50 protein-coding genes, 1 tRNA gene and 3 pseudogenes (2 of these 54 running past the window's edge) are annotated in these 55,879 nt (G+C 68.8%); 25 read left to right on the top strand and 29 right to left on the bottom strand.

The genetic code is table 11. The features are described from left to right. Both IPG65_RS02810 and IPG65_RS02805 read left to right on the top strand, forming a co-directional pair. Positions 1–1,856, top strand: the 3' portion of a protein-coding gene (locus IPG65_RS02810; protein WP_293187761.1) for a sodium-translocating pyrophosphatase. Its footprint begins 595 nt before the window's first position; the window shows 1,856 of its 2,451 coding nt (coding positions 596–2,451); its start codon lies off the left edge, out of view; it ends in the stop codon at positions 1,854–1,856. Between the two features lie 156 nt (positions 1,857–2,012). After that, on the top strand, positions 2,013–3,446 hold the full coding sequence (locus IPG65_RS02805; RefSeq protein ID WP_293187760.1) for an aldehyde dehydrogenase family protein: 1,434 nt from the start codon (positions 2,013–2,015) through the stop codon (positions 3,444–3,446). Positions 3,447–3,495: 49 nt separating this feature from the next. Here the strand turns inward: IPG65_RS02805 and IPG65_RS02800 are convergent, their stop codons facing one another. From IPG65_RS02800 to IPG65_RS02750, 11 genes are all read right to left on the bottom strand, one after another. Beyond that, positions 3,496–4,758 (bottom strand): GIY-YIG nuclease family protein, encoded by a 1,263-nt coding sequence (locus tag IPG65_RS02800; RefSeq protein WP_293187759.1) that lies wholly within the window; start codon positions 4,756–4,758, stop codon positions 3,496–3,498. A gap of 4 nt (positions 4,759–4,762) precedes the next feature. Next, positions 4,763–6,889 carry a DEAD/DEAH box helicase gene (locus IPG65_RS02795; RefSeq protein WP_293187758.1) on the bottom strand — a complete coding sequence of 709 codons (2,127 nt, stop codon included), beginning with the start codon at positions 6,887–6,889 and terminating at the stop codon, positions 4,763–4,765. Between the two features lie 117 nt (positions 6,890–7,006). Further along, entirely contained in the window at positions 7,007–7,732 is a 726-nt protein-coding gene (locus tag IPG65_RS02790; RefSeq protein WP_293187757.1) for a hypothetical protein, read from the bottom strand. A 3-nt stretch (positions 7,733–7,735) separates the two neighbouring features. Beyond that, complete coding sequence (locus tag IPG65_RS02785; RefSeq protein ID WP_293187756.1) at positions 7,736–9,022, bottom strand: AAA family ATPase; 1,287 nt, start codon at positions 9,020–9,022, stop codon at positions 7,736–7,738. Positions 9,023–9,216: 194 nt separating this feature from the next. Beyond that, on the bottom strand, positions 9,217–10,056 hold the full coding sequence (rhuM, locus tag IPG65_RS02780) for a RhuM family protein (RefSeq protein WP_293187755.1): 840 nt from the start codon (positions 10,054–10,056) through the stop codon (positions 9,217–9,219). Beyond that, positions 10,053–12,845, bottom strand: a complete 2,793-nt coding sequence (locus IPG65_RS02775; RefSeq protein ID WP_293187754.1) for a DNA methyltransferase — start codon at positions 12,843–12,845, stop codon at positions 10,053–10,055. Before IPG65_RS02775 ends, rhuM begins: the two co-directional genes overlap by 4 nt. Beyond that, a complete protein-coding gene (locus tag IPG65_RS02770) occupies positions 12,842–13,282 on the bottom strand; it encodes a type II toxin-antitoxin system VapC family toxin (protein WP_293187753.1) in 441 nt (146 codons plus the stop codon). Before IPG65_RS02770 ends, IPG65_RS02775 begins: the two co-directional genes overlap by 4 nt. 3 nt (positions 13,283–13,285) lie before the next feature. After that, entirely contained in the window at positions 13,286–13,519 is a 234-nt protein-coding gene (locus IPG65_RS02765; protein WP_293187752.1) for a CopG family transcriptional regulator, read from the bottom strand. Positions 13,520–13,577: 58 nt separating this feature from the next. Continuing rightward, complete coding sequence (locus IPG65_RS02760) at positions 13,578–13,799, bottom strand: hypothetical protein (protein ID WP_293187751.1); 222 nt, start codon at positions 13,797–13,799, stop codon at positions 13,578–13,580. Next, positions 13,786–14,025: an ASCH domain-containing protein gene (locus tag IPG65_RS02755; RefSeq protein ID WP_293187750.1), complete on the bottom strand. Its 240-nt coding sequence runs from the start codon at positions 14,023–14,025 to the stop codon at positions 13,786–13,788. Before IPG65_RS02755 ends, IPG65_RS02760 begins: the two co-directional genes overlap by 14 nt. A gap of 314 nt (positions 14,026–14,339) precedes the next feature. After that, entirely contained in the window at positions 14,340–15,017 is a 678-nt protein-coding gene (locus IPG65_RS02750) for a DUF937 domain-containing protein (protein WP_293187749.1), read from the bottom strand. A 110-nt stretch (positions 15,018–15,127) separates the two neighbouring features. Between IPG65_RS02750 and IPG65_RS02745 the strand changes: the two genes are divergently transcribed. Next, on the top strand, positions 15,128–15,889 hold the full coding sequence (locus tag IPG65_RS02745) for an SDR family oxidoreductase (protein ID WP_293187748.1): 762 nt from the start codon (positions 15,128–15,130) through the stop codon (positions 15,887–15,889). 443 nt (positions 15,890–16,332) lie between these two features. On the opposite strand, the gene IPG65_RS02740 is transcribed toward IPG65_RS02745, so the two are convergent. Continuing rightward, a complete protein-coding gene (locus tag IPG65_RS02740; protein ID WP_293187747.1) occupies positions 16,333–20,046 on the bottom strand; it encodes a hydantoinase B/oxoprolinase family protein in 3,714 nt (1,237 codons plus the stop codon). A 125-nt stretch (positions 20,047–20,171) separates the two neighbouring features. Here IPG65_RS02740 and IPG65_RS02735 point away from each other — a divergent pair, with 125 nt between their 5' ends. The 3 genes from IPG65_RS02735 (at position 20,172) to IPG65_RS02725 (ending at position 22,500) form a co-directional block, all read left to right on the top strand. Beyond that, complete coding sequence (locus IPG65_RS02735) at positions 20,172–21,161, top strand: recombination-associated protein RdgC (RefSeq protein ID WP_293187746.1); 990 nt, start codon at positions 20,172–20,174, stop codon at positions 21,159–21,161. Between the two features lie 23 nt (positions 21,162–21,184). Beyond that, a complete protein-coding gene (gene crcB / locus IPG65_RS02730) occupies positions 21,185–21,571 on the top strand; it encodes a fluoride efflux transporter CrcB (protein WP_293187745.1) in 387 nt (128 codons plus the stop codon). A 92-nt stretch (positions 21,572–21,663) separates the two neighbouring features. Beyond that, on the top strand, positions 21,664–22,500 hold the full coding sequence (locus tag IPG65_RS02725) for a phytanoyl-CoA dioxygenase family protein (protein WP_293187744.1): 837 nt from the start codon (positions 21,664–21,666) through the stop codon (positions 22,498–22,500). Between the two features lie 4 nt (positions 22,501–22,504). On the opposite strand, the gene IPG65_RS02720 is transcribed toward IPG65_RS02725, so the two are convergent. After that, complete coding sequence (locus IPG65_RS02720) at positions 22,505–23,581, bottom strand: AraC family transcriptional regulator (RefSeq protein WP_293187743.1); 1,077 nt, start codon at positions 23,579–23,581, stop codon at positions 22,505–22,507. 144 nt (positions 23,582–23,725) lie between these two features. On the opposite strand from IPG65_RS02720, the gene IPG65_RS02715 reads away from it, so the two are divergent. The 9 genes from IPG65_RS02715 (at position 23,726) to IPG65_RS02675 (ending at position 33,190) form a co-directional block, all read left to right on the top strand. After that, entirely contained in the window at positions 23,726–24,574 is an 849-nt protein-coding gene (locus tag IPG65_RS02715; protein ID WP_293187742.1) for a TauD/TfdA family dioxygenase, read from the top strand. A 103-nt stretch (positions 24,575–24,677) separates the two neighbouring features. Continuing rightward, entirely contained in the window at positions 24,678–25,736 is a 1,059-nt protein-coding gene (locus IPG65_RS02710; RefSeq protein WP_293187741.1) for a 3-keto-5-aminohexanoate cleavage protein, read from the top strand. A 60-nt stretch (positions 25,737–25,796) separates the two neighbouring features. Next, positions 25,797–26,771 (top strand): tripartite tricarboxylate transporter substrate binding protein, encoded by a 975-nt coding sequence (locus tag IPG65_RS02705; RefSeq protein ID WP_293187740.1) that lies wholly within the window; start codon positions 25,797–25,799, stop codon positions 26,769–26,771. A 31-nt stretch (positions 26,772–26,802) separates the two neighbouring features. After that, complete coding sequence (locus tag IPG65_RS02700) at positions 26,803–27,378, top strand: alpha/beta hydrolase (protein ID WP_293187739.1); 576 nt, start codon at positions 26,803–26,805, stop codon at positions 27,376–27,378. 15 nt (positions 27,379–27,393) lie between these two features. After that, positions 27,394–28,365 carry a quinone oxidoreductase gene (locus IPG65_RS02695; RefSeq protein ID WP_293187738.1) on the top strand — a complete coding sequence of 324 codons (972 nt, stop codon included), beginning with the start codon at positions 27,394–27,396 and terminating at the stop codon, positions 28,363–28,365. A gap of 138 nt (positions 28,366–28,503) precedes the next feature. Continuing rightward, entirely contained in the window at positions 28,504–29,856 is a 1,353-nt protein-coding gene (locus tag IPG65_RS02690) for an MFS transporter (RefSeq protein WP_293187737.1), read from the top strand. 19 nt (positions 29,857–29,875) lie between these two features. Beyond that, positions 29,876–30,868: a putative sulfate exporter family transporter gene (locus tag IPG65_RS02685; protein WP_293187736.1), complete on the top strand. Its 993-nt coding sequence runs from the start codon at positions 29,876–29,878 to the stop codon at positions 30,866–30,868. 26 nt (positions 30,869–30,894) lie between these two features. After that, complete coding sequence (locus tag IPG65_RS02680; RefSeq protein WP_293187735.1) at positions 30,895–32,022, top strand: zinc-binding dehydrogenase; 1,128 nt, start codon at positions 30,895–30,897, stop codon at positions 32,020–32,022. A 25-nt stretch (positions 32,023–32,047) separates the two neighbouring features. Beyond that, positions 32,048–33,190 carry an AraC family transcriptional regulator gene (locus tag IPG65_RS02675; RefSeq protein ID WP_293187734.1) on the top strand — a complete coding sequence of 381 codons (1,143 nt, stop codon included), beginning with the start codon at positions 32,048–32,050 and terminating at the stop codon, positions 33,188–33,190. On the opposite strand, the pseudogene IPG65_RS02670 reads toward IPG65_RS02675, so the two are convergent. From IPG65_RS02670 to IPG65_RS02640, 7 genes and pseudogenes are all read right to left on the bottom strand, one after another. Beyond that, a pseudogene (locus tag IPG65_RS02670) lies at positions 33,176–33,724 on the bottom strand (DsbA family protein); the annotation flags it as partial. The gene IPG65_RS02675 and the pseudogene IPG65_RS02670 overlap by 15 nt on opposite strands. A 3-nt stretch (positions 33,725–33,727) precedes the next feature. Continuing rightward, positions 33,728–33,835, bottom strand: a pseudogene (locus IPG65_RS02665) (3-keto-5-aminohexanoate cleavage protein); the annotation flags it as partial. Between the two features lie 36 nt (positions 33,836–33,871). Next, complete coding sequence (locus tag IPG65_RS02660) at positions 33,872–34,930, bottom strand: 3-keto-5-aminohexanoate cleavage protein (protein WP_293187733.1); 1,059 nt, start codon at positions 34,928–34,930, stop codon at positions 33,872–33,874. A gap of 100 nt (positions 34,931–35,030) precedes the next feature. Next, positions 35,031–35,876: a TauD/TfdA family dioxygenase gene (locus IPG65_RS02655; RefSeq protein WP_293187732.1), complete on the bottom strand. Its 846-nt coding sequence runs from the start codon at positions 35,874–35,876 to the stop codon at positions 35,031–35,033. 29 nt (positions 35,877–35,905) lie between these two features. Continuing rightward, entirely contained in the window at positions 35,906–36,865 is a 960-nt protein-coding gene (locus IPG65_RS02650; RefSeq protein WP_293187731.1) for a tripartite tricarboxylate transporter substrate binding protein, read from the bottom strand. Between the two features lie 23 nt (positions 36,866–36,888). After that, positions 36,889–37,860 (bottom strand): porin, encoded by a 972-nt coding sequence (locus tag IPG65_RS02645; RefSeq protein ID WP_293187730.1) that lies wholly within the window; start codon positions 37,858–37,860, stop codon positions 36,889–36,891. 130 nt (positions 37,861–37,990) lie between these two features. Further along, positions 37,991–38,743 carry a TOBE domain-containing protein gene (locus tag IPG65_RS02640; protein ID WP_293187941.1) on the bottom strand — a complete coding sequence of 251 codons (753 nt, stop codon included), beginning with the start codon at positions 38,741–38,743 and terminating at the stop codon, positions 37,991–37,993. 114 nt (positions 38,744–38,857) lie between these two features. On the opposite strand from IPG65_RS02640, the gene modA reads away from it, so the two are divergent. The 5 genes from modA (at position 38,858) to IPG65_RS02615 (ending at position 44,201) form a co-directional block, all read left to right on the top strand. Next, positions 38,858–39,616 carry a molybdate ABC transporter substrate-binding protein gene (gene modA / locus IPG65_RS02635; RefSeq protein WP_293187729.1) on the top strand — a complete coding sequence of 253 codons (759 nt, stop codon included), beginning with the start codon at positions 38,858–38,860 and terminating at the stop codon, positions 39,614–39,616. 19 nt (positions 39,617–39,635) lie between these two features. Then, the gene (gene modB / locus IPG65_RS02630) at positions 39,636–40,310 is read left to right on the top strand and encodes a molybdate ABC transporter permease subunit (RefSeq protein WP_293187728.1); all 675 of its coding nucleotides are present in this window, start codon (positions 39,636–39,638) and stop codon (positions 40,308–40,310) included. Positions 40,311–40,352: 42 nt separating this feature from the next. Continuing rightward, positions 40,353–41,477, top strand: coding sequence for a molybdenum ABC transporter ATP-binding protein (gene modC, locus IPG65_RS02625; protein WP_293187727.1), 1,125 nt, complete (start codon positions 40,353–40,355; stop codon positions 41,475–41,477). Positions 41,478–41,704: 227 nt separating this feature from the next. Then, a complete protein-coding gene (locus tag IPG65_RS02620) occupies positions 41,705–42,310 on the top strand; it encodes a TRAP transporter small permease subunit (RefSeq protein WP_293187726.1) in 606 nt (201 codons plus the stop codon). A gap of 22 nt (positions 42,311–42,332) precedes the next feature. Then, positions 42,333–44,201: a TRAP transporter large permease subunit gene (locus tag IPG65_RS02615; protein ID WP_293187725.1), complete on the top strand. Its 1,869-nt coding sequence runs from the start codon at positions 42,333–42,335 to the stop codon at positions 44,199–44,201. Positions 44,202–44,375: 174 nt separating this feature from the next. On the opposite strand, the gene dctP is transcribed toward IPG65_RS02615, so the two are convergent. The 4 genes from dctP to xseB all read right to left on the bottom strand — a co-directional run bounded on the left by dctP (position 44,376) and on the right by xseB (position 48,773). Continuing rightward, positions 44,376–45,458: a TRAP transporter substrate-binding protein gene (gene dctP / locus IPG65_RS02610; protein ID WP_293187724.1), complete on the bottom strand. Its 1,083-nt coding sequence runs from the start codon at positions 45,456–45,458 to the stop codon at positions 44,376–44,378. A gap of 87 nt (positions 45,459–45,545) precedes the next feature. Continuing rightward, complete coding sequence (gene dxs, locus IPG65_RS02605) at positions 45,546–47,465, bottom strand: 1-deoxy-D-xylulose-5-phosphate synthase (RefSeq protein ID WP_293187723.1); 1,920 nt, start codon at positions 47,463–47,465, stop codon at positions 45,546–45,548. Between the two features lie 175 nt (positions 47,466–47,640). Continuing rightward, entirely contained in the window at positions 47,641–48,537 is an 897-nt protein-coding gene (locus tag IPG65_RS02600) for a polyprenyl synthetase family protein (RefSeq protein WP_293187722.1), read from the bottom strand. Next, positions 48,534–48,773: an exodeoxyribonuclease VII small subunit gene (gene xseB, locus IPG65_RS02595; RefSeq protein WP_293187721.1), complete on the bottom strand. Its 240-nt coding sequence runs from the start codon at positions 48,771–48,773 to the stop codon at positions 48,534–48,536. Before xseB ends, IPG65_RS02600 begins: the two co-directional genes overlap by 4 nt. Before the next feature lie 247 nt (positions 48,774–49,020). Here xseB and IPG65_RS02590 point away from each other — a divergent pair, with 247 nt between their 5' ends. The 3 genes from IPG65_RS02590 to IPG65_RS02580 all read left to right on the top strand — a co-directional run bounded on the left by IPG65_RS02590 (position 49,021) and on the right by IPG65_RS02580 (position 51,987). After that, positions 49,021–50,157 (top strand): aromatic ring-hydroxylating dioxygenase subunit alpha, encoded by a 1,137-nt coding sequence (locus IPG65_RS02590; RefSeq protein WP_293187720.1) that lies wholly within the window; start codon positions 49,021–49,023, stop codon positions 50,155–50,157. Positions 50,158–50,236: 79 nt separating this feature from the next. After that, entirely contained in the window at positions 50,237–51,124 is an 888-nt protein-coding gene (locus IPG65_RS02585) for a DMT family transporter (RefSeq protein WP_293187719.1), read from the top strand. Positions 51,125–51,129: 5 nt separating this feature from the next. Then, on the top strand, positions 51,130–51,987 hold the full coding sequence (locus IPG65_RS02580) for a sulfurtransferase (RefSeq protein ID WP_293187718.1): 858 nt from the start codon (positions 51,130–51,132) through the stop codon (positions 51,985–51,987). Positions 51,988–52,079: 92 nt separating this feature from the next. Here the strand turns inward: IPG65_RS02580 and IPG65_RS02575 are convergent. Continuing rightward, a pseudogene (locus IPG65_RS02575) lies at positions 52,080–52,933 on the bottom strand (ZIP family metal transporter). 160 nt (positions 52,934–53,093) lie between these two features. Next, positions 53,094–54,005, bottom strand: coding sequence for a dienelactone hydrolase family protein (locus IPG65_RS02570; protein ID WP_293187717.1), 912 nt, complete (start codon positions 54,003–54,005; stop codon positions 53,094–53,096). A 111-nt stretch (positions 54,006–54,116) separates the two neighbouring features. Here IPG65_RS02570 and IPG65_RS02565 point away from each other — a divergent pair. Next, positions 54,117–54,192: transfer RNA gene (locus IPG65_RS02565), tRNA-Thr, on the top strand. Between the two features lie 129 nt (positions 54,193–54,321). On the opposite strand, the gene IPG65_RS02560 is transcribed toward IPG65_RS02565, so the two are convergent. The 3 genes from IPG65_RS02560 to IPG65_RS02550 are packed head-to-tail and all read right to left on the bottom strand — an operon-like array spanning position 54,322 to position 55,305. Further along, positions 54,322–54,603 carry an antitoxin gene (locus IPG65_RS02560; protein ID WP_293187716.1) on the bottom strand — a complete coding sequence of 94 codons (282 nt, stop codon included), beginning with the start codon at positions 54,601–54,603 and terminating at the stop codon, positions 54,322–54,324. Between the two features lie 43 nt (positions 54,604–54,646). Beyond that, positions 54,647–54,997 carry a hypothetical protein gene (locus IPG65_RS02555; RefSeq protein ID WP_293187715.1) on the bottom strand — a complete coding sequence of 117 codons (351 nt, stop codon included), beginning with the start codon at positions 54,995–54,997 and terminating at the stop codon, positions 54,647–54,649. Between the two features lie 47 nt (positions 54,998–55,044). Continuing rightward, positions 55,045–55,305: an ADP-ribosyl-(dinitrogen reductase) hydrolase gene (locus tag IPG65_RS02550; protein WP_293187714.1), complete on the bottom strand. Its 261-nt coding sequence runs from the start codon at positions 55,303–55,305 to the stop codon at positions 55,045–55,047. A gap of 134 nt (positions 55,306–55,439) precedes the next feature. On the opposite strand from IPG65_RS02550, the gene IPG65_RS02545 reads away from it, so the two are divergent. Next, positions 55,440–55,879, top strand: the 5' portion of a protein-coding gene (locus tag IPG65_RS02545) for a glycerate kinase (RefSeq protein ID WP_293187713.1). The gene runs 886 nt beyond the window's last position; the window shows 440 of its 1,326 coding nt (coding positions 1–440); it begins with the start codon at positions 55,440–55,442; the stop codon falls past the right edge of the window.

Below are 55,879 nucleotides of genomic sequence, written 5' to 3'. Positions count from 1 at the left end.
TGGGCAAGGTGGAGGCCGGCATCCCCGAGGACGACCCGCGCAACCCGGCCGTGATCGCCGACAACGTGGGCGACAACGTGGGCGACTGCGCCGGCATGGCGGCCGACCTGTTCGAGACCTACGCCGTCACGCTGATCGCCACCATGGTGCTGGGCGCGCTGATGGTGGCCGCCGCGCCGTGGCAGGCGGCGATGTACCCGCTGGCGCTGGGCGCGGTGTCGATCGTGGCCTCCATCATCGGCTGCTTCTTCGTCAAGGCCTCGCCGGGCATGAAGAACGTGATGCCGGCGCTGTACAAGGGCCTGGCGATCGCCGGCGTGCTCTCGCTCATCGCCTTCTGGTTCGTCACGGCATGGGTCATTCCCGACGACGCCCTGGGCGGCAGCGGCGCGCGGATGAAGCTGTTCGGCGCCTGCGTCACCGGCCTGGTGCTGACGGCCGCGCTGGTGTGGATCACCGAGTTCTACACCGGCACGCAGTATTCGCCCGTGCGGCACATCGCCCAGGCCTCGACCACCGGCCACGGCACCAACATCATCGCCGGGCTGGGCGTGTCGATGCGCTCGACGGCCTGGCCGGTGATCTTCGTGTGCGTCGCCATCCTCGTGTCGTACCAGCTCGCCGGCCTGTACGGCATCGCGGTCGCGGCCACCGCCATGCTGAGCATGGCCGGCATCGTGGTGGCGCTTGACGCCTACGGCCCCATCACCGACAACGCCGGCGGCATCGCCGAGATGGCCGAACTGCCTGACAGCGTGCGGGACATCACCGATCCGCTGGACGCCGTGGGCAACACCACCAAGGCCGTCACCAAGGGCTACGCCATCGGCTCGGCCGGTCTGGCCGCGCTGGTGCTGTTCGCCGACTACACGCACAAGCTGGAGAGCTACGGCCAGGCCATCCGCTTCGACCTGTCCGACCCGATGGTGATCGTCGGCCTGTTCATCGGCGGCCTGATCCCCTACCTGTTCGGCGCCATGGCCATGGAGGCCGTGGGCCGCGCGGCCGGCGCCGTGGTGGTCGAGGTGCGGCGCCAGTTCCGCGACATCGCCGGCATCATGGAGGGCACCGCCAAGCCTGAATACGGCAAGGCGGTGGACATGCTGACCAGCGCCGCCATCAAGGAGATGGTCATTCCGTCCCTGCTGCCCGTGGTGGTGCCGATCGCCGTCGGCCTGCTGCTGGGGCCGAAGGCGCTGGGCGGCCTCCTGATGGGCACCATCGTCACCGGCCTGTTCGTCGCCATCAGCATGTGCACCGGCGGCGGCGCCTGGGACAACGCCAAGAAGTACATCGAGGACGGCCACCACGGCGGCAAGGGCAGCGAGGCGCACAAGGCCGCCGTCACCGGCGACACCGTGGGCGACCCCTACAAGGACACCGCCGGCCCGGCCGTCAACCCGCTGATCAAGATCATCAACATCGTGGCGCTGCTGATCGTGCCGCTGGTGGTGGGCATGCACGGCGGCCCGACCGCCTCCGCGCCGGCGTCGCCCCATGCCGCCGCCGCGGCACCGGCCACTGGCGAGGACGCGGCCAGCGTACTGGTCGAGGGCGAGGTGGTCAGGTTCTACTTCGCCACCGGCCAGGCCGACCCGCATCCCGATGGTCCAAAGGCGCTGGCCGTCATCGCCCAAGGCGTGCAGGCCGGCAAGACCGCCGTCGTCAGCGGCTACGTGGACAGCACCGGCAGCGCCGCCGCCAACGCCGAGGTCGCCCGCCAGCGCGCCGAAGCGGTGCGCGAGTTGCTCACCGGCCTGGGCGTGCTGGCCGAGCGCATCGAGCTGCGCAAGCCCGACGACATCCAGGCCGGCAGCGGCGCGCAGGCCCGCCGCGTGGAAGTCACGCTGCGTTAGCGGCGCGCCGTCCCCCTCGGAAGGCCCGCGCAAGCGGGCTTTCTCATGGGACGACCTCTCCTGCATTGCTATTTTTTAAATAGCTTCCAGCGTAATATCCACGCGGGCTGCAAGCCGAAAATCCTTGAAAACCCGGCGGCGGGGCACAATGCCGCCATGCAGCTCAACTTCATCGGTCACCACGCCATCGCCTCGCTCTCGGGCCGCACCCTGCCGGTGATCGACCCGTCCGACGGCCAGCCCTTCGACGAAATCCAGCGCAGCGACGCGCGCGACATCGACGCCGCCGTGCGCGCCGCCCGCGCCTGCTTCGACGGCCCCTGGAGCGCCTTGAGCGCCGCCGAGCGCGGGCGCCTGCTGATGGCCTTGTCGCGCCTGGTGGCCGAGCACGCCGACGAGCTGGCCGCCCTGGAGCAGCGCGACTGCGGCAAGCCCACCGCCCAGGCGCGCGCCGACGCCGCCGCGCTGGCGCGCTACTTCGAGTTCTACGCCGGCGCCTGCGACAAGCTGCACGGCCAGACCCTGCCCTACCAGCACGGCTACAGCGTGCTGACCTGGCGCGAGCCGCACGGGGTCACCGGCCACGTCATCCCGTGGAACTACCCGATGCAGATCTTCGGCCGCAGCGTGGGCGGCGCGCTGGCCGCCGGCAACTGCTGCGTGGTCAAGCCGTCCGAGGACGCCTGCCTGTCGCTGCTGCGCGTGGCGCAACTGGCGGCCGACGTGGGCTTTCCGGCAGGCTGCATCAACATCGTCACCGGCCATGGCCACGAGGTGGGCGACGCGCTGGCGCGCCACCCCGGCGTGGACCACATCAGCTTCACCGGCAGCCCGCGCGTGGGCACGCTCATCCAGCAGGCCGCGGCCGAGCGCCACTGCCCCGTCACGCTGGAGCTGGGCGGCAAGAGCCCGCAGATCCTGTTTGCCGACGCCGACCTCGACGCCGCGCTGCCGGTGGTCATCAACGCCATCGTGCAGAACGCCGGCCAGACCTGCTCGGCCGGCTCGCGCGTGCTCATCGAGCAGGCCATCTACGACACCGTGCTGGAGCGCCTGGGCGAGGCCTTCACCCAACTGCGCGTGGGCCCAGCCGCGCTGGACCTGGACCTGGGCCCGCTGATCCGCCAAAGCCAGCAGCAGCGCGTGTGGGACTTCCTGTCCGACGCGCAGGCCTCGCACATCCCCGCCGTGGCGCAGGGCGTGGTGGTCGATGACGCGCCGGAAAGCGGCTTCTACCAGGCCCCGGTGCTGCTGGCCGACGTGCCCGCCACGCACCGCCTGGCGCAAGAGGAAGTCTTCGGCCCGGTGCTGGCCGCCATGCCGTTCCGGGACGAGGACCACGCCGTGGAACTGGCCAACGCCACCCGCTTCGGCTTGGTGGCCGGCGTGTGGACGCAGGGCGGCGCGCGCCAGTTCCGCATGGCGCGGCGCGTCAAATCAGGCCAGGTGTTCATCAACCACTACGGCGCCGGCGGCGGGGTGGAGCTGCCCTTCGGCGGCGTCAAGTCGTCCGGCCACGGGCGCGAGAAGGGCTTCGAGGCGCTGTACGGCTTCACCACCCTCAAGACGGTGGCGGTGCGCCACGGGTGACCTGCGTCGGACAAACGATGGACCAGGGCGGCCATGCGCGATTCGCGTATCAAGCCGTGTCGCTTTTTGGATGCGCCCCGTCGATGCCCAGTTGCGATTGCGGGGTGGGCACCAACCGACCCGTGCCGGGGTCGTACGTCATGCCTGTGATCGAGCCATCCCGAATGCGCTGAACCGCCTCGTCGATCACGTGCAGTGGCACCAGGAACCACTCCCTCGGCTTGATCGGGCGCCCGAAGCGGTCTTCGATGGTCAGGTCGATCCGCGCGACGGCGAACAGCCGGTGAAAGAGGGCTTCCAGCCTGGTGCGGTTCAGGTTGTGCAGTTGGTAAGTGGCCACCACGTCCACATCGGCCAGCAGGTAGGTGGCGTCCTTGTTGGCGCCCGCGATGCGGTCCTCGACCTTGCCGCCGGTCACGCCGATCTTGTGGATCAGCTCGCGGTGCTCGGCGACGTGGGGATGGCTCGACAGGCTGCGCAGCACATAGATGGTGCCGGACGCCAGATCGTCTGCTTCGGCCACGTCACCGAACAGCGGTCCGGCCGCCACCGGCACCAGCCGGCGGCCGGCGCGCCCTTCGCCGTCCTTGTACAGGGCGCGCTGCAGCGAGCGCAGCAGCAGGTCGCTTTCGGTGCCGTTGGCATACACCACCCGCAGGCGGCCGTTGGTCTCGGCATTGGGCGTCTTGTAGGTGTCACCCATCTCGGCCACATGGACCACCAGCCCGCCGAGGATGAAGAAATCGCCCACGGCCACGCTGGCGTTCTTGCCGAAGGGTTTGCTCACCCACTGCCCGTTCTTCAGGCCGCTGTCCACCGCATCGAACAGGGGTTTGAACTGCTCGAAATCCGCGCAGGGCGTGCGGTTGGCAATGTCCTCGGCGGCCTGGATGACCGCCCGTGGGCGCACGTGGCGCAGCACGCGGATGTCGTCCGTCGTCGGGGTGGCGTCCATGCCCAAGGCGGCCAGCAGGGCATCGGTGTCCAGTGGCTGCGCGTCGGCGGCGTCGAGCGCATCGGCCGCATCCGGCTGCGGCCCCGCCGACAGCAGCCCTGACGCGTCCAGCCCCGCCAGCAGCGCCCGCGCTTCGGGCAGTTGGCGCAATTGGTCCAGGCGCACCGCGTACAGGCGCTCAAAAATATCGCCGCCCGCATCGTGCCGGGGCGCGCGCCCGTGCGCCTCGTGAAAGCGCAGGATGTCCTCGAAGCCCGCCAGGATGCGCTCCTCGCGCGGCGTGTGGCGGGCCGCCGGGGGCGGGGCGATGTCCAGGCCCAGCGCGTCGAGCAGCGCGTCGTCGTCCATCTCGCTCATCGCGTCATGCCTCCCTGGCCTGGGCGCTTCGTGCGGCTTGCGCTGCCTTGGCCTGGGCCGCGTAGCGCGCAAAGGCCGCCACGCCCTCGGCCATCTTCTGCTCCCACGGGTCGGCCGCTTGCAGGCTGGGCAGGCGGCCGCGCTCTTGCTTGAACTGCACCGCACGCAGGGCCAGCGCGCGGGCCTCGTCCTCCGGCAGCTTGATCGTCTTGCCGGCAATGCTGTCCTGCACCTGCCGCAGCGATTGTGCGTCCATCGTCTTGGCCAGCACCGCATAGGCGGCTTCAAAAGGGTTGATGCGGTCGATCAGGTCGATGTCCAGCTCGCGCACGTTGACGAAGCGGCGCACGCCGTCGATCAGCGCCGTGCTGCCCAGGGCGCCACCCTCGTTGGCCAGCGCCGGGTCGAGCATCACCTTGGCCTGCTGGGTGATGTTCATCGCCGCCACCGCGTGCTGGCGAATCGCCTCCTGGTCGGCCGCGCTCAGTTCGGGGTAGCGCTCGCGCACGATCTTGCCCATGCGCAGCACCGTCAGTTCCTCCGGCACGGTGTTGTCGGCGTCGAACAGGCCGCGCTCCAGCGCCACCTTGTCCTGCAGAAAGCTGGTCACCACCTCGTTCAGGTCTTCGCGGCAGATGCGCGTGGCTTCGGCGCTCTGGGGCGTGGCCAGGCCGTTGATCTCCAGGTGAATCTGCCCGGTGGCCGTGTTCACCCCCACGTTGGCGGCGCCGCGTTGGTAGCCACCCTCGCCATAGTCAAAACCCTCGCGTGGCCCGGCGTTGCGCGGCGTCCACTCGTAGCGCGGCGACAGCACCTGCTCCATCAGCAGGCTGGCCGAAATGGCCTTGAGCATGTCGTTCACCGCCTCGGCCACCAGACCTTGGTCGGCGGCGGGCTCGGCGATCAGGTTGGTGAAACGCGCCCGCGCCTTGCCCGGTGCATCGCGCGTGGCGCGGCCGATGATCTGCACGATCTCCGTCAGGCTGCTGCGGTAGCCGATGGTCAGCGCGTGCTCGCACCAGATCCAGTCAAAACCCTCCTTGGCCATGCCCAGCGCGATGATCACGTCCACATGGTCGCGGTCGTCCTTGTGCGCCGGGTCTTTCAGCGCGGCCAGCACGCGCGAGCGCCGCGCCGCATCGCTGTCGTCCACCAGGTCCGCCACCCGCAGCACCCGGCCATCGCGCGCCCGCACGAGGTGAAAGCCCGTGCCCGCATCCACCCCCTGCCACTCGCCCAGCGCGCCCATGATGTCGCTGACCTCGCGCTCCTTGTCTTTCAGGCTTTCGCGCGCATTCACGTTGGGAATGTGAACGATGGTCTTGAGCCCCGCGTCCAGCACCTTCGCCACCGCGTCCACATAGCGGCCGGTGTAGAAAAAATAGCCGATATCGAGCGACTTGAGCCAGCGGTAGCCGTTGAGCTGCTCGTAGTAGGTGTAGGTCACCGTATCGAAGCGCGCCTCGTCGGCCGGCGCCAGCACCGCCTCGCTGTCGCCGCGAAAGTAGCTGCCCGTCATCGCCACCACATGCACCTTGTCGTGGGCGATGAAGGCACCCAGCTGGCTGCCCAGCACGTTGTCGGGGTTGCTCGACACATGGTGAAACTCGTCGATGGCGATCAGCCGGCCATCGAATGCCTCGACGCCCAGCGCCTCCACCGCAAAGCGGAAGGTGGCGTGCGTGCACACCAGCACCGCGTCGTCGCTGGCCAGAAACTGGCGCACCGCATCCACCTTCGACTTCGCCACGCGGGGCTCATCGGCCCCCGGCGCGTTGCACAGGTTCCACTGCGGCGCCACCTGCCAGTCGGCAAAAAAGCCGTGCTGGCGCAGCGGCTCATCGGCAAAGCTGCTGCCGATGGAGCGCTCGGGCACCACGATCAGCGCCTGCCGCAGGCCCTGGTGGTGCAACTTGTCCAGCGCAATGAACATCAGCGCCCGGCTCTTGCCCGAGGCCGGCGGCGACTTGATCAGCAAATACTGTTCACCCCGCTTGGCATAGGCAAGCTCCTGCATCGGCCGCATGCCCAGCGCGTTGGCATGGGTCGATGCGCCCGTGTGCGCCGTGGTGATGGAGACGGCGGGCACCGTGTAGGCGTTGGTGGGGTTGGAAGAAAACGTCTCGGTCATGGCGATGAATTCTTATGGGTGTTTTATGGCTTCAGCCCTTGTTTCATGAGGGCTGGTAGCTATTGTTTCAGGAGCATTTCGGGCGGTGCGCTATCGGCTGGCATGTCGCCATGTTTGTCATTGCACCGCAGCCGCGCACGCGGCCCATGCAGCCGGCGCCTTGTTGCGCAACGCTGCAAACGGCCGCAAGTTGGCGCCCACAGGGCCGAAGCACCAGTGCAGCAGTCCGTGCTCATCGGCCAGCAGAAGTTGCTGGGCCAGTTGATCCGGGTCAATCACCGCTTCGGACAACGCCGCATTCACGAAAGCCTCAATCCGCCGATACGCGCGTCGATAGCCTTCTGCCATGCCTTCACGCCGATCCAGACGGAGTAGCTGCACCGTGGCATACCCCTTCGGCGATGGCGCGCCGCTGGCAGCGTCGTAACGCGCGGTCAGGTTGCCCGTGTCGGGGTCAAAGTCCAAGTGCTCCCAGGGGTTCTCGGCACTGGGGTTCACCAGCATCGGATCGCCTGCACTCGACAGCGGAAACCGATCCCCCTTGAATCGGCCGCATTCCGTGCAGCACAGCAGCATGTTGGGCCATAGGAAGGCACGGCCGGGATAGGGGCCCTTGGGCCAAAAGTGCTCAATGTCGCTGCCGTGCGAATCCACGCAGTACATGCAACGCTGGCGCGGCCCTGTCATGGCCTGCAAGGTCTCGACGACCGTTGCCAGCGCCTTTGTCTGGCGTGCGGTTTTCCATGCGCGCTCGACATTCGGCTGGCCCGCCGTGGCCTGTGCTCTGCCATCCAGATAGCTTTGCGCTCGCCTTGGCAGCGCCAATCGATGGGTTCGCCGCATGGGTCAATCCTCATCCGTCACGGCAAACAACTGCAGTTGCTGAACCTCTTGCTGCTCGCCCTTGCTGAGCTTTGCGCCAGAACGCTCCTTCGCCTTCAGCCTGGCATATTGCGCCCGCGCTTCAACCGCCCGAGGCGAACGGGTGTTTTGCAAGCCGAAGGCCGATGTCAGCAGGATGGTGTCGGGCCGGGAGGCGATGACCTTCCTGTACTCCTCGTCACTGAGCGGATGCGGCCCATCCTTGCTGCCCGGCTCCGGCAAGACGAACAACCCATTCGGGTCGGCCGCCTGGCAAATGATGGGGCTGTGCGTCGTCACGAGGAACTGAATGTTTGGAAAGTGGCGCTTGAGCCAAAAGCCGATCTCGCGTTGCCATTCCGGGTGCAAGTGCGCGTCGATCTCATCGATCAGCACAACACCGCTGCGCTTGAAAACCAGCTTGCCATCCGCATCGCGGCCCACCAGATCGGCCACGCCATACACATTGATCAGATGGCGAAGAATGTCGGCCAGCAGGGCCAGCGCTGCACGGTAGCCGTCGCTCATTTCGCTCCAGGACAACTGCAGCCCGTTGCGATCCTTGAGCCAGAGGCCGTCGGAATCGATGCGATCCACGGTAATCTGGTTCGGCATCAGTTCGTCACGCAGCGCCTCCAGAATCAGCGCCAATTGCTCCTTCGCACCTGATTTGTCTTCCAGCGACCGATGACTCAGCGCACGCAGCCATTGGTCGACCTCGGCCAGCGAAGCGGCCTCTTGAAACATGGTGACGAATCGCTCGGTGGCAGGGGCGACCATCTGGCGCATGGCCTCGGGTGAGGCGCCAAACACCCGCCGAAAGGGGCCGTAGCCGCAAGAAAACCATCCCTTGGCGTCTTGCGACCAAATACTGCGTTGTGGCGTGGAGTTCTTTCGCTTTGTTGAATTGACGGCCTCCAGCGAGGGCTCCTTTTGCCCGTTCCTGAGCGCGATGTGCGCTGAAAAATTTTTTTCAGGTGTACGCCCTGTTTCGGAAAAACCATCGTCATCGGCAACGCGCACCACCTCCAGCTCAATGCTGGCTTCATGCTGCCCCTCACGAATCCAGCGGTGAAAGCTGGGCTGCAAGGCACGCGCCGTGTCCTTGCCCGTCAGGGCAATGGCAATGGCCTTGAGCAAGGTGCTTTTGCCAGAGCCGTTGTCGCCCGTGAAAACCGTCCAGCCCGCATGGCTGCCATCTGGTCGCTTGAGGTCGAACGACAAGTTCGAGAAGCCGCGAACATCCTTCAGAACCAATTTACTGATGTACATGGGGAACCTTGTTGGTTTCACATTGCAGGGTAAGGCACATCGTCAAGCCGCTGTGGGGTTGCTTGCGGGGCGAGCCGGCGCGTCGCTCATGGCGATGGATTTTTATGGATGTTTTATGGCTAAAGCCCTTGTTTTATAACGGCTGATAGCTATTGTTTCAGGAGCGTCTTGTGGCGAACCCATGCGGGTTCACATCACCTCCCAATGGTCGTTGAAGGCCAGCATCTTGTCCACGTTGCTGCGCCAAAATCCAGACTCAAGTCCTGGCGCTGCTTGACCCGCAATTCGGCCTGCTCCAGAAAGATCACCGTCAGGCGGTTGAGCGTGTCTATCTCATCGGCGCTCAGGTAATTCTTGGCAACGATCACATCCTGCTTGCGCACGCGCGAGCCGCTCCAGGTGTTGAGCGCCATGTTGGGCTGGCTGGTATCGGCACGCTTCACCGCCAACTCCGCCGCCGTGTGGCCAGTGGTGGCATACAGCAGCTTGTTCTGCACTTCGGCAAAAAACAGGGCGGTTTCCTGCTCGCGCGCCCGGTAGTCGGAACTCAGGGAAAACAGATCGCGCACCTTTTGGTAAAAGCGCTTTTCCGATGCGCGAATCTCGCGGATGCGCGCCAGCAACTCATCGAAATAATCCCAACCCCCGGGGTTCTTCATGCGCTCGTCATCCATCACGAAGCCCTTGCGCAGGAACTCCTTGAGGTGCGTGCTGGCCCATTGGCGAAACTGCACGCCGCGCGGCGAACGCACGCGGTAGCCGATGGCCAGGATCAGGTCGAGGTTGTAATGGGCGATCTTGCGCTGTACTTGCCGCACACCCTCGTTTTGAACTGTCAAGGATTCCTTGACAGTTGCCTGCGGGCTTAACTCTTTGTCCTCAAAGATATTTTTTGCGTGCAGCGAAACATTCTGCTTGCTGGTCTGAAACAGAGCAGCAATTTCCATCTGATTCAGCCATATCGTTTCACCCTCCACCCGCAGATGCAGTTGAACTTTGCCATCCTCGGTACTGTAGAGAATCAGCTCGTTCACGGCTTGCCTCCTTTGGCCCTGGCTTTGGGTTTGGCTTTCTGCTCCGCCGTCATTTTTGTATAGAGGTCAAACAGCTTTTCCAGCCGCTCGGTGTCGTTCTTGAAGCGGCGGCCGATGTAGATGCGCTCCAGCACCTCGTCGTTGCGCTCGTGGGCGGCGCGCAGGTTGTCGGGCATGGCCTCGGGGTCGTACAGGTCGGCGATGGTGGCGGGGAAATGCGCCTCGCGTGCCAGCAGGATGTTCTGGGCGCACTCGGTCAGGTCGGCCTTCATCTGCTCGGTCAGCAGCGGAACGGGGAAGGTGTTCCAGCCGAGGGTGTTGGAGTAGCGATAGCGCGTTTCCAGCTTGCCGCAGACGGTGGCGATCCAGACCAGGTGCAGGCGGGAGGCGATCAAGGAGAGTGGAACTAGGCTTTCAGCTGTCGCTTGGAAGTGGGGGGCTAACACTAAGCTGTTTGCAGGCAGCAATCCTGGCGTCACATACTCGCGCCCTTCCGCTACCAGTTGCGGTATGAAGATCAGAGGGGTACTGACATATCGATCCTCGGTGAACTTCTCAGGTGTGTCCGCGGCGCGCCTCGTAGCTGCTTTGGGGCTCAAAGTGCGAGACTTTCGTACCAAATCCACTCGGTCGGAGACAAACTTGCAGGACATTCGAACTTCTTGCGGCAGGAGGTCGGGTTTCAATGCCCAGCGAACCAAACCGGCAGCAAACTCCTTTGCCCCATACGCTCGCACTACAGCGGGCGCGACATGTGGGTGCTCCCGGATAGCCTCGTTGCGCACTAAGCTACTGAACAAGTAGGCACCCTCGTCCGTTGGGGCGCTTCCTCGATCAATCGAAGTGCCTTTCCCCAGAGCCTCTGATCTTGGCGCAACAAACACGTTCTTCCCAGGCACCAAGTAGGGGTTGATGTTGAACGCATCGCGCACTACTTCGTTGCCCGCGCTGTCGGTGGTGTAGAGCCGCGCCCCTGCGTTGCTGTCAGTGGTGAGTCCGACAACGATGACTGTCACGCCGGCGTTATTCGCTGCAAGGTTTGACCACCTAAAGCTCGTCCTTGCAAATTTGATGCGTAGACCTTGGTCAAACAGCCACTGCCACAATAATGAAACCTGCTCCCCTTGGCAGATTGAGTTTGTTGTCACAAACGCCCATTGGCTTTCAACAAGCTTTGAATAAAGAGTCGCTTTAATCAACCAGCCAGCGACAAAGTCGAGCCCACGATATCCCGCAACGCTCTGCGTTGCCGACGCGGCTAGATCCGCCTTCTGCGCTTCCGATTGGCCACGCGACCCCAAATACGGCGGGTTCCCACAAATAAACGTCTCCCCACCGTTATTCTCAAAATCCATCTCCTTTTGATCCAGCGGCGTCTCAAACAAATCATCCGCCGCCACCTTCACGCCCGTGCCCGTGGGCGGGCAAATGCCCAGCCAATCCAGCCGCAGCGCGTTGCCGCAGACGATCCAGTTCTGCGCATCCAGCGGCAGAAACTCGGCCAGCGCCTCTTTCTGGCCCCGGTACTGCACGTCGCACTGGTACTCGGCAATGATGAGCGCCAGCCGCGCGATTTCGGCCGGAAAGCTGCGCAACTCGATGCCGCGAAAGTTGGTCAGCGGAATCTCGCTACCCAGGTCTGACTCACCCCGTCTGCGGTTGATCTCCGCCTCGATGGCGCGCATCTGCTTGTAGGCGATGACGAGGAAGTTGCCGCTGCCGCAGGCCGGGTCGAAAACGCGGATGCGCGCCATGCGCTTGCGCAGGTTGAGCAGCTTGGTTTTGTTGTCGCCGGCCTCATTCAATTGCGCGCGCAGCTCGTCGAGGAACAGCGGGTTCAGCACCTTGAGGATGTTGGGCACGCTGGTGTAGTGCATGCCCAGCGCGCCGCGCTCTTCTTCGTCGGCCACGGCCTGGATCATGCTGCCGAAGATGTCGGGGTTGATCTGGCGCCATTGCAGGCTGCCGGCGTGCAGCAGGTAGGTGCGGGCAATGCGCGAGAAGCGCGGCACCTCGGTGTTGCCCGAAAACAGGCCGCCGTTGACGTAGGGGAACTGGTCGGCCCAGGGGCGGAAGTTGCCTGCGGCGCGCTCGGCAGGCTGGGTGTTCATGGCGCGGAAGATCTCGCCCATGACTTCGTGCGTGTTGGCGCTGCTGGCCTCGGTGAACTGGCTGATGGTGCGGGTGAACAGGCCTTCGCCGTTGAAGATGTCGGTGTCTTCGGCAAAGAAGCAGAAGATGAGCCGGGCCATGAAGTGGTTCATGTCGGCGCGGCGGGCGTCGCCGGCCCAGCCGGGGTTGTCGCGCAGCAACTCGACGTAGAGCTTGTTGAGCCGCCCGGTGGCGCGCACGTCGATGGGGTTGTCCTTGATCTCCTGAATGGTGGAGATGCCGGCCAGGGCGAGGAAGAAGCCCAGGTGTTCGGGCAGCTTGGGGTAGTCGCAGGCGATGGTCTCAAAGGTGGGCAGGTATTCGGCTTCGGCCGTGTGGCCGTCGGTGGCAAGGATGTATTTGGCCTTGGCCTTGGCTGTCGCAGCGCTGTTGCGCAGCGCGGTGAGCGTTTCGCCGACCGTGCCATGCCCGCAGGTGGCGACGTGGATGTTGCCGCGCTGGAGCACGCCGCCGGGCACGTCGGACGTGTTGTTGTTGCCCGCGCGCAGGCGCTTGATCGTCGTTTCCTTGTTGCCGAAGGCGGCGAGGAAGGCGAAGGGGAATTCGGCCGCATCAAAGGTGCTGGAGGGCTGTTCGGCCAGGTCGGAGAGGGCTTGTTCGATTTCGACGGCGTTCATGGAGGCGGTGGGGGCGTGGGGGTCGCGGATTCATCGGCCGCATGCCAGTTCACCCACTGCAACCCGGCCACCCGCGAGAACTCGCGCGCGTTGCGCGTGACCAGCGTGGCGCGGTAGCGCAGCGCGGTGGCCGCGATCAAGGTGTCGTTGGGGCCGATGGGGGTGCCGGCCGCTTCCAACTGCACACGAATGCGGGCAGCGTGCGTGGCGCATTCGCTGTCGAAGGGCAGCACCTGCAGCGGCCGCAGCATTTGCACCAGCGCCGTCAGGCGCGGCTGGGCCGCTTCGGGTGGCAGGCGCCGCAGGCCGTGGCGCAGTTCGTATTCGACGATGGCGGGCACGCCCAGGTCGGCCGGGCGAAGCGCCTGCAGCCGGGCGACCACCCTCGGGTCGCCGCGAAAGTAGTAGCTGATGGTGTTGCTGTCGAGCGCGAGCATGGGTCAGAAGCCCAGGCGCGGTACATCCGCGGCGGCGGGGGCCGGGGGCGCATCCTCGCGCAGCGGAAAGTCGGCAAAGCGCCCAGCCAGGTTCAAGCAGTCTTGCGGCCATTCGTGCGAGGCGTATTTGCGGATGATTTCGGCCACCCAGCGGCTCTTGGACAGGCCGCTGGCCTGGGCGGCCTGATCCACCATCACCTGCGTGGCGTCGTCCAGATACAGCGTGATTTGCGACATGGCGATCTCCAACAAGTATGTTTTTAATTATATTTGGACCGCTTCACCCGCGGTTGCCTCAATCCAAATCCTTGGGCGGCTTCTTGCGGCGGTTGGGGTACTCGTAGTTGAACCAGCCGTCGCCCTCGGGCATGGGTTCGATCAGGTCGTCGGGCACCTCGAACAGGTTGGGCTTGCCCTTGATGGGCTCCGGAATCACTTCGTACCCGCCTTCGAGTTCCCAGGCGAGCATGACGGGGTCGTACTTGATGCCGTAGGCCTTGGCGTCAGCGCGGGTCATGGGTCTGACATTCACCAGGTTGACCACGCACATCAGGCAGCCGGTGGGCAGCGGCAGCGGCACGGCCGTCGTCCATCTCGATATCAAGCCACAGTCCGCTGTCGTGGCTGCTGGCGCAGATGAGCAGGGGGCCGCGATGGTGCGTGTTCCAAGTGCGAAATTCCAGGTTCTTGATGCCGTCGTTGATTTCCAGCGCCCAGGGCTGCCGCACGGACAGGGCTTTCATGGGGCGTCTCCTCCAAAAAGGGCGCCGTGGGTTATCAGCGCCGGGCGTGAGGGGGTTGTGGAAGTGGCGTGGTGACAGCGCGCATGGTAGCGGCTGCTGCCCTCAAGACGGCGGCGGCGCGGCATGGCTGAAGAAACCAATAGCTACTTTTTTAATAGCTGATTTCCTAATATCCACGCTGGCCCGAGGCCATTCTCTCTGTGAACCCTACCCCTGCCATACGCCATGGTCGCTGGCGCGCAGGGCGGCGAGGGTTTCGCCCACGAGGCCCGCCTCGCAGGTGGCGATGCGACGCGCGCCGCAAGCGCGGATGTTCAGCGGCGTCCGCCCAGCAGGCTGCCGCCCATGCGCAGCAGGTCGGTCAGATCGACCTTGCCGTCGCCGTCCTGGTCCAGCACCGCGCCCAGCAGACCGCCGCCCAGCCCGCCCTGGTTCTGCACGCGGGCCTGCTCCTGGCCCAGCGCGCTGCCCAGGCCACCGGCATCGAGGTTGCCGGCGGTGACGCGCCTGGCCAGGAAGGCCATGACGATGGGCGCCAGCACCTTCAGCAACTGGCCCGCCTGGGCGGAGCCCAGCCCCGTCGCCTGGCCCAGCCCCGCCTCGGCGCGCGGCTGCGCGCCACCGAAGATGTGGCCCAGGATGCCGCCCGCGTCCATCTGCCGGTTGGCCGGCGCGCCGCCACCCAGCACGCTGCCCAGCAGGTCTCCCAGCCCGCCCATGCCCCCGGCGTTGCCGCCGCCGCCCAGCATCGCGCCGAACAGGCCGCCCAGATCCATGCCGCCGCCGGCGTGGTCGCGCTGCAGCGCGCTGAACAGGTCGCTGGCGCCGCCCGGCTGCTGGGCGTTGCGGCCCAGCGCGCCGACGAGCATGGGCAGCGCGGCGGCGATGGCGTCCTGCGCGGTCCGCGGGTCGGTGCCCAGCTGGCGGGCGATCTGGCTGGCGGGCGCGCCCTGCAACTGGCCCAGCAGGTCGTCGATGAGAGAGCTGTTCATGTGTGTTCCTTCAGGGAAAGTGGGGTGGGAGCGCGCATGGTAGCGGCCGGGGCCCCGGGGCGCCATACCATGGGGGCCTGCACGCCAACTTCTTCACGGGGGCCCCGCCGATGCGCGTTCAAGACAAATCCATCATCGTCACCGGCGCCGGCCACGGCATCGGCGAGGGCATCGCGCGGCGGCTGGCGGCCGAGGGCGCGGCGGTCGTCGTCAACGACATCGACGCCGCGCTGGCCGCGCAGGTGGCGGCCGACCTGGCGCGGGCCGGCGGCCGCGCGCTGCCGCTGGCCGGCGACGTGACGCGCGCCGAAGACTGGCGCCGGCTGGTGCGGGCGGCGCGGGACTTCGGCGGCCGGCTCGACGTGGTGGTCAACAACGCCGGCTGGACGCACCGCAACCGCCCGATGCTGGAGGTGAGCGAAGACGAGTTCGACAAGGTCTACGCCGTCAACATGAAAAGCATCTACTGGAGCGCCGTGCACGCGGTGCCGGTGATGCGCGCGGCCGGCGGCGGCAGCTTCATCAACATCGCCTCCACCGCCGGCCTACGCCCGCGCCCCGGCCTGACCTGGTACAACGGCAGCAAGGGCGCGGTGATCGTCACCAGCAAGTCGATGGCGGCCGAACTGGGGCCGGACAACATCCGCGTCAACTGCATCAACCCGGTGTTCAACCCCGACACCGGCCTGTCGGCCGAGTTCGCGGGCGGGCCGGTGGACGAAGCGCGCCGCGCCCGGTTCCTGGCGACGATCCCGCTGGGGCGCTTCTCCACCGCGCTGGACGTGGCCCACGCGGCCCTCTACCTGGCCAGCGACGAGGCCGCCTTCATCAGCGGCGCGTGCATCGAGGTGGACGGGGCGCGCTGCGTGTGACCCTAGAAACGGCAGTTGACCGCATGTCACCCTCGGGAAAGCCGCGTGAGCATTGACCTCGACGGCTTCGATGACCTTCACCTTTCGGGTGAGAGCGCTACGCACCCGCCAGCACCGCGCTCGCCGCGCCATGCGGCGTTGCTCCTCCTTGCGCACAACAGTGCGCCGCGTCGTCTCCCTTGCAGGGCGCGGGCCGTCCAGAGGCCGGCCCCGTTCACGCCGTCCACAGGCGCGCAGGCGCCTGTGGAGCCGCGGCGTTCACCCTTGCCTGCCACGCCAATCACGGCACTGGCGGGCGCGTTCAACTGCCGTTTCCAGGGTGACCGGGCCGCGGCCAACCCATCCGCTACCAAATAAATAGCTTATAGCGCTTTGTGCATGCGGGCTGCAGGCCAGAAAAGCTTGAAAAATCCCCTCCGCGCGGCGCCGCGGCGCCAGACGCCTCACGCCGCCCCGAACCCGCCTCCGCCGGGCGTGTGGATCTCGAAGATGTCGCCGGGCCGCATCTCGGCGCTGCCGATGTGCCCCAGTTCCTCCACCGTGCCATCCGAGCGCGCCACGCGATTGAGGCCCGGCGCGCCGGCGCCGCCGCCGGCCATGCCGAAGGCGCCGCTCAGGCGGCCGTTGCTGAGGATGCTGGCGGTCATGGGCTGCAGGAAGCGCACGCGGCGCACGCCGCCGTCGCCGCCCTTCCAGCGGCCGGGGCCGCCCGATCCGGCGCGGATCGCGTAGCTCTCCAGCCGCACGGGGAAGCGCCATTCCAGCACCTCGGGGTCGGTCAGGCGCGAGTTGGTCATGTGCGTCTGCACCACGCTGGTGCCGTCGAAGCCGCCCACCAGCCGGCCCTGGCCGTCGAACACGCCGCCGGCGCCGGAGCCGCCGGAGAGGGTCTCGTAATACTGGCGGCGCGCGTCGCCGAAGGTGAAGTTGTTCATCGTGCACTGGCTGGCGCCCATCAGGCCCAGGGCGCCGATGAGGGCGTTGGTGATGCAGGTGGAGGTCTCGACGTTGCCCGCCACCACGCTGGCCGGCGGCCGGGGGCGCAGCATGCAGCCCTCGGGGATGACGACCTCGATGGGCTTGAGGCAGCCGGCGTTGAGCGGGATGTCGTCGTCCACCAGCATGCGGAAGACGTACAGCACCGCCGCCATGCACACCGCCGTGGGCGCGTTGAAGTTGTTGGCCTGCTGCGGCGAGGTGCCGGTGAAGTCGATGCGGGCGCCGCGCTTGACGGCGTCGATGCGCACAGACACCGCGATGCGCGCGCCGTTGTCCAGCGGCAGCGTGAAGCGGCCGTCCTTCAGCCGCGCGGCCAGCCCGGCGATGGCGCGGCGCACGGACTCCTCGGCGTTGTCCTGCACATGCCGCATGTAGGCCCGCACCACGTCCAGGCCGAACTGCCGCACCATCCGGCGCAGCTCCTGCACGCCCTTCTCGTTGGCGGCGATCTGCGCCTTCAGGTCGGCCAGGTTCTGCGCCGGGTTGCGCGACGGATGGGGACCGCTCGCCAGCAGGGCCAGCATCTCCTGCTCGCGCAGCGCGCCGCCATCGACCAGCTTGAAGTTGTCGATCTGCACGCCCTCCTCCTCGATGCGGGTCGAGAACGGCGGCATCGAGCCGGGCGAGATGCCCCCGATGTCGGCGTGGTGGCCGCGCGAGCCGACGTAGAAGAGCGGTTGAGCGTGTGGCGTCGAGCGTTTCGCGTCATCCTCTCCATAAACGGGCGTGATGACCGTCACGTCGGGCAAATGCGTGCCGCCGTGGTAGGGGTCGTTCAGCGCGTAGACGTCGCCGGGCTTCATGCGGCCGGCGTTGCGGCGGATCACCGTCTTGATGCTCTCGCCCATGCTGCCCAGGTGCACCGGCATGTGCGGCGCGTTGGCGATCAGGTTGCCCTCGGCGTCGAACAGCGCGCAGCTGAAGTCCAGCCGCTCCTTGATGTTGACCGAGTAGGCGGTGTTCCGCAGTTGCAGCCCCATCTGCTCGGCGATGTTCATGAACAGGTGGTTGAACACCTCCAGCAGCACCGGGTCGGCCCGCGTGCCGGCGGCGAAGCTCATGGCCCGTGGCGCGGCGCGCTCCAGCATCAGGTGGTCCAGCGCCGTCAGGCGGGCGCGCCAGCCTGGCTCGACCACGGTGGTGGCGTTCTGCTCGGCGATGATGGCCGGCCCGTCGACCACGTCGCCGGGGCGCAGGTCCTCGCGCACGATCAGGGCGGCGTCGTGCCACGCGGGCCGGCCGTCCAGGCCGGCGGTGTACATGCGCACGGTGTCGCGGCGCGGCGCCTCGCGCGGCGGCTGCAGCGCATGCGCGCGCTCGCCGGGCGCGTCGCCCGCGGCCACGGCCTCGACCGACACGGCCTCGACGACGAGGGCCTTGCCCTGCATCAGGAAGGCGAAGCGCTGGCGGTACGCGGCCTCGAACGCGCGGGTCAGCTCGTCCACCACGCCCTCGTCGCTGACCACGCCGCCGTGCAGGTGCGGAAAGGGCACGATCAGCGCGGTGTCCGTGCCCTCGTAGCGCAGGTGCGCGCGGCGGTGCACGTGGAGGGCGCCATGGCCGGCCTGCTGCCTCTCCAGTTCGTGCTGGGCGGCCAGCGCGAGCTGGCCCAGGTCGTCGCGCAGCTCGGCCATGTGCTCGGGCGCCAGGGGCCGCTCGACCGCCGTCTCGCGCATCACGTTCTGGTCGGCCAGACCCATGCCGTAGGCCGACAGCACGCCGGCCAGCGGGTGCACCAGCACCCGCGTCATGCCCAGCGCGTCGGCCACGCCGCACGCGTGCTGGCCGCCGGCGCCGCCGAAGCACTGCAAGGTGTAGCGCGTCACGTCGTAGCCGCGCGCCACGCTGATCTTCTTGATGGCGCCCGCCATCTGCTGCACGGCGATCTGGATGAAGCCGTGCGCCACGTCCTCCGGGCCGCGGCCGGCGGCGGGATCCCGCGCGGCGATCTCGCCGAACCTGGCGCGCACCACGGCGGCGTCCAGCGGCCGGTCGGCCGCCGGGCCGAACACGCGCGGAAAGTACGCCGGCTGCAGCTTGCCCACCATCACGTTGGCGTCGGTCACCGCCAGCGGCCCGCCGCGCCGGTAGCTGGCCGGGCCGGGGTTGGCGCCCGCGCTGTCGGGGCCGACGCGAAAGCGCGCGCCGTCGAAGCGCAGGATCGAGCCGCCCCCGGCCGCCACGGTGTGGATGCTCATCATCGGCGCGCGCATGCGCACGCCGGCCACCTGGGTCTCGAACTCGCGCTCGAACTGGCCGGCGTAGTGGCTGACGTCGGTCGAGGTGCCGCCCATGTCGAAGCCGATCACCCGGTCCTGCCCGGCGATCTCCGCCGTCCGGGCCATGCCCACGATGCCGCCGGCCGGGCCGGAGAGGATGGCGTCCTTGCCCTGGAAGGCGTGCGCGTCGGCCAGGCCGCCCGAGGACTGCATGAACAGCAGCCGCACGCCCGGCATCTCGCCCGCCACCTGCTCGACGTAGCGGCGCAGGATGGGCGACAGGTAGGCATCGACCACGGTGGTGTCGCCCCGGCCGACGAACTTCATCATCGGGCTGGTGGCGTGGCTGGTGCTGACCTGCGTGAAGCCCGCCTCGCGCGCGAGGCGCGCCGCGGCCTGCTCGTGGGCGGTGTGGCGCCAGCCGTGCATGAAAATGATCGCAACGCTTCTCAGCCCCCGTGTGTATTTCGCCGACAGCTCCTTTTTCAGGAGCAATTCGTCCAGGGGGCAAATCACCTCGCCATCGGCGCCGACGCGCTCGTCGGCCTCCACCACGGCGCTGTAGAGCAGCTCGGGCAGCACGATGCGGCGATCGAACAGGCGCGGCCGGTTCTGGTAGGCGATGCGCAGCGCGTCGCCAAAGCCCCGCGTGGTGACCAGCAGCGTCGGCTCGCCCTTGCGCTCCAGCAGCGCGTTGGTGGCCACGGTGGTGCCCATCTTCACGCACTCGACCTGCTCGGCCGTGATGGGCTCGCCCGCCGCCAGGCCCAGCAGGTGGCGGATGCCAGCGACGGCGGCGTCGGGGTACTGCTCGGGGTTCTCGGACAGCAGCTTGTGCGTGACGATGCCGCCGCCGGGCCGCCGGGCCACGATGTCGGTGAAGGTGCCGCCGCGGTCGATCCAGAACTGCCAGCGGGCGGGGGTGCGCTTGTCGGTCATGGGGTGCTCCTGGCGGTCAACGATAAATCAGAAGCCGGCCTGCCGGGACATCCCGATCCTCTAAGATGCCCGCTGTCGGCCTGCCCCGTGGCAGGCCTTTTTCATCGCAGTTTGAAAGACATGTCGTGTTCAAGAATCTGATGCTGTACCGCCTGGGCCCTGAGTGGCCCGCATCGGCGGCGCAACTCGAAGAAGCGCTGGCGCGCGAGCCGTTCGCCGAGTGCGGCGCCACGCAGCAGAAATCCACCGGCTGGGTGCCGCCGCGCGGTCCCGAGCACGGCGCGCTGGTGGAATCCGTGGACGGCCAGTGGATCGCCCGACTGGCGATCGAGACCCGCGCCGTGCCCGGCGAGGCCGTGCGGCGCAAGGCGCAGGAGGCCATCGACCAGATCGAGAAGACCACCGGCCGCAAGCCGGGCAAGAAGGAAGCGCGCGACATCCGCGACGACGCCCTGCTGGCCCTGCTGCCGCAGGCGTTTCCGCGCCTCGGCCAGGTGACGGTGTGGCTGAACCCGCAAGAGCGCTGGCTGGCGCTGGACGCGGGCAGCCAGGGCAAGGCCGACGAGGTGATCAGCAGCCTGGTGCGCGTGGCCGGGCCGGGCTTCGCCGTCGGCCTGTTGCAGACGCAGCGCTCGCCGCAGGCGGCCATGGCCGCCTGGCTGGCGGCCGAGACGCCCGATGAGTTGCCCGACAGCCTGCACGTCGAGCGCGAGTGCGAGCTGAAGGGCAGCGGCGACGAGCCGGCGGTGGTGCGCTTCACGCGCCACGACCTGGCCACCGACGAGGTGCGCCAGCACATCGCCGAAGGCAAGCTGCCGACCAAGCTGGCGCTGGGCTGGCAGGGCCGCGTGGGCTTCGTGCTGACGCAGGCGCTGCAGCTCAAGAAGATCACCTTCCAGGAGGGCGTGTTCGAGGAAGGCGGCTCGCCGGCCCAGGGCGACGACCGCTTCGACGCCGACGCGGCGCTGGCCACGGGCGAGCTGAGCGCGCTGATCACCGACCTGGTCGCCGCGCTGGGCGGCGAGGTCGAGGCGACGGCGGTGACCGAACAGGCCCCGCCGGCCGCCAGCCCCGCGCGGTCCGCCGCGCCCGCGGCAGGCGACCCGCCGTTCTGAGCTTCTCCTGAGGCGCCGCCGCCATGCACGCCGTCCTCGCGATCTGCCTCGGCGCCTGCATCGGTGCGCTGGCGCGCTGGCAGCTCGGGCTGTGGCTCAACCATGCGGGCGCCTGGCTGCCCTGGGGCACGCTGGCGGCCAACCTGGCCGGCGGCTACCTCGTCGGCCTGTGCGTGGCGGTGTTCGAGCAGCACCCGGGGCTGGACCCGGCCTGGCGGCTGCTGCTGGTCACGGGCTTTCTGGGCGCGCTCACCACCTTCTCGTCCTTCAGCGCCGAGGTGGTCGAGATGCTGATGCGCCAGCGCTACCTGCCCGCCGCCGGCACGGTGCTGCTGCACCTGGGCGGCTCGCTGCTGCTGACGGTGGCGGGCATCAGGACTGCTTCGTTTTTAATAGCTGTCCGCGCTTGATGCATGCGGGCTTGATGCCGATTTGTTTCAAAAATGGCCCCTGGCGCGGCAGCCTCCGTGCCGCCCGACGCGGCTGACGCACAATCGGCGCCATGCCCGCCACCGACCCGACCCGCCGCGCCCAGGCCGTCGCCACGCCCGAGGTGATCCAGGCCTTCGCCCGCGACGGCGCCGTGCGCCTGCCCGGCCTGCTGAACGCGGATGAAGTCGCCCTGCTGCGCGGTGGCATCGACGCCAACATCGCCGCGCCCAGCCCGCGCGCCAAGGTCGCCAGCCGGCCGGACGACCCGGGCTTCTTCATCGAGGACTTCTGCTGCTGGCAGGACAACGAGGCCTATCGGCGCGTGATCACCGAATCGCCCCTGGCCGCCGCCGCCGGCCTGCTGATGCACAGCCGCCAGGTGCGCCTGTACCACGACCACATGCTGACCAAGGAGCCCGGCACGCGCCAGCGCACGCCCTGGCACCAGGACCAGCCGTACTACAACGTCGAGGGGCGGCAGAACGTCAGCTTCTGGATCCCGGTGGACCCGGTGCGGCGCCATTCCACGCTGGAGTTCGTGGCCGGCTCGCACTTGGGGCCCTGGCTGATGCCGCGCACCTTCATGGACAGCCAGGCCAAGTGGTTCCCGGAGGGCAGCCTGGCTGATCTGCCCGACATCGAGGCCGCGCGCGAGCGCTTCCCGATCATCGGCTGGCCGGTGGCGCCGGGCGACGTGATCGCCTTCCACATGCTCAGCCTGCACGCCAGCGGCGGCGTGGACGGCGATACGCGCCGGCGCGTGTTCTCGGTGCGCATGCTGGGCGACGACGCCACCCACGCCCCGCGCGCCTGGGTCACCTCGCCGCCCTTTCCCGGCCTGGCCGCGCGGCTACCGGCCGGCGCGCCGATGGAGGATGCGCTGTTCCCGCTGCTGTGGCGGGCCTGAGCGCTCATTCCGGAGCGCGCCGCGCGGAAGGGGGGTCTTCAATGAGTGCTGGCGCGTCCGCGGGGCGCGGCTGTCCGCGCCGCCCGGGCGCCAGGGACTGGCGGCGCCAGGTGGCCGGCGACTGGCCGAACTGCAGCGCGAACCAGCGCGTGAAGGCGCTGTGCGTGCTGTAGCCCAGCAGCTCGGCCACGTGGGCCAGGCTGTAGCGCGGGTTCTCGATGTAGCGCTGCGCCAGGTTTTGCCGCACCTCGGCCAGCAGCGCGGTGAAGCTCGTGCCCTCCTCGTCCAGCTCGCGCTGCAGGGTGCGCAGGCTGCGGCCCAGGCTCTGCGCGACCGATTCGCAGGTGGCGCGACCCGAGGGCAGCATCAGGTACACGGCGCGGCGCACCTCGCGGCCGACGGAGCCGCCGCCCAGGCTGGGCACGTTCTCCAGCAGCGTCTTGGCGTAGCGCGCCAGGCCGGGGTCGGCCGTGGGGTTGGGCACGTCCAGGTCGGCGGCGCGGAACACCATGCCGTTGAAGTCGGCGTTGAACTCCACCGGGCAGCGGAACACCTGGTGGTGATCGGCCAGGCTGGCCGGCGCGGCGTGGCTGAAGTTCACGCTCCGCGGGCGCCAGCCCTCACCCATCAGCGCCGCGCACGTGCGATGGATGACGCCGATGGCCAACTCGATCGACTGCCGCGCAGGCATGGCCGACATGACCTCCTCGCGCATGAACACCAGCGGGCCGGCGTCCTCCATCTGCATCGCCAGCGAGTTGTTGAGCAGGTGCAGGTGCTCGATGGTGGCGGTCAGGATGCCCCGCAGGCTGCCCTGGTGCGCCAGCAGCAGGCTCACGACGCCGAAGTTCGACAACTGGCGCGATTGCACCATGCGCAGGCCGAAGGTCTCGCAGCCGGTGGCCCGCGCCGCCGCCTCCAGCAGGCCCACCACCGCCTCCGCGGGCAGCCGCAGCTCGGGCTCCTGCAGCACCCGGGGCTGCAGGCCCGCGCGGCGCAGCGCGGCATCGGCGTTGTAGCCCAGGGTGGCCGACACCTCGGCGAAATGGGTCAATGCCGCAGCGCGCACGAAGCTGTCCATAGGTAAAAATCCTCAGCCCGCACAAATATGGGGCACTCCATTCTGGCACGATAAGCTAAGAGAATGGCATCCAATGCAAAGCGTGCGTGGCCGCCGCCACCTACATTGCATGGCATCCCACAACAACCACTCGGAGACAAGACGATGCAAGTCATACCGCTCACCTGCGCCCTCGGCGCCGAACTGACCGACGTCAACCTGGCCGACGCGGCCCGCGACGACGCCCTGTTCGATGCCGTCAAGGCGGCCCTGCTCAAGCACAAGGTGCTGTTCCTGCGCAACCAGGAATTCAGCCGCGCCGACCACGTGGCCTTCGCGCGCCGCTTCGGTGAGCTGGAGGACCATCCCGTGGCCGGCAGCGACCCGGAGAACCCCGGCCTGGTGCGTATCTACAAATCGCCCGACCAGCCCAACGACCGCTACGAGAACTCCTGGCACTGCGACGGCACCTGGCGCGAGACGCCGCCCATGGGCTCGGTGCTGCGCTGCGTGGAATGCCCGCCGGTGGGCGGCGACACCATGTGGGCCAACATGGCGCTGGCTTACGAGAAGCTGCCGCAGCACATCAAGGACCTGATCGCGCCGCTGCGCGCCCGCCACAGCATCGAATGCACCTTCGGCGCGGCCATGCCGATCGAGAAGCGCCTGGCGCTGAAAGCCCAGTACCCGGACGCCGAGCACCCGGTGGTGCGCACCCACCCCGAGACCGGCGAGAAGGTACTGTTCGTCAGCGGCTTCGCCACCCACTTCACCAACTACCACACGCCGGCCAATGTGCGCGTGGGGCAGGACTTCACGCAAGGCAGCTCCGGCCTGCTGCAGTACCTCATCAGCCAGGCCGCCATCCCCGAATACCAGGTGCGCTGGCGCTGGGAACCGAACAGCGTGGCCATCTGGGACAACCGCGCCACCCAGCACTACGCCGTGATGGACTACCCGCCCTGCCACCGCAAGATGGAACGCGCCGGGATCATCGGCACGCCCACCTTCTGAAATCAATTTACTTCTGAATTGATAGCTTTCTGCGCTTATTCCGCGCCGACCAGAGGCTGATTTGCCTCGAATTTCATCCACCCCAGCCCCCCGGAGCATCCTCATGAACTTCCTCGACGGCCACATGTTCCCCGAGAACATGCAACCCCTGATCATCACCGCCGCGCCCTACGCGCCTTCGTACGTGCCTTCGGACTTCCCCGAAGAGATCGCGGTGACGATGGAGCAGCAGATCCAGATGGCGGTGGACTGCTACAACGCCGGCGCCACCGTGCTGCACCTGCACGTGCGTGAACTCGACGGCAAGGGCAGCAAGCGCCTGTCCAAGTTCAACGAGCTGATCGCCGGCGTGCGCGCCCGCGTGCCTGAGATGATCATCCAGGTCGGCGGCTCCATCAGCTTCGCGCCCGAGACCGACGGCGCCGCCGCCAAGTGGCTGTCCGACGACACGCGCCACATGCTGGCCGAGCTTTCTCCGAAGCCCGACCAGGTGACGGTGACCATCAACACCTCGCAGATGAACTTCCTGGAGCAGTTCGACTACCGCGACTGGCAGGGCAGCTCGCTGGAAGACCCGGTGGTCCATAGCGCCTACAAGGAAATGACCGTGCCCGCGCAGCCCGGCTGGGCCGAGGAGCACATCAAGCGCCTGACGGCCGCCGGCATCCAGAGCGAGTTCCAGTGCTACAACCAGAACAGCTTTGAATCCGTGGAGCGCCTGATGCGCCGCGGCGTCTACAAGGGCCCGCTGGTGTGCAACTGGGTGGCCATCGGCGGCGGCATGGATTCGCCCAACGTCTACACCCTGGCCAACTTCCTGCGTGGGGTGCCCGACGGCGCGGTGGTCACCGTCGAAAGCTCGGTGCTGAACACGCTGCCCGTGAACATGATGGGCATCGCCATGGGCCTGCACGTGCGCACCGGCACCGAGGACAACCTGTGGAACCAGACGCGCACCGCCAAGATCGGCACCGCCAAGCAGATCGAGCAGCTCGTTCGCGTCTCGCAGGAGCTGGGCCGCCCCATCGCCACGGCGAAGCAGGCGCGCGAGATCTGCCGCATCGGCGTGTTCTACGACACGGTGGAAGAGACGCTGGCCGCCAACGGCTTCGCGCCCAACGCGCCCGGCCGCCAGCAGGGCTTCCTGCGCAAGGCGGCCTGACGCCAGGCGGGGCGGTGGTCGCGGCCACCGCCCTTTTTTTCATCCCCACACCCCCATTCCATGAAACGCCTGTCGTTCATCAAGGCCGTCGCGCTGGCCGCTGCCGGCGTGCTGTACACCCAAAGCGGTTTTGCGTTCTCCGACAAGCCGGTCAAGCTGATCGTGCCCGCGCCCGCTGGCGGCACCGCCGACGTCTTCGCCCGCATCATCGGCGAGCAGCTGGCCAAGGAAATCCAGCAGCCGGTGGTGGTCGACAACAAACCCGGCGCCGGCGGCGCCATCGCCATCAAGTACATGCTGTCGCAGCCGGCCGACGGCGCGTCGCTGGTGGTGGCGGCCTCCAACGTGCTGACCGAGGTGCCGCACGTGCTCAAGGGCGGCTTCGATCCCCTCAAGGACGTCAAGCCCGCGGCCGAGATGGCGCGCTCGCTGATGCTGTTCATCGCGGCGCCGCGGTTCCCCGCCAAGGACGCCAAGGAAGCCATTGCCTACGTGAAGGCGCACCCGGGCACGGTCTCGGTCGCCTCGTACAGCCAGGGCACGTCCTCGCAGTACGCGGGCGCGATCCTGAACAAGAAGGCCGGGATCGACATGCAGCACGTGCCGTTCCCGGGCTCCTCGGCGGCGCTGGCCCAGGTGATGGGCAACCAGATTCCGCTCATGTTCGACGGCTCGGTCACCGCCAAGCCCATGATCGCGGCCGGCAAGGTGCGGCTGCTGGGCGTGGCGTCCAAGACCCGCATGCCCGAATACCCCAACGTGCCCACGATGGCGGAAATCGGCTACCCGGAACTGAACTTCAGCAACTGGATGGGCGTCATCGCCTCGGCCAAGACGCCGCGCCCGCTGCTCGAAAAGATCCACGCGGCGCTCGAAAAGGTCAATGCCAGCGCCGCCGTGCTGGAGCGTTACCGCGGCGTGGGCTTCGAGCCGGTCAAGGAGCGGCGCACGCTGGACCAGTCCGAAGCCGACGTGCGCGCTGAATTCGACCGCAACGCCCAGATCGTGAAGGCCTACGGCATCAAGCTGGACTGAGCGGCACGCCGCCACCCACCAGGAACCACGCATGAGCGCTTCTTCCACTTCATCACCCACCGTCCTCATCGTCCCCGGCCTGCGCGACCACGTGGACGCCCACTGGCAAACCCTGCTGGCCGCGCAACTGCCCCAGGCGCGCACCGTGCCGCCCATGGGGCGCACGGGCGCGGGGCTGGACCGCGCCGCCCGCGTGCAGGCCATCGAACAGGCCGCCCAGGCCATCGAAGGCCCGATCGTGATCGTGGCCCACAGCGGCGGCTGCCCCATGGTGGCGCACTGGGCCGCGCAGACCCGGCGTGCCGTGCACGGCGCGCTGCTGGCCACCCCGCCCGAACTCGACCAGCCCATGCCCGAGGGCTATCCGCCGCTCGAAGCGCTGCAAGGCGGCGGCTGGTTCCCCGTGCCCCTGCGGGCCCTGCCCTTCCCCAGCATCGTCGCGGCCAGCCGCAACGACCCGCTGGCGCGCTTCGCGCAGGTGGAGCAGATGGCGCGTGCCTGGGGCAGCCGCCTGGTGGACCTGGGCGAAGTGGGCCACCTCAACCCCGCGTCCGGCCATGGCCCCTGGCCGCGCGCGCTCGATTTCATCGCCGAACTTTCGGCTTAAACAGGAGAAATGATCATGGTCAAGGCAGTACGCTTCTACGAACTCGGCGGCCCCGAAGTGCTGAAGGTCGAAAACGTCGAGGTCGGTGACCCCGGCCCCGGCGAGGCGCGCGTGCGCCACAGCTTCATCGCGCTGAATTTCATCGACACCTATTTCCGCACCGGACGCTATCCGCTCGACCTGCCCAACGGGCTGGGCTCCGACGCCGTGGGCGTGGTCGAGGCCGTGGGGCCGGGCGTGGACTACCTCAAGCCCGGCGACCGCGTGGGCTACCTGATCGGCCCGCAGGGCGCGTATTCCGAAGTGCGCGTGATGCCCGCCGCCGTGCTGATTCCGCTGCCCGACGGCATCAGCGACCGCACCGCCGCCACGCTGATGATGAAGGGCATGACGGCGCAGTACCTGTTCCGCCAGGTCTATCCGCTCAAGGGCGGCGAAACCATCCTCTACCACGCGGCCGCGGGCGGCGTGGGCCTGATCGCCTGCCAGTGGGCGCGCGCCCTGGGCGTGACCATGATCGGCACCGTGAGCACCGACGAGAAAGCCGCGCTGGCCAAGGCCAACGGCTGCACGCACACCATCGTGACCTCGCGCGAGAACACCGTGGAGCGCGTGAAGGAACTGACGGACGGCAAGGGCGTGCCGGTGGTGTACGACTCGGTGGGCAAGGACACGCTGATGACTTCGCTCGACTGCCTGCAGCCACGTGGCCACTTCGTGAGCAACGGCACCTCGTCGGGCTCGGTGATCATCGATTCGCAACTGCTCGCGCAGAAGGGCTCCATCTGGATGACGCGGCCCGCGATGATCCATTACATCCACCCGCGCCCGCACATGCTGGACATGGCCAGGGAGCTGTTCGACCACGTGCTGGCCGGCAGCATCGTGAGCGAGCCGCAGCAGGAATTCGCGCTCGAGGACGCGGCCAACGCGCACCGCGCCCTGGAAGGCCGCAAGACCGTGGGTTCCACGATCCTCGTTCCCTGACAGGAAACCTCGCGAAGCGCAGGGCACCCAGAAAAAGCCCCGCGCTTCCCCGCTGCGCGCGGTCCGCTGCCCCCCCGAGGGGGCGCTTCTTGCCTTGGGGCGGCCCGGCAGCAATAGACAAAACAAACGGAGACATTCATGGCGATGGATTTGCACGCGGCCGACCCCGGTCGGCCCAACCCCGAGGGCTACCTGTTCGGGCGCGGCCCGGCCTGGTTTGCCCTGGTGATGACCGTGGGATTGATGATGGTCGACTACATCGACCGCCAGGTCATCGTCTCGCTGTTCCCCCATCTCAAGCAGGAATGGGGGCTGTCGGACAAGCAACTGGGCTCGCTGGTGTCGGTGGTGTCGATCACCGTGGCCCTGGGCGCGATGCCGATCGCGCTGTGGGCCGACCGCCGCAGCCGCGTCAAGAGCATCGTCATCATGGCCACGCTGTGGAGCGTGGCCACCATCTCCTGCATGTTCACGCGCAACTACGGCCAGTTGCTGGCCGCGCGCGCATTGGTGGGCGTGGGCGAGGCCGGCTACGGCTCCGTCGGCTCGGCACTGATCGCCAGCCACTTTCCGGCCCGCATGCGCGGCATGCTGATGGCCATCTTCTTCTCGGCCGGCTCCTTCGGCTCGGTGCTGGGCGTGATGCTGGGCGGCGTGATCGCCAGCCACTGGGGCTGGAAAGCCGCCTTCGGCGTGGTGGGCGTGCCCGGCCTGGTGATGGCGCTGCTCTACATCTTCGTGCGCGACTACCGCACCGTGGAACTCACGCCCCGGCTGGACAAGGCCACGCAGAACACGGGCAACGTGGTGCGCGCCATCGTGGGGGCGATGACGCGCTCGCCCACCATGCTGTGGGTGTGCCTGGGCGGCTCGGCGCAGGTCATCGTGCTGTCGACCGTGTGGGCCTGGCTGCCCAGCTACCTGAACCGCACCCAGGGGCTGCCGCCCGCGAAGGCGGCGATCAGCGCCGCGCTGGTGGTGCTGTGCGGCGCGGTGGGCGCGGTCATCTGGGGCGCCGTGGTGGACCGTTCCGGCCGCCGCCGTCCGCGCGCCAAGCTGTACGTCATGGCGCTGCTGTGCCTGCTGTCCATGGCCCTGCTGATGCCCGCCTTCGGCGCCCCCGGCATGGCCTTGGCACACCAGCAGCAGTTGCTCTGGATCGCCGCCGGCGGCCTGCTCATGACCTGCACCGCCGGCCCCGTGGTCGCGATCGTGATCGACGTGGTCCACCCCGGCATCCGCGCGACCGGGGCCGCGGTGCTGGCGTGCTTCCTGAACCTGTTCGGCCTGGCGGCCGGCCCGTTCATCGCCGGGATCCTGTCGGACATGTGGTCGCTGCCGCAGGCGATGACCACGATGCCGGCCTTCTCGGTGCTGGCGGCGCTGTGCTTCCTGATCGCGGCCCGCAGCTACGAAGCCGACGTGAAGCGCATCAACGACCAGGTCGCCGATGAAGCCGCCGCGGCCGGCATGGCACCGCAAGGCGCCTGACATTCACGAGGTCACTTCCATGATTACCCTGACGCGCGGCCGCGAGCTTTTCCCCGGCATGCTGGCCTGCGCCGTGGTCGCCGCCGCCGCCACCTTCCTGTCGCAGCACTACGGCGCGCCGGTGATGCTGTTCGCGCTCATGCTCGGCATGGCGATGAACTTCCTGTCCAGCGAAGGCCCGTGCAAGCCCGGCATCGAGTTCACCGCGCGCCACGTGCTGCGCTGGGGCGTGGCGCTGCTGGGCCTGCGCATCACCGTGGCGCAGGTCATCGCGCTGGGCTGGCCCCCGGTGCTGGTGGTGGCGGTGTCGCTGGTGCTGACCATCGGCGTGTCGATGATCGTGGCGCGGCTGATGGGCTTCAACATCCTGTTCGGCCTGCTCAGCGGCGGCGCCACGGCCATCTGCGGCGCCTCGGCCGCCCTGGCGCTGTCGGCGGCGCTGCCGCCGCATCCGCTCAAGGACCGCGCCACGCTGTTCACCGTGGTGGGCGTGTCGGCGCTGTCCACCTTCACCATGATCCTCTACCCCATGCTGGCGCGCTATCTGGGGCTGGACGAGCAGACGGCCGGCATCTTCCTGGGCGCCACCATCCACGACGTGGCCCAGGTGGTGGGTGCGGGCTACGGCATGTCGCAGGAAGTGGGCGACACCGCCACGCTGATCAAGCTGATGCGCGTGGCCTGCCTGGTGCCGGTGATCCTGTTCGCGGTGGCCTACACGCGCGCCACCGGCAAGGCTGGCGATGGTCCGCGCCCGCCGCTGCTGCCGTGGTTCGTCATCGCCTTCGCGGTGCTGGTCGCGGTCAACAGCACCGGCTGGCTGCCCAGCCCGGTGGTGCAGACGGGCACCAGCCTGTCCACCTGGTTCCTGGTGGCGTCGATGGCCGGCATCGGCATGAAGACGCAATTGCGCGAGCTGATCACCGTGGGCCTGAAGCCGGTGGTGCTGATGGTGGGCGAAACCGCCTTCCTGGCCGCGCTGGTGTTGGGGCTGCTGCGCTGGGCGCAATGACGCTCTTTTCTTAAGGAGACTCCGCCGTGCCGCTGCAACTTCGCTCGCTGGTCCGCGAGGACGCCCTGCTGGAACTCTCGCTGGCCGACGTGCCCCCTCCGCGGGTGGCCGCGCCGGACGAGGTGCTGGTGCGGGTGGAAGCCGCGCCCATGAACCCGTCGGACCTGGGCCTGCTCTTTGGCGGCGCCGACATGCGGCAGGCGAAGGGGTCGGGCACGGCCGATCGCCCCGTGGTCACGGCGCCGGTACCCGATGCCGCGATGGCCGCGGGCGCCGCGCGCGTCGGCCGGTCGATGCCGGTGGGCAACGAGGGCGCCGGCACCGTGGTGGCCGCCGGTGCCTCGCCCGCCGCGCAGGCGCTGCTGGGCCGCAAGGTGGCGGCGCTCGGCGGCGCCATGTTCGCCGAGTACTGCGTGGTGCCCGCGCAGCAATGTCTGGCGCTGCCCGACGGCGCCAGCGCGGCCGAGGGCGCCTCGTGCTTCGTCAACCCCATGACCGCGCTCGGCATGGTGGAGACGGTGCGCGCCGCGGGCCACCAGGCCCTGGTGCACAGCGTGGGCGCGTCCAACCTGGGCCAGATGCTGCTGCGCATCTGCCAGAAGGACGGTATCGGCCTGGTCAACATCGTGCGCAAGCCTGAGCAGGCCGAGCTGCTGCGCGGCCTGGGCGCCCGGCACGTGGTGGACAGCAGCCAGCCGGACTTCACGGCGCGGCTGACCGACGCCATCGCCGCCACCGGCGCGCGCATGGCCTTCGACGCCACGGGCGGCGGCCGCATGGCCGGCCGGTTGCTGGCGGCGATGGAGGCCGCCTTGCTGCGCCGCCCCGGCCAGGCCTACGACCGCTACGGCAGCCAGGTCCACAAGCAGGTCTACATCTACGGCTACCTCGAACGCGGCCCGATCGAGCTGCCGCCCGGGCTGGGCATGGCCTGGAACGTGGGCGGCTGGCTGCTCTTTCCCTTCCTGAAACAGCTCGCCCCGGAGCGTCTGGCCCAGCTCAAGCAGCGCGTGGCGGACGAACTCACCACCACCTTCGCCAGCCGCTATGCGCGCGAGATCACGCTGGCGCAGGCGCTGACGCCGGAGGCCATTGGCGAGTACGCGCGGATGTCCACGGGCCGCAAGACTTTGCTGCGGCTCGCGGCTCGCTGACGGGCGCGGACACGGGCCAAGCCTCATGGATCGGCAATCTTCGCAGCCCGGCCGCCACGCGCCCGGCGGCGCGGGCCGGCTGATCCGCAGCGCCAGCCTGGCTGGCTACGTCGATCTCGTCCGCGCGCTCGGGCACGACCCCCACGCCTTCCTGCGCGGCGCGGGACTGTCGGCGAGGCTGCTCGACAACCCGGAGACACCCATCCCCATTCGCGCCGTGCGCGAGCTGCTGGAGACCACGGCGCGCGCCACCGGCGCGGAGGACTTCGCCCTGCGTCTGGCGGCGTGCCGCACCTTCTCGAACCTGGGACCGATCAGCCTGGTGCTCAAGGAGGAGCCCACCCCGCGGCAGGCCCTGAACACGCTGTGCCGCTACCTGAAGCTGCTCAGCCCCGCGCTGGTCACCCGCGTCGAGGACGCGGGCGCCAACGTGGTCGTCCGCCAGGACCTGCTGCCCATGGCCGGCGTGGCCACCCGCCAGCCGATCGAGCTGGCGGTGGGCGTGATGTTCCGCATCCTGCGCGAGCTGATCGGCCCGCGATGGCAACCGCTGCAGGTGTGCTTCACCCACCGCGCGCCGGGCAACACGTCGGCGCACCGCGCCTTCTTCGGCTGCCAGCCGCTGTTCAACCAGTGCTTCAACGGGCTGGTCTGCACGCTGCCCGACCTGCAGCTGCCGCGCACGCCGGACGACCCCGGCGCCGCCCGCTTCGCGCGCGATTACCTGGAAGACGCCCTGCACCGCCACCACGAAGGCACGCGGGCGGCCTGCGGGGAACTGATCACCGCCCTGCTGCCGGGCGGCCGCTGCACCGCCCAGCAGGTCGCGCGGCACCTGGGCGTGGACCGCCGCACGCTGCATCGCCACCTCGGTGCCGAAGGACACACGTTCTCGGAACTCCTCCACGAGACCCGCGCCGAACTGGTGCTGCGCCACCTGCGGGAAAGCGACCTGCCGCTGGGTGAAGTGGCCGGGCTGCTGGGGTTTTCGGGGCCCAGCAGTTTCAGCCACTGGTTCCGAGCCACCTTCGGCACCAGCGTCTCAGGCTGGCGCCGGCAGCGGGCCGCCCTGGCAGAGGGCGCTGCGCATGGCCGCCCACAGCACGTCGGCGGGCTGGGCGCCCGCCAGCGCGCGGGTACCGTTGAACAAGAAAAAGGGTACGCCTGAAGCTGCGACCAGCTGGTCGGCAGGCGCTGGCGCGGCGGGCTGATGGGCGTCGGCCTGCAGCACCCCGTGTTCGGCCGCGATGGCCGCCAGCAGGGCGGTGTCGCCCAGGTTCTCGCCGTGCACGAAATACCCCTCGAACAGCCGCATGAGCAGGGCCTCCAGGGCCGCGGGCACAAGCTGCGCCGCACCCGCGGCCAGCAAGCGGTGCGCGGCGGCCGTGCTGGGAAAAACGCTCAGGCGCGCATAGTCGATGGGAGCGCCCGCGCGCCGGGCGGCCTCCTGCACCTGCGCCCGCCGCGCCAGCACCGCCTCGCGGCTGCCCAGGCGCTGCTCGTAGAACGCATCGAACGGCCAGCCTTGCGGGGGCGTCTGTGGAATCAGCTGCACGGAATGCCAGGTGGTCTGCACGCGCACGCCGGGGTCGGTCTGGCGCAGGCGTTCCACGGCCTGGGCCAGATGGTGCTTGCCGATCCAGCACCATGGGCAGACGAAGTCGAACCACACGTCCACCGAGAGCGTCGTCGCTGGCGCCATGGTTCAGAACGCGACGGCCTGGCGGCCCTTGAGTTGCGGCATGGCGCGCGCTTCGTCGGGCGTGGCCACCTCCAGATTCAATGACTTCAGCACCGAGACGATGCGCTCCACGATGACGTTGTGTTGAGGTGCTGCCACGACGCTGGCCTATTGCGTCTTGCGCAGGAACCCCTGGTTGCCGCCGTTGCGGTTGGGCGCGAAGCCGTTGGCCGCCAGGCTTTCCTCCACGGTGTCGTAGAACACGCCGATGCGGCAGATGTCGCGTGCCTGCTTCGCGGTGGCGATGGGCCGGCCGAATTCCTCGGAGATGCGAACGAGCTGCTCGATCTGCGACACGGTGCTGGCCTTCTGGGTGCGCTGCTGGTTCCACAGGCAATCCTCGGTGCCGCAGCGCACGTGCAGGCCGGCCGCGATGCCCCACATGTTGACGGGCAGCACGTTGCGCACGTTGCTTTCCACGGTGAGCACGGCGCCATCGGGCACGGCGCGCACGAAGTTGGCCAGGCTGTACAGGCTGGGCGTATCCATGCCGCCGGCGATGGCCACCCAGTTCATCACCAGCGGCCCCATGTAGAAGCCCCGGCGCATCAGCCGCTCGACCGACTCGAAGCTGTTGAGGTTGTAGCACTGGAAGGCGCTCTGGATGCCGGCCTTGGTGAGGCGGCGCACGTGCTCTTCCACCCACAGCGGGTTGGCCGGCACGATCATGTCCTTGTAGGTGTTGAAGAGGCCTTCGTTGCCGCGCGAGGTGCCGATGAAATCGGCGTCCTCGGCCTGATCGGTCACGTTCATCTGCGAGGTGTTCACGGTGACCGTCACCTGGTCGGGCACGGGCTCCAGTTCGGCCAGCATGTGGCGCGTGTCGTCGCTCAGCCACTTGGCGGCGGCGCCTTCGCCCTCGGGCGCGAAGCTAATGGAGCCGCCGACCTGGATGATCATCTCGGGCACGGCCTTGCGCACGCCGGCGATCAGCTCGTTGAACTTGGACAGCCGCTTGCTGCCCTTGCCGTCGAGTTCGCGCACGTGCAGGTGCAGCACGGTGGCGCCGGCGTTGTAGCAGTCCACCGCCTTCTGGATCTGCGCTTCCATGGTGACCGGGATCTCCTCCGGGAAGTCGGACGGCAGCCAGCCGGGGGCGTAGGGCGCGGCCGTGATGATCAGGGGTTGCTGGTTTTCCGGGAAAAGGTGCCCGTCAAGAAAATTCATCGATGCGCTCCGGTGATGAAGGGTTTATGATTTTTAAGTGAAATCAGCCTCTAGCCCGTATGCATATTGCGCCGGCAGCTATATTTTTGACGTATTCTGTTCAGTACGGAACATCGCCCACGATGCCGGCGCGTTCCATCTTGCGCGGCGCGGGGAAGTAGTCGTTGCACGCGTAGTGCTGCGTGCTGCGGTTGTCCCACACCACGATGTCGCCCGGCTGCCACGACCAGCGCACCTGGTATTCGGGGATGCTGGCGCGGCTGGCCAGGTAGTTCAGCAGCAGCGATGCGCCGGGCGACTTGTCGATGCCGTGGCGCACGTGCTCGGGCGTGCTCCAGTTCACGAAGTGGGTGGTGAAGCCCGCGCCCACGAACAGCACCTTTTCGCCGGTCTCCGGGTGGGTACGCACCACCGGGTGTTCCGCCGCCGGGTGTTCCTGCGCCAGCTTGGCGCGCGCCTCGGGCGTCATCACCGCGCCGAAGCTGTGTTCGATGCTGGCCTTGGCGCGCAGGTTGGCGATCTCCGCCTTGATGGACTCGGGCAGCTCGTCGTAGGCCTTCACCATGTTGACCCAAATGGTGTCGCCGCCGACCTCGGGGCACTCGATGCAGCGCAGCACCGCGCCCATGGGCGGGTTGGGGCGCCACAGGCCGTCGCAGTGGTAGGTGTTCTCGTAGCTGTGCGGGTTGTCGCTGCGGTAGATGCGCCCCAGGCCCGGGTGGTCGGGGTCGGCGCTGACCACGGGGTGGTCCTCCAGCGTGCCGAAGCAGCGCGCGAAGGCCACGTGCTCGGCGCGGGTGATGTCCTGGCCGCGGAAGAACAGCACGCGGTGCTGCAGCAGCGCGGCCTTGACCTGGGCGAACAGGGCCGCGTCTCGCGCCGCTTCGCCCAGGTGGATGCCGGAAATCTCGGCGCCGATGGCGGGGGTGATCTGCCTGATCTTCATGTTGCGTCTCCTGCAAGCCGGGCGGTCGGTCAGTTCTTGATGTCGTATTTCTTGACGATGCCGGCGTTGCGCTCCCACGTTTCGCGGGTTTCCCGCTGGAGCGCCGGGGTATCGACGTTCACCTCGGGCTCCATGCCCAGGTCGGAAAGCTTCTGCTGCACGGCGGGCGCCCGCGCCGCCTTCTGGACGACGGCGTGGATGCGGGCCAGCACGTCGGCAGGCAGCTTGGCCGACCCCATCAGGCCCACCCAGCCCATGAACTGGAGGTCTGGATAACCCATCTCGGCCGTGGTGGGAACGTTGGGCAGATGCCGGGAACGCTCCTTGCCGGAGAACGCGTAGGCGCGCAGCTTGCCGGTCTTGATGAGCGGCACGGAGGTCAGCATGCCGTCGAACATGAAGTCCACCTGCCCGCCCAGCACGGCCTGCAGCGCGGGTGGCGAGCCGGCATAGCCCACGTGCTGCAGGTCCAGCCCGGCCTTGTCGCTCAGGATCAGGCCGGCGTAGTGCGAGACCGTGCCCGGGCTGTAGCTGGCGTAGCTGCCCTGGCCCTTGCGTGTCTTCAAGTGCGCCAGCAGGCTCTGGAAATCACGCGCGGGATAGCCTGGCGCCGTGACCAGCACCACGCCGGAACGGGCCAGCGACGCCACCGGCAGGATGTCCTTGAGCGGATCGAACGGCATCTTGATGACATGCGGAATCTCCGACAGCACGTTGCTGGGCGCCATCGCCAGCGTGTAGCCATCGGGCGGCGCCTGCAGCATCGCCTGCAGGCCGATGGAAGCGCCGGCGCCCGGCTTGTTGTCCACGATCACCGGCTGCCCGACGTCGGCGGACAGTTGCTGCCCGACGACGCGCGCGATGATGTCCGCGGTGCCGCCGGCGGGGGCGGGAACGATCAGCTTGATGGGCTTGTCGGGCCAGGCCCAGGCGGTGCTGGCCAGGGCCAGGCCCAGTGCCGCCGTGGCGGCGCGTGTGGTCCATCTCATCATGTTGTCTCCCAGGAACGGGGTCAGAAGTTGTGGCGAACGCCGAGGCCGTAGTTGTTCGTGCCGTCCAGCCGCAGCATGGCGGCATAGATGAAGGTGCGCTTGGACAGCGCGTAGCGCCCTTCCAGCAGCGCGTTGGTGTACTTCTTGGCGGCCCACTCGTTCTTGGTGTCGCGGGTCACGTCCAGCGTGAGCGTGGCGGCGCCCATCGTGGCCTGGCCGCCCAGCGAGAAGCCACGGCGGCGCGCATTCACGCGGGTCGCCTGGTTGTACGAGGCCGCCACGGCAAAGCCGCCGAAGCTGTAGCGGCCGCCCAGCGAATAGCCGGCCTTGGCGTTCTGGACCTTGTTGACGCCCAGCGTGGCCACGATCGGGCCGGCCGCGTACTTCAGCGTGGCATCCCAGCGGGAAGCGCCGCCGTTGTCGTGCTTCAGCACATAGCCCAGATGGGCGCTGAAGTCGCCGAAGCGAGGCGTCCTGTAGCCGATCATGCTGTTGGTGCGCACCCCGGCGCCACCCCAGTTGTAGGTCGAGCCCACCACCGAATAGTTGGCCGCCGCGGTCAGTTGCCAGCTGATCATCGACAGGAACGAGGGCACGTAGGTGCGGCCCATTTCCAGTTGGCCCCAGCCGCCTTCCACGTACAGCCGCGCGCTGCGGCCCCAGAACCCGCCGCCGGAGCCGGTGGTCAGGTTGTTGCCGTTTTCCAGGCTGAGGTTGGTCTCGAAGTTGAAGCCCACCTTGAGGCCGCCGCCCAGATCCTCCACGCCACGCAGGCCGACGTGGCTGGTGGCGTGGTTCATCAGGCTGCCCGCGATCATCTGGGTCTTCTTGGCACCGGGGTTGTCACCGTACTCGATCTTGCCAATACCCGCGTCGGCCGCCCCGAAGATCGTGACGGAGGACTGGGCCATGGCGGCGCCGGACAGCCCCAGCGTGGCGCTCATGAGGACACATCGGATCGGCGCCGCGGCGGCGCGCACTGGCAGTTTCATCGGGTCGTCTCCTGATTCGTTGTTGAGGTGGAGGCGATTCCTCCACCCCGGCAAGTATCCGGATCGGACACGATGCCGACTTGCTCTATCGGGTCATCGGTTTGCTCTTTGGGGACTCGGCTTCGGCTTCTCAAGCCAGCGCCAGCACCACCGCCGACGCCTCCACCGCCAGCACGACACGGCTGCCGCCGCGCAGGCGGTTGGGCTTGGCGGCAAAACCCACCAACTGGCAGCCGGGCGCCACCGTGACCAGCACCTCGTCGCGCTGGGCGCCGCGCGACACCCGCGCCACCCGGCCCGGCAGGTGGTTGCGCGCGCCGCCCTGGGCGGGCTGCGCCGAAGCGTGGCCCGAGACCTCCACCGCCGTGGCCTTGCACAACGCCAGCACGGGCATGCCGGCTTCGAGCCCCAGCAGTTCGGCGCTCTCGCGCGTGATGGCCGAGCAAAACGCCGTCCCGTCCGGCAAGGCCAGGTGCACCATCACGGGATCGTGCCGGCCTTCGCTGTGCAAGCCCTGGACCACGCAGGACAAGTGGTTGCGCATGCTGGTGCGCGGTCCGGCGACGACGCTGGCGGGCGCGTCGTTGAAGCGCGCCAGCACGCCCTGGCGCGCCGCGGCCATCTGGCCGGCGGCTTCCAGCAGGCGCTCGCCCGCCGGCGTCAGCCGCGCGCCGCCGCCGCCCGCGCCGCCCACGCTGGCATCGACGAGCGGCTCGCCCGCCAGGTTGGTGAGGGTGTGGATGGCCTGCCAGGCGGCCTTGTAGCTCACGCCCGCCGCGCGCGCGGCCTGCGAGATGGAGCCGCGCTCGCCCACCAGCCGCAGCAGCTCGATGCGCTTGTCGGCCGGCGCGTAGCCAAGCGATCGGGCGGACACGGGCTTCATCCTCATGCCCGCGATTGTGCGCGGCTGGCCGACCCGTTCGCGCAATGACGCTACACTCGTTATTCTTTTTTAGAATAGCGCTTCATTCCTCCACGACATTCAAGGAGCCCGACCATGCCCGCCCTGCTTCACCGCCTGCTCGTTCTGAGCGCCGCCCTGGCCCTGGCGGGCGCCGCCCGGGCCGAAGTCGTGCAGGTGGCCGTCGCGGCCAACTTCACCGCGCCGGCCAAGGCGCTGGCCGAGGTGCTGGCCAAGACCACCGGCCACGAGGCCAGGCTGTCGTTCGGCGCCACCGGCGCCTTCTACACCCAGATCAAGAACGGCGCGCCCTTCGACGTGTTCCTGGCGGCCGACGACGAGCGGCCCCTCAAGCTGGAGCAGGAGGGCGACACCGTGCCCGGCACGCGCTTCACCTACGCCACCGGCCAACTGGTGCTGTGGTCGGCCAAGGCCGGCTTCGTCGACGACCAGGGCGCCGTGCTCAAGGGCGGCGGCTTCAACAAGCTCGCCATCGCCAACCCCAAGCTGGCCCCCTATGGCGCCGCCGCCGTTCAGACGATGGAAAAGCTGGGCCTGACGGCCGCGCTGCAGCCCAAGCTGGTGACGGGCGAGAGCATCGGCCAGACCTACAACTTCATCGCCACCGGCAACGCCGAACTGGGCTTCGTCGCGCTGTCGCAGGTGCTCGAGGGCGGCAAGCTCAAGGGCGGCTCGGCCTGGACCGTGCCGGCCCGGTACCACGAGGCGATCGTGCAGGATGCCGTGCAGCTCAAGCGCTCGGCCCACAACCCCGCCGCCAAGGCCTGGATGGATTTGCTGCGCACCCCCGGCACCAAGGACCTCATCCGCAGCTACGGCTACGCCGTGAAATAGGCGCCCGATCACGTTCTCCATGCTCGACGCCAACAGCTTGGCCGCCATCCGCCTGACGATCGAACTGTCGGTCCTGACCACGCTGATCCTGCTGGTGCTGGGCACGCCGCTGGCTTGGTGGGTCGCGCGCGGGCGCTCGCGCTGGCGCTCGCCGGCGCGGGCGCTGGTGTCGTTGCCGCTGGTGCTGCCGCCCTCGGTGCTGGGCTTCTACCTGCTGGTCGCGCTGGGCGCCAACGGGCCGCTGGGCCAGCTCACGCAGGCGCTCGGCTGGGGCACGCTGGCCTTCACCTTCTGGGGGCTGCTGATCGGCTCGATCATCTATTCGCTGCCCTTCGTCGTGCAGCCGCTCATCAACGCCTTCGAGAGCCTGGGCCAGCGCCCGCTGGAGGCCGCCGCCACGCTGCGCGCCGGGCCGCTGGACGCCTTCTGGCACGTGGCGCTGCCGCTGGCGCGGCCGGGCTACCTGACGGGCGCGGTGATGGGCTTCGCGCACACGCTGGGCGAGTTCGGCGTGGTGCTGATGATCGGCGGCAACATCCCCGGCGCCACGCGGGTGCTGTCGGTGCAGATCTACGACCACGTCGAGGCGCTGGAGTACGCGCAGGCCCACTGGCTGGCCGGCGGCATGCTGCTGTTCAGCTTTACCGTGTTGCTGGCGCTGCACCTGACGCAGGCGCGCCAGCGGTCGCCATGAGTGACGGACGCTATCTAATCAATAGCTACTGGCTCAACACCCATGCCGACTACGTGCCAATTTGATTCAAAAACCGGCGATGGCATCGCCGTGCGTGCCCGCGTGCGGCACGGCACGGCCTTCACGCTCGACGTCGACCTGTGCCTGCCCGGCCGGGGCGTCAGCGCCGTCTTCGGCCCCTCGGGTTGCGGCAAGACCACGCTGCTGCGCTGCGTGGCCGGGCTGACGCGGCCCGCGCCCGGCCGCGTCGTGGTCAACGGCGACACGTGGCACGACGACGGCGCGGGCGTGTGGCGCCCCACGCACCGGCGCCCGCTGGGGCTGGTGTTCCAGGAAGCCAGCCTGTTCGATCACCTGACGGTGCAGGGCAACCTGGACTTCGGCCTCAAGCGCGTGCCCGCCGCCGAACGCCGCGTGGCGCTGGCCCAGGCCGTCGAGCTGCTGGGCATCGGCCCCCTGCTGGCTCGCCGGCCGGCGAACCTGTCCGGCGGCGAGCGCCAGCGCGTGGCCATCGCCCGGGCGCTGGCCACCAGCCCGCGCCTGCTGCTGCTGGACGAGCCGCTGGCCTCGCTCGACGCCGCGCGCAAGGCCGAGCTGCTGCCCTACTTCGAGCGCCTGTCGCGCGAGCTGGGCATCCCCATGCTCTACGTCACGCACTCGCTCGACGAAGTGGCGCGCCTGGCCGACCACCTGCTGCTGCTGGAGGCCGGCCGCCTGCATGCCCTCGGCCCCACCGCCGGCCTGCTGGCGCGGCTGGACGTGGCCCTGGCCCACGGCGACGCGGCCGGCACGCTGATCGAAGGCACCGTCGCCGCCCTCGACGCCGCCGACCACCTGATGCACGTGCGCTTCGCCGGCGGCGTGCTGCAGTGCGTGCAGGCGCCCGGCACGCCCGTGCGCGCGCCCGGCCAGCCGCTGCGGCTGCGCGTGCAGGCGCGCGACGTGAGCCTGGCGCTCAGCCCCGCGGCGGACACCAGCATCCTCAACGTGCTGCCGGCCACCGTGCGGTCGCTGGCCGACGACGGCCCGGCGCAGGTGCTGGTGGCGCTGGACGCCGGCGGTGCCGCGCTGCTGGCGCGCGTGACGCGCAAGTCCGCCCGCGCGCTGGCGCTGGCCCCCGGTCGGCGCGTGTTCGCGCAGGTCAAGGGCGTGGCGGTGCTGGACTGATCGCCCCCAGCCGCGCGAAGTTCGCTGCCCCTGGAGCGACGTTTTTTCCTCGCGGCAGCCCGTCGGCAGGGAACGGCCAAACCGACATTCCACCAAGCGCTCAGGTCGTTCGGGATACCCCCCTCGCGCCGCGCGGAAGCGCCTATTTACAATCGCGAACCGTCCCCCGCGGGGACGGCGCCAACCGCGCTACCCGCGCGCCGGACAGGACCACCACGGAGATCCCGATGCAAGCGCTGCTCAAACTGTCACGGGCCATCGACTGGCTCAACGCCACGGTCGGCAAGTTCGTCATCTGGCTGATCTTCGCCGCCACCGTCATCAGCGCATTGAACGCCGTCGTGCGCAAGATCTTCAACTACAGCTCCAACGGCTTCCTCGAAGTGCAGTGGTACCTGTTCGCCTGGTCGTTCCTGGTGGCCGCCGGCTACACCCTGCTGCACCGCGAGCACGTGCGCATCGACGTGCTCAACAGCCGCCTGTCCAAGAAGACGCAGGTCTGGATCGACATCATCGGCTTCGCGTTCTTTCTGACCCCGCTGTGCATCATGGTGCTGTACATGGGCGTGCCCATGGTGATCGAGAAATTCCAGTCGGGCGAGATGTCGGGCAACCCTGGCGGCCTGATCCGCTGGCCGGTGTGGCTGGCGCTGCCGCTCGGGTTCGTGCTGCTGATGCTGCAGGGCTGGTCGGAGCTGATCAAGCGCATCGCGTACCTGGCAGGCCAGGGGCCGGACCCGATGGGCCGCCTGACCGACAAGACCGCCGAGGAAGAGCTGGCCGAGGCGCTTCGCCGGGAAGCCGCCAGCACCCCCGCCCCGCAGGCCCGCTGACCGAACCGAAGGCCTGGACACCATGGAATTCATCACCGCCAACTACGCCCCCATCATGTTCGTGGGGCTGATCTGCTTTCTGATCGTCGGCTTCCCGGTCGCCTTCAGCCTGGGTGCCTGCGGCATCTTCTTCGGCCTGCTGGGCATCGAGCTGGACATCTTCCCCTCCTCCATCATGGCCTGGCTGCCGCAGCGGCTGATCGGCATCATGGCCAACGACACGCTGCTGGCGGTGCCCTTCTTCACCCTGATGGGGCTGATCCTGGAGCGCAGCGGCATGGCCGAGGACCTGCTCGACACCGTGGGCCAGGTGTTCGGCCCGCTGCGCGGCGGCCTGGCGCTGGCGGTGATCTTCGTCGGCGCGCTGCTGGCGGCCACCACCGGCGTGGTGGCGGCGTCGGTGATCTCGATGGGCCTGATCTCGCTGCCCATCATGCTGCGCTACGGCTACGACCGGCGCCTGACCAGCGGCGTGATCGCGGCCTCCGGCACGCTGGCGCAGATCATCCCGCCCTCGCTGGTGCTGATCATCATGGCCGACCAGCTCGGCCGCAGCGTCGGCGACATGTACAAGGGCGCCTTCGTCCCGGCCTTCATGCTGGTCGGCCTGTACGTGCTGTGGGTGGTGCTGCTGGCCATCTTCCGGCCGAAGCTGGTGCCGGCGCTGCCGCCCGAGGCCCGCACCTACCGCCAACCCGACGGCGGCAGCGGCTATGCGTCGCTCACCGTGCTCATGGTGGTTTCGGCCCTGGTGTCCATCTTCCTGGCGCGCCACATGGCGGACGCGCACACCTGGTGGGAAGGCCACCTGGTCGAGTCGGTGCCCACCGACGAGAAGGTCGTCGTCGCCATGTGCGGCGGCGTGTTCGTGGCGTGGCTCATCGCCGCCGTCAACCACGTCGCGAAGCTGGGCCTGCTGTCCAGGCTGGCCGAGCGCGTGACCTTCGTGCTGATACCGCCGCTGCTGCTGATCTTCCTGGTGCTGGGCACCATCTTCCTGGGCGTTGCCACGCCCACCGAGGGCGGCGCCATGGGCGCGGTGGGCGCGCTCGCCATGGCCGCCCTGCGCCGGCGCATGAGCTGGTCGCTGCTCAAGCAGGCGCTGGCCTCGACCACCAGGCTGTCCTCGTTCGTGATGTTCATCCTGATCGGCGCCACCGTGTTCAGCATGGTGTTCCAGGCCGCCGACGGCCCGAAGTGGGTCGAGCACCTGCTGTCGGACCTGCCCGGCGGCCAGGTGGGCTTTCTGGTGCTGGTGAACTTCATGATCTTCTTCCTGGCGTTCTTCCTGGACTATTTCGAGCTGTCCTTCATCGTGGTGCCGCTGCTGGCGCCGGTGGCCGACAAGCTGGGGATCGACCTGATCTGGTTCGGCGTGCTGCTGGCGGTCAACATGCAGACCTCCTTCCTGCACCCGCCGTTCGGCTTCGCGCTGTTCTTCCTGCGCTCGGTCGCGCCCGAGAAGCCCTACGTCGACCGCGTGACCGGCAAGGTCATGGAGCCGGTGACGACGATGCAGATCTACAAGGGCGCCATCCCGTTCCTGATCCTGCAGCTCACGATGGTCGGCGTCCTGATCGCCTTCCCGGGCCTGGTGACCGGCAGCCTGGACAAGAAGATCGAATTCAACATGGAAGACGTTGGCGCCCAGATGCGCGAGAGCCTGGGCAACACCGAGGGCTATGGCGGCACCGACGCGCCCGCCGCCGGCGCATCGGAGCAAGGCTGGGGCAGCGACAGCGCCTGGGGCGGCGAACAAGCCCAGCCCGGCGACGAGGGCGGCGCCCCGGCCGAGGGCGCCCCGGCGTCCGAACCGGAAGCGGGCGGCTGGGGCAGCGACGACCCCGCCAAGGCCCTGAGCGAGGCGCTCAAGCAGGACGACGCCAAATAGGCCCCGAGGCGCCGGGGCTGACGCGCCGATAGCTCATCCATTGATAGCTATCCACGCAATATCCACGCGGGCTAGAGGCAATACTCGTCACTCAATGATGTGAATTGCGGCGTCTTCGGTAGCGTGAACGCAAGAAAGCCCGCGCGGTGCGCGGGCTTTCTTGCCGCGCGCCCGTCAAATCTTCACCGAGTTGATGTACTGGTTGAACGGGAACTCCGAGTAGCGGTTCCACAGGATCTGGTTGCGCTGGAAGGCGCGCATGTCCTGGTGGATCTTCTTGAAGTCGGGCGACTTGGCCTCGTGCTCGGCGAACACGTCCATCGAGGCCTTGAAGCCGGCGTCCATGACCGATTTCGGGAACAGCGTCAGCTTGGTGCCGCTGGCCACGAGGCGCTTGAGCGCGAGCGGGTTGAGCGCCTGGTACTTGGACGTCATGTCGGCCGCCGCCACCGCCGCGGCCGCCTTCACGATGGCCTGGTTCTCGGGCGAGAGCTTCGCGAGGGCCTTGTTGTTGATGAAGAACTCCAGGTCGGCGCTGCCCTCCCACCAGCCAGGGTAGTAGTAGTAGGGCGCGACCTTGTTGAAGCCCAGCTTTTCGTCGTCGTAAGGGCCGACGAACTCGGCCGCGTCCAGCGTGCCCTTCTCCAGCGACTGGTACACGTCGCCGGCGGGCATGTTCTGCGCCACCACGCCCAGCTTGGCCATGGCCTCGCCGAAGACGCCGCCGCCCAGGCGCATCTTCAGGCCCTTCAGGTCCGCGGGCGACTTGATCTGCTTGCGGTACCAGCCACCCATCTGGGTGGTGGTGTTGCCGGCGCTCAACGTGCTGAAGTTGTACTTGGCGAAGAAGGCGTCCAGCAGCTTGCGGCCGTTGCCGTGGTCCTTCCAGGAGGCCATCTGCAGCGTGGTGAGGCCAAACGGCACCGCGCAGCTGAAGGCGAAAACGGGATCCTTGCCGGTGAAGTAGTAGGCCGCCGTCTGGGCCATCTCGATGGTGTCCTTCTCCAGCGCGTCGACCACGCCGAAGGCGGGCATCAGCTCGCCGCCGGGGTGCACCGACACCTCGAACTTGCCACCCGACAGCGCCTTGACGGTCTGCGAGAACCTCTCGGCGCTGCCGAAGATCGTGTCGAGCGACTTCGGAAAGCTCGACGCCATGCGCCAGCGCACCGCCGCCTGGGCATGCACCGCCGGTGCCACGCCGGCAGCCAGCACGCCCGCGATGCCGGTACGCTTGATCAGGGAACGACGGTCCATGTGTTGTGACTCCTTGAACAGACAACAGGTTGAAATACGAAGCCGGTCGAGTGTAGCGGGCGGTCAGCCCGACCGGCCACTAGGGAATCACCTGCCGCCGCCCACCGTCTGGAGACTGGGCGCCGCCGGCACCAGCGCCAGCAGGTCGGCGAAGCGCTGCCGCACCGAGGCCTCGATGCCGCTGGCGTCCAGGCCTTCCAGCGCCAGCAGCCGTGCTGGATCGCCGTGCTCGATGAAGCGGTCGGGCAGGCCCAGGTGCAGCAGCGGCCTGGCGATGCCGGCCGCCGCCAGCGCCTCGGCCACGGCGCTGCCGGCGCCGCCCATGACGGCACCCTCTTCCACGGTCACCAGCACGTCATGGCTGGCGGCCACCTGCGCCAGCAGGCCAGTGTCCAGCGGCTTGACCCAGCGCATGTTGGCCACGGTGGCGTTCAGCCGCTCGGCCGCCTGCAGCGCCGGATGGAGCAACGTGCCGAAGGCCAGGATGGCGATGCGCTCGCCCCGCCGGCGGATCTCGCCCTGGCCGAAGGGCAGGCCCGCCAGGTCGGCCAGCGGCGCCACGCCCACCCCCGCGCCGCGCGGGTAGCGCACGGCCACCGGATGGTCCTGCTCGTACGCGGTGGTCAGCAGTTGGCGGCATTCGCGCTCGTCGGCCGGGCAGGCCAGGCTGACGTTGGGCACGCAGCGCAGGTAGGCGATGTCGTAGTTGCCGGCGTGGGTCGCGCCGTCGGCGCCCACCAGGCCGGCGCGGTCGAGCGCGAACACCACCGGCAGGTTCTGGATCGCCACGTCGTGGATCAACTGGTCGTAGGCGCGCTGCAGGAAGGTGGAGTAGATCGCCACCACCGGCTTGAGCCCCTCGCAGGCCAGCCCGGCGGCGAAGGTGACGGCATGCTGCTCGGCGATGCCGACGTCGTAGTAGCGGTCCGGGAAGCGCCGATGGAACTCCACCATGCCCGAGCCCTCGCGCATGGCGGGGGTGATGCCCACCAGGCGCGCGTCCTGGGCGGCCATGTCGCACAGCCACTGGCCGAACACCTGGGTGAAGGTCTGCTTCGGGGCAACGGCCGGCTTGACCAGGCCGACGGCGGGGTCGAACTTGCCGGGGCCGTGGTAGGCCACCGGGTCGGCCTCGGCCAGCTTGTAGCCCTGGCCCTTCTTCGTCACCACATGCAGGAACTGCGGGCCGGCGCGGTCGGCCATCAGGTCGCGGATGTTCTCCAGCGTGGGAATGAGCGAATCCAAATCGTGCCCGTCGATCGGGCCGATGTAGTTGAAGCCGAACTTCTCGAACAGCGTGGCCGGCACGACCATGCCCTTGGCCTGCTGCTCCAGCCGCTTGGCCAGTTGGAACAGCGGCGGCACCGGCCCCAGCACGGTCTTGCCGACGTTCTTGGCGGCGGCGTAGAAGTGGCCGCTCATCAGTTGCGCCAGGTAGCGGTTGAGCGCGCCCACGGGCGGGCTGATCGACATGTCGTTGTCGTTGAGCACCACCAGCAGGCGCGCGTCGCGCTCCACGCCGGCGTTGTTCAGCGCCTCGAAGGCCATGCCGGCGGTCATGGCGCCGTCGCCGATGACGGCGACCGACTTGCGGTCCTCGCCCTTCTGGCGCGCCGCCAGCGCCATGCCCAGCGCGGCCGAGATGCTGGTGGACGAATGCGCGGTGCCGAAGGTGTCGTACTCGCTCTCATCGCGGCGCGGGAAGCCGGACATGCCCCCCAGTTGGCGCAGCGTCGGCATGCGCTCGCGCCGGCCGGTCAGGATCTTGTGCGGGTAGGTCTGGTGGCCCACGTCCCACACCAGCCGGTCGTAGGGCGTGTTGAAAACGTGGTGCAGCGCGATGGTCAGCTCCACCGTGCCCAGGTTGGAGCTGAGGTGTCCGCCGGTGCGGGCCACGTTCTGCAGCACGCATTCGCGCAACTCGTCCGCCAATGCCTTGAGCTGCGGGCGCGTCAGGTGCCGCAGCCCCGCGGGGTCGTGGATGGTGTCGAGAAGATTCGTGGTCATGTCAGTTGTCCAGTGAGCCACCGGCCACCCGCCGCGCCGCAACCGCAAGGATTCCAATGGCTGCGGAGCGAGCCATGCCAGCGACCGCCGCGGCCCGGCTCCGCCGGGTCGCTGGCGGTGCCCCCTCGAGGGGGGAGGAGGAACAACGCGAAGCGTGTGGAGCCTGGGGGGTGTTTCATCTGTTGCGTTGGACCACCAAGTCGGCCAGCGCGCGCAGGCGCCCAGCGTCGGGCAGGCCGCTGGCGTCGAGCGCGCGGTGCGCCTGCGCCAGCAGCTCGCGCGCCAGCGCCCGCGACGCATCGAGGCCCAGCAGCGAGACGTAGGTGGGTTTGTCGGCGGCGGCGTCCTTGCCGGCGGTCTTGCCCAGCGCGGCGGAATCGGCGGTGACGTCCAGGATGTCGTCGACCACCTGGAACGCCAGCCCGACCGCCGCGCCGTAATCGTCCAGCGCGGCGAGCGCCGCCTCGCCCACGCCTTGCGGCGCGCAGGCCGCCCCCATGCGCACGCTGCCCTGCAGCAGCGCGCCGGTCTTGAGCCGGTGCATGCCGCGCAGTTGGGGCTCGCTCAGGGGCTTGCCCACGCTCGCCAGGTCGATCGCCTGCCCGCCGGCCATGCCGCCGCTGCCGGCGGCGCGCGCCAGCAGGCGGCACAGCGCGGCCTGCATCGCCTCGGGCACGCTGCCGTCGCCCGGCGTGAGCAGCTCGAACGCCAGCGCCTGCAGCGCATCGCCCGCCAGCAGTGCCTGGGCCTCGCCGAAGCGCACGTGCACGGTGGGCTTGCCGCGCCGCAGCACGTCGTTGTCCATGCAGGGCATGTCGTCGTGCACCAGCGAATAGGCGTGGATCAGCTCCACCGCGCAGGCCGCGCGCAGCGCCGCCTGGTCGTTGCCCCGCACGGCCTCGCAGGCCGCCAGCACCAGCAGCGGGCGCGCCCGCTTGCCGCCGTCCAGCACGGCGTAGCGCATGGCCTCGCCCAGCCCGGCGGGCGCGTCGGCCGGCACCCAGCGGTGCAGCGCCTGCTCGACCCGCGCCAATTGGGCATCGGACCAGCCGGGGAAATCCAGCGACGTCATTCGGCCGCCCAGGGTCTGGCCGCGCCGCCATCGTCCAGCACCTTCACCTGGTCCTCGACGGCCTGCAGGCGGTCGCGGCAGTAGCGCAGCAGTTCGGCGCCGCGCTGGTACTGGCCCAGCAGCTCCTCCAGCGGCAACTGGCCGGATTCGAGCCCGGCGACGAGTTGCTCGAGCTGCTGCACGGCATCGCCATAGCTGGCGGGCGGCGCGGGGCTGGCGTGGGATTTCCTGGACATAAAGTGGCGCAAAGCCGTGCATTTTAGGTCGCTCCCCCCCGGCGAGGGCCGGCACCGCGCCCGGCACGCCCACGGGTCAACGCCCGCCGAGCCCGCCCCGGCAGGCCTGCTCGGCTAGAATCGCCGGCTCCCTTGGGCCAAAGCCTGGGGTTCGCGCGCCAAATATCCTCAGATGCCAAAGCGCTGAGGGCCTGTTCACAGGCTCTTACCTGCCCCTTCATAGGGGGAGTCTCTAGGTCGGAACACCATGTCTGATTTAAGTCTTCAATTCCAGCAGGCGGCAAGTCAACTTCCCGTCCATTCCTACTTCGACCCGGCGCTGTTCGAGCGCGAGATGAGGCTCATCTTCGAGTCCGGCCCGCGCTACGTCGGGCATGCGCTCGCCGTGCCGAACCCGGGCGACTATTTCGCCCTGCCGCACGAGGCCGGGGGCCGCGCGCTGGTGCGCAACGCGCAGGGCGGCGTCGAACTGCTGTCCAACGTGTGCCGCCACCGCCAGGCCGTGATGCTGAAGGGCCGTGGCTCGCTGCAGGCCGCGGCGCCGGGCCATGCCGGGGGCAACATCGTGTGCCCGCTGCACCGCTGGACCTATTCGCCGCGCGGCGACCTGATCGGCGCGCCGCACTTCAAGCACGACCCCTGCCTGAACCTGAACAACTACCGCCTGCGCGAATGGAACGGCCTGCTGTTCGAGGACAACGGCCGCGACATCGCCGCCGACCTGGCGGGCATGGGCGTGGCGGCCGAGCTGTCCTTCGACGGCTACGCGCTCGACCACGTCGAGCTGCACGAATGCCACTACAACTGGAAGACCTTCATCGAGGTCTACCTGGAGGACTACCACGTCGGCCCCTTCCACCCCGGCCTGGGCAACTTCGTCACCTGCGACGACCTGCGCTGGCAGTTCGGGCGTGAATACTCGGTGCAGACCGTGGGCGTGGCCGGCAAGCTGGGCAAGCCCGGCAGCCCGGTGTACGAGCGCTGGCACGCCGAGCTGCTGAAGTACCGGGGCGGCCGGCCGCCCGCGCACGGCGCCATCTGGCTCACCCACTACCCGCACATCATGGTGGAGTGGTACCCGCACGTGCTCACCGTCTCGACGCTGCACCCCGTCAGCCCGACGAAGACGCTGAACATGGTGGAGTTCTACTACCCCGAGGAGATCGCCTGCTTCGAGCGCGAATTCGTCGAAGCCCAGCGCGCCGCCTACATGGAGACCTGCATCGAGGACGACGAAATCGCCGAGCGCATGGACGCCGGCCGCCAGGCCCTGATGAAGCGCGGCGACAACGAGGTCGGCCCCTACCAGAGCCCGATGGAAGACGGCATGCAGCACTTCCACGAGTGGTACCGGCGCGCGATGGGCTGGACCCTCACCACCTGAGTGCCCCCTCAACCCATGGCGGCCTGCGCACGGACCATCAGCGCCCAGGCCGCTTTCCCTATCTGGACAGACGCCGCTCATGCAAGCCGCCTGGATGATCGCCGCCTCGCTGTTCTTCGCGGGCATGAGCGTGTGCATCAAATACGCCTCGCTCCACTTCGGGCCGCTGGAGATCGTCTGCTACCGCGGCGCCATCGGCCTGCTCGTCATGAGCCTGCTGTCGCGCTCGCGCGGCGTCAGCCTGCGCACGGACGTGCCCATGATGCACGCGTGGCGCAACCTGGTGGGCGTGTCGGCGCTGGTGGCGTGGTTCTACGCCATCGCGCACCTGCCGCTGGCCACCGCCATGACGCTCAACTACATGAGCGGCGTGTGGGTCGCCGCCTTCGTCATCGGCGGCACGCTGGTCATGGGCCGCCTGGCCGACGTGCGCCGCCAGGGGCCGCTGATCCTGGCCGTGATGGCGGGTTTCGCCGGCGTGGTGATGATGCTGCGGCCCACGCTGGACCAGAACCAGCTCTTCGCCGGCCTGATCGGCCTGCTGTCGGGGCTGATGTACGCGCTGGCCTACATGCAGGTCGCCGCCCTCGGCCGCGTGGGCGAGCCGGTGGCGCGCACGGTGTTCTACTTCTCGCTCGGCGCCACGCTGGCCGGCGGCGTCGGCATGCTGTTCTTCGAGATGCACCCGCTCGACACCGTGCATGCGCTGTGGCTGCTGCCCGTGGGCGTGCTGGCCGCGCTGGGCCAGTTGTGCATGACGCGCGCCTACACCCGCGGCGCCACCATGGTGGTGGCCAACCTGCAATACTCGGGCATCGTGTTCGCGGCGCTGTTCGGGCTGTTCCTGTTCGGTGACCGGATCCCGCTGATCGGCTGGCTCGGCATGGCCACCATCATCGCCAGCGGCATCACCGCCACCTTCCTGCGCGCCCGGGCGCTGCCCAACCCCCCCGCCGAGGAGCATTGACACCGATGTACACGCACCTGATTTCCGCCCACCAGCTGCAGGCCCTGCAGGCCAGCGGCGCGCCGCTGATGGTGTTCGACTGCAGCTTCGACCTGGCCAACCCCGCCCAGGCCGACGCGATGTTCGCCAGCAAGCACATCGCCGGCAGCGTGCAAGCCCACCTCGACCGCGACCTGAGCGCCCATTCGGCCGCCGACGCGGTCAACGGCGGCCGCCATCCGCTACCAAAAAGAGAGCTGTTCGCGCAGACCCTGCGCCGGCTGGGCTTCGAAAACACCATGCAAGCCGTGGTCTACGACCGCAACGGCGCCAACTACTGCGGGCGCCTGTGGTGGATGCTGAAGTGGGCCGGCCACGACGCCGTGGCCGTGCTCGACGGCGGCCTGGCCGCCTGGGAGGCGGCCGGCGGCGCGCTCGGCTCCGGCCCGGCCCCGGCGCGCCCGCCCTCCGGCTTCCAGCTCGGGCTCGAACTGCGCCGCTGGGTCGCCACCCAGGACGTCGCCGCGCGCCTGGAGCAGCCCGCGCAGACCCTGATCGACGCCCGCGGCGCGCCGCGCTACCGCGGCGAGGTGGAGCCGCTGGACCCCATCGCCGGCCACATCCCCGGCGCGCTGAACCGCCCCTTCACCGACAACTTCGGCGCCGACGGCCGCTTCAAGCCGGCGAGCCAGCTCCAGGCCGAGTTCGACCGCCTGCTGGCCGGGCGCGACCCGGCCACCGTGGTGCACCACTGCGGCAGCGGCGTCAGCGCCGTGCCCAACCTGATCGCGATGGAACTGGCCGGCCACGCGCCCGCGCCGCTGTACGCCGGCAGCTACAGCGAATGGAGCCGCACGCCGGGGCTGCCGACGGCGCAAGGCTGAGGCCGCGCCGGACGCTCCTTTTTCAGGAGCTGTCAGCGCAATACCCATGCGGGCTTGAGTCCCATATGGCTTGAAATCCGCCAGCGCCGGCGTCAATGCGCGTGGCCCAGCCCCAACTCGCCCACCAGCACCACCAGCCCCATGCCGATGCCCAGCCAGACGATCTGCGCCGCCGTCTCGCGCGCGTTCAGGCGCTTCTGCAGCTGCGGGATCAGGTCGGCCAGCGCCACGTAGATGAAGCTGCTGGCCGCCAGCACCAGCAGGTAGGGCAGCAGGCCCGACAACTGCCCGACCAGCACGTAGCCGGCCAACCCGCCCAGCGCCGTCACCGCGCCAGCCAGCGACACCTTGAGCAGCGCCGCGCGCCGGCTGCCCCGGCTGCCCGAGCGCAGCACGGCCAGGTCGCCCATGTGGTGCGGCACCTCGTGCACCAGCACCGCCAGCGCCGCCGCCACGCCCAGGTGCAGATCGGCCAGGAAGGCCGAGGCGATCAGCACCCCGTCGCCGAAGCAGTGCACGCCGTCGCCCGCCAGCACGGCCCAGCCGCCGCGCGGACCGTGACCGTGATCACGGCCATGGCGTGCGCATGGCCATGGACATGGTGGTACCCGTGGCCCCGCGCGGCGCCGGGCTCGGCCATGGCCTCGTCCAGCGTCGGCAGCGTGGGGTGGTGCTCGTGGCCGTGGTGCCACAGCTCGGCCTTGTCCAGCAGGAAGAAGAACACCAGCCCCGCCAGCACGGTGGTGGACAGCGCGTGCACCTCCACCCCGCTCTCGAAGGCCTCGGGCAGCAGCCTCATGAAGGCGGTGGCCAGCAGCGCGCCGGCGGCCAGGCTCAGCATGTGCTGCGTGTGGCGCGCCAGCACGCCCAACGACAGCGCCGCCGCGATCCACACGCTGCCGACGCCGGCCATCAGGGTGCCGGCCAGGATTGCTATTAAATTCATATCTGCAAGCGCTTTGTCCATGCGGACCAGCGGCATAAAACACTAAAAAACGGCGTCATCCGGGCCGGCGCCATGAAAAAGGCCCGTCCGCCGCTTCATGCAAAGCCCCCGGGGCGTTTCATCTTGGGCCCGGCGGCTCTCGCGGCGCCGAGCGCGGCGGTCAAGCCGCGCCGTGCTGGCGGAACCAGGCCAGCGCCCGCTTCCAGCCGTCCTCGGCCGCCTCCTGGCGGAAGCTGGGCCGGTAGTCGGCGTGAAAGGCGTGCGGCGCGTCCGGGTAGACCACGAACCGCGACGCCCGGGCCGCCACGTTGCCCCGCGCGCCCGCCCGGGCCAGCGCTTTCTTCATCGTATCAACCGTGTCAAGGGCAATGCCCGTGTCGGCCGCGCCGTACAGCCCCAGCACCGGGCCCTTCAACTGGGCCGCCACGTCCACCGGGTTCTGCGGTTCGAGCGGCGTGCCCTGCCCCACCAGCCGCCCGTACCACGCCACGCCCGCCTTCACGCGGGGGTTGTGCGCCGCATACAGCCAAGTCTGGCGTCCGCCCCAGCAGAAGCCGGTCACGCCCAGCCTGCCGGTGTCGCCGCCGTGGGCGCCGGCCCAGGCGACGGCGGCGTCCAGGTCGCCCATCACCTGCGCGTCGGGCACCTTGGCGATCACCTCGGACATCAGCCTGGCCATCTCGCCGTAGCCCTGCGCGTCGCCCTGGCGCACGAACAGCTCCGGCGCGATCGCCAGGTAGCCGGCCCTGGCGAAGCGCCGCGCGGTGTCGGCGATGTACTCGTGCACGCCGAAGATCTCCGACAGCACCAGCACCACCGGCAGCCCGGTCCCGCCGGCCGGCTGGGCGCGGTAGGCCGGCATCTGGAAGCCCGCCACGTCGATCATCACCTCGCCCGTCGTCAGCCCCTCGGCCGGGGTCTTGATCGCCGTCCGCGCCATCGCCGGCAGCGCGGCGGCGGCATAGCCCACCCCCAGGCCCAGCCGGATCGCGGCGCGGCGCGACGGCGCGCGCGGCGCGGCCGGCGCGTCCAGCAGCGCCTGGGCGTCGATGGCATGGTCCAACTTCAGCATGGCGTGAAACCTCCGGTCCTGATGGCGAGGGCACAGTCTAGACGGCCGTGCGTTCCCGCGCCGCGCGGGACGGCGGCACAGGCCGCTATAATCGCCAGCTTTTCCGGTCATGCCGGCGTAGCTCAGTTGGTAGAGCAACGCACTCGTAACGCGTAGGTCACCAGTTCGATTCCGGTCGCCGGCACCAACAACTTCAAACCGATTCCGGAAATCCCGGAACTTCCCTCTCAGATGGCCGCCTTCGGGCGGCTTTTTCCTGGCCGCTTCCGCATGCTGGCGGTTGTCAAGGGGGGTCGTGCCCGAAAACGGTAGCCGCTCAAAATACATCCTCCGGCTTGGCGGGCATGTCCTCGATATCGGGGAACTGGTCTTGCGGCCCCGGCGCCGGCTCGTTGCGCCATTCGGCCAGCAATTCGATGATGTTGGCGGGCTTGGCCACGGGCTCGATGATGAGCTTGCCGCCTTCACGGTGGATCAGCACACGATCGCCGGGCAGCTCGAACTCGACGGGAATCCGCACCGCCTGGCTGCGGTTGTTGCGGAACAGCTTGGCCTCCTTGGGCCTGGAAGACAAGGGGAGCACGGCATCTCCGGGCATATGCATCCTGTATGTGCCACGGAAACGTCGGCGTCCCCGCGGCCTAGGCAGCTTTCCTGCTTTCCGCGATTCGCTTGCTCGCGGCCTCCGCGCGAATCTCGTGTTCCTGCAGCACCTCCTTCAGGCCTTCAGGCACGAAGCGTTGCAGGATGTCGCGCATCAGCGGCTGATAGCCGACGCCATGATGGGCCGCAATCAATTTGTAGGCCTCGATCAGATGCCTGGGCAAGCGGATCGAGATGGCCTGCAGACCCAGACTCTCGTCCACCAGGCTCTCCAGCTCGGGGCCGGCAACCCGAACGCTGGATTCGTCGCAACCCAGTCGGCCGCTTTCCCATGCTTCGTCGGTGGAAGCCATCTTGCTCGCCACCCGCTTCGTTTTGGTGGGCTTCATGGTGTCAGGACTCCGTTTGTTCATTCTCCATACTTCTCGTATATACGTTATGCGGCATCATTGGCGTCGGACGCGGAGCGAAGGAAAACTTTCCCGTCCCGATGGATGAATGCGATCTTCAGTCCCCTGCCCTTGTTGGTTGGCGCCACGAACCACGGCGTTGGTGGATCGCTCTCGTGGTCCTCTCTCGTGTCTTCCAGGTACACACCGCATTTGTTCTGAAAACACTGGACGACTTCACAGCGTCGGATGTGATGCTTGTCGGCCAGCTTCCTGGCAATGGACGAGGAGATGACCAGGTTGCGCATTGGGTCGGGAGATGTCGGGTTGGCGCATCATGGAATCGTATATACAAACATGAACGACATGTGGTGACGATGAGACGGAGCCTCAAGCAGGCGCCCGGCCGCTCTTGCCCGCGCCCGCGGGTAGAGTGAGCCCCATGCCCGCCCCCCCGCCGCCCTCGCCCACCGCCCAGCCGCGCGAGTTCCTGCGCCATCTGCTCGATGCCGCCATCGCCCGCGCGCAGCCGGCGCGCACGCTGGCGGGCTTCCTGCCCGCGCCGCCCCGGGGCCGCACGCTGGTGCTGGGCGCCGGCAAGGCGGCCGGGGCGATGGCGCAGGCGCTGGAGGCCGCATGGCCCGCCGACGCGCCCCTGTCCGGCCTGGTGGTGACGCGCTACGGCCACACGCCGCCGCGCCCCGCCGGCCTGGCCCAGCGCATCGAGGTCGCCGAGGCCGCCCACCCCGTGCCGGACGAGGCCGGCCAGCGCGCCGCCGGGCGGCTGCTGGCGCTGGCCCACGGCGTGGACGCCGACGACCTGGTGCTGTGCCTCATCTCGGGCGGCGGCTCGGCCCTGCTGACGCTGCCGGCCGAGGGCCT

It is taken from the genome of Ottowia sp. (assembly GCF_016703145.1).
Classification (GTDB): domain Bacteria; phylum Pseudomonadota; class Gammaproteobacteria; order Burkholderiales; family Burkholderiaceae_C; genus Ottowia.
This window is presented reverse-complemented; position numbering and strand designations above follow the sequence as displayed.

Coding starts and splice junctions, on each gene's coding strand:
- IPG65_RS02805 (WP_293187760.1), top strand. CDS start 2,013: ATGCAGCTCAACTTCATCGGTCACCACGCCATCGCCTCGCTCTCGGGC.
- IPG65_RS02800 (WP_293187759.1), bottom strand. CDS start 4,758: ATGAGCGAGATGGACGACGACGCGCTGCTCGACGCGCTGGGCCTGGAC.
- IPG65_RS02795 (WP_293187758.1), bottom strand. CDS start 6,889: ATGACCGAGACGTTTTCTTCCAACCCCACCAACGCCTACACGGTGCCC.
- IPG65_RS02790 (WP_293187757.1), bottom strand. CDS start 7,732: ATGCGGCGAACCCATCGATTGGCGCTGCCAAGGCGAGCGCAAAGCTAT.
- IPG65_RS02785 (WP_293187756.1), bottom strand. CDS start 9,022: ATGTACATCAGTAAATTGGTTCTGAAGGATGTTCGCGGCTTCTCGAAC.
- IPG65_RS02775 (WP_293187754.1), bottom strand. CDS start 12,845: ATGAACGCCGTCGAAATCGAACAAGCCCTCTCCGACCTGGCCGAACAG.
- IPG65_RS02770 (WP_293187753.1), bottom strand. CDS start 13,282: ATGCTCGCGCTCGACAGCAACACCATCAGCTACTACTTTCGCGGCGAC.
- IPG65_RS02765 (WP_293187752.1), bottom strand. CDS start 13,519: ATGTCGCAAATCACGCTGTATCTGGACGACGCCACGCAGGTGATGGTG.
- IPG65_RS02760 (WP_293187751.1), bottom strand. CDS start 13,799: ATGACCCGCGCTGACGCCAAGGCCTACGGCATCAAGTACGACCCCGTC.
- IPG65_RS02755 (WP_293187750.1), bottom strand. CDS start 14,025: ATGAAAGCCCTGTCCGTGCGGCAGCCCTGGGCGCTGGAAATCAACGAC.
- IPG65_RS02750 (WP_293187749.1), bottom strand. CDS start 15,017: ATGAACAGCTCTCTCATCGACGACCTGCTGGGCCAGTTGCAGGGCGCG.
- IPG65_RS02745 (WP_293187748.1), top strand. CDS start 15,128: ATGCGCGTTCAAGACAAATCCATCATCGTCACCGGCGCCGGCCACGGC.
- IPG65_RS02740 (WP_293187747.1), bottom strand. CDS start 20,046: ATGACCGACAAGCGCACCCCCGCCCGCTGGCAGTTCTGGATCGACCGC.
- crcB (WP_293187745.1), top strand. CDS start 21,185: ATGCACGCCGTCCTCGCGATCTGCCTCGGCGCCTGCATCGGTGCGCTG.
- IPG65_RS02725 (WP_293187744.1), top strand. CDS start 21,664: ATGCCCGCCACCGACCCGACCCGCCGCGCCCAGGCCGTCGCCACGCCC.
- IPG65_RS02720 (WP_293187743.1), bottom strand. CDS start 23,581: ATGGACAGCTTCGTGCGCGCTGCGGCATTGACCCATTTCGCCGAGGTG.
- IPG65_RS02715 (WP_293187742.1), top strand. CDS start 23,726: ATGCAAGTCATACCGCTCACCTGCGCCCTCGGCGCCGAACTGACCGAC.
- IPG65_RS02710 (WP_293187741.1), top strand. CDS start 24,678: ATGAACTTCCTCGACGGCCACATGTTCCCCGAGAACATGCAACCCCTG.
- IPG65_RS02705 (WP_293187740.1), top strand. CDS start 25,797: ATGAAACGCCTGTCGTTCATCAAGGCCGTCGCGCTGGCCGCTGCCGGC.
- IPG65_RS02700 (WP_293187739.1), top strand. CDS start 26,803: ATGAGCGCTTCTTCCACTTCATCACCCACCGTCCTCATCGTCCCCGGC.
- IPG65_RS02695 (WP_293187738.1), top strand. CDS start 27,394: ATGGTCAAGGCAGTACGCTTCTACGAACTCGGCGGCCCCGAAGTGCTG.
- IPG65_RS02690 (WP_293187737.1), top strand. CDS start 28,504: ATGGCGATGGATTTGCACGCGGCCGACCCCGGTCGGCCCAACCCCGAG.
- IPG65_RS02685 (WP_293187736.1), top strand. CDS start 29,876: ATGATTACCCTGACGCGCGGCCGCGAGCTTTTCCCCGGCATGCTGGCC.
- IPG65_RS02675 (WP_293187734.1), top strand. CDS start 32,048: ATGGATCGGCAATCTTCGCAGCCCGGCCGCCACGCGCCCGGCGGCGCG.
- IPG65_RS02660 (WP_293187733.1), bottom strand. CDS start 34,930: ATGAATTTTCTTGACGGGCACCTTTTCCCGGAAAACCAGCAACCCCTG.
- IPG65_RS02655 (WP_293187732.1), bottom strand. CDS start 35,876: ATGAAGATCAGGCAGATCACCCCCGCCATCGGCGCCGAGATTTCCGGC.
- IPG65_RS02650 (WP_293187731.1), bottom strand. CDS start 36,865: ATGAGATGGACCACACGCGCCGCCACGGCGGCACTGGGCCTGGCCCTG.
- IPG65_RS02645 (WP_293187730.1), bottom strand. CDS start 37,860: ATGAAACTGCCAGTGCGCGCCGCCGCGGCGCCGATCCGATGTGTCCTC.
- IPG65_RS02640 (WP_293187941.1), bottom strand. CDS start 38,743: ATGAAGCCCGTGTCCGCCCGATCGCTTGGCTACGCGCCGGCCGACAAG.
- modA (WP_293187729.1), top strand. CDS start 38,858: ATGCCCGCCCTGCTTCACCGCCTGCTCGTTCTGAGCGCCGCCCTGGCC.
- modB (WP_293187728.1), top strand. CDS start 39,636: ATGCTCGACGCCAACAGCTTGGCCGCCATCCGCCTGACGATCGAACTG.
- modC (WP_293187727.1), top strand. CDS start 40,353: ATGCCGACTACGTGCCAATTTGATTCAAAAACCGGCGATGGCATCGCC.
- IPG65_RS02620 (WP_293187726.1), top strand. CDS start 41,705: ATGCAAGCGCTGCTCAAACTGTCACGGGCCATCGACTGGCTCAACGCC.
- IPG65_RS02615 (WP_293187725.1), top strand. CDS start 42,333: ATGGAATTCATCACCGCCAACTACGCCCCCATCATGTTCGTGGGGCTG.
- dctP (WP_293187724.1), bottom strand. CDS start 45,458: ATGGACCGTCGTTCCCTGATCAAGCGTACCGGCATCGCGGGCGTGCTG.
- dxs (WP_293187723.1), bottom strand. CDS start 47,465: ATGACCACGAATCTTCTCGACACCATCCACGACCCCGCGGGGCTGCGG.
- IPG65_RS02600 (WP_293187722.1), bottom strand. CDS start 48,537: ATGACGTCGCTGGATTTCCCCGGCTGGTCCGATGCCCAATTGGCGCGG.
- xseB (WP_293187721.1), bottom strand. CDS start 48,773: ATGTCCAGGAAATCCCACGCCAGCCCCGCGCCGCCCGCCAGCTATGGC.
- IPG65_RS02590 (WP_293187720.1), top strand. CDS start 49,021: ATGTCTGATTTAAGTCTTCAATTCCAGCAGGCGGCAAGTCAACTTCCC.
- IPG65_RS02585 (WP_293187719.1), top strand. CDS start 50,237: ATGCAAGCCGCCTGGATGATCGCCGCCTCGCTGTTCTTCGCGGGCATG.
- IPG65_RS02580 (WP_293187718.1), top strand. CDS start 51,130: ATGTACACGCACCTGATTTCCGCCCACCAGCTGCAGGCCCTGCAGGCC.
- IPG65_RS02570 (WP_293187717.1), bottom strand. CDS start 54,005: ATGCTGAAGTTGGACCATGCCATCGACGCCCAGGCGCTGCTGGACGCG.
- IPG65_RS02560 (WP_293187716.1), bottom strand. CDS start 54,603: ATGCCCGGAGATGCCGTGCTCCCCTTGTCTTCCAGGCCCAAGGAGGCC.
- IPG65_RS02555 (WP_293187715.1), bottom strand. CDS start 54,997: ATGAAGCCCACCAAAACGAAGCGGGTGGCGAGCAAGATGGCTTCCACC.
- IPG65_RS02550 (WP_293187714.1), bottom strand. CDS start 55,305: ATGCGCAACCTGGTCATCTCCTCGTCCATTGCCAGGAAGCTGGCCGAC.